Here is a 44,876-nt window from a genome sequence, read left to right on the forward strand (position 1 = left end):
GTCACGGTTGGCACACCAATCGTCACGACTGAATATTAATATAGAGAAATTGGGACGCGGAGGGGAATACCTTGGAAAAAATCATCGTCCGCGGCGGTCGAAAGTTAAACGGCACAGTCAAAGTTGAAGGAGCAAAAAATGCCGTTTTACCTGTTATCGCTGCATCTTTATTAGCCAGTGAAGAAAAAAGCGTAATATGTGATGTGCCTACGCTCTCCGATGTATATACGATTAACGAAGTGTTACGTCATCTAGGCGCAGATGTACATTTTGAGAATAATACAGTAACGGTTGATGCATCTCGCACATTGTCAACTGAGGCTCCGTTTGAATATGTCCGAAAAATGCGCGCATCTGTATTGGTGATGGGCCCGCTGCTTGCTCGTACCGGCCATTCAAGAGTAGCTCTGCCGGGAGGATGTGCGATCGGCTCGAGACCGATTGATCAGCATCTCAAAGGCTTTGAGGCAATGGGGGCAAAAATCAAGGTCGGCAACGGCTTTATTGAAGCGATTGTGGAAGGACGTCTTCAAGGAGCGAAGATTTATCTTGATTTCCCTAGTGTCGGAGCGACTGAAAACTTGATTATGGCAGCGGCTCTGGCGGAAGGTACGACAACGCTGGAAAACGTTGCGAAAGAGCCGGAAATCGTTGATTTGGCTAATTATATCAACGCAATGGGCGGTAAAATTCGGGGTGCCGGTACAGGCACCATTAAAATTGAAGGTGTTAAAACGCTTCACGGCGCCAAACATACCATTATTCCTGACCGGATTGAGGCGGGAACTTTTATGGTTGCGGCGGCGATTACCCAAGGGAACGTATTGGTGCAAGGGGCTGTTCCCGAGCATTTAACATCTTTAATTGCCAAAATGGAAGAAATGGGCGTTCAAATTTTGGAAGAAGCAGACGGTCTGCGGATTATCGGCCCTGCTAAATTAAAAGCGATCGATTTAAAAACGATGCCTCATCCAGGTTTCCCGACTGATATGCAGTCACAGATGATGGCACTTTTAATGCGCGCAAATGGAACCAGCATGATCACAGAAACCGTATTCGAAAACCGTTTCATGCATGCGGAGGAGTTTCGCCGTATGAATGGAGACATTAAAATTGAAGGGCGTTCTGTCATCATTAACGGTCCTGTGCAGCTTCAAGGCGCTGAAGTGGCCGCAACCGACCTGCGGGCTGGTGCAGCTCTGATTTTGGCTGGCCTTGTCGCAGACGGTCATACAAGGGTGACAGAATTAAAGCACTTGGATCGCGGATATGTCAACTTCCATCAAAAACTTGCAAGCCTTGGCGCTGATATCGAACGCGTAAACGATGAAGAAGCAGCCCGCCTTGAAAGCAAAGAAGTTGTATCAGATTTAAACGCATAAACGTAACGAAATCAGTATGTCATACGACATGCTGATTTTTTATTTATCAAGCATTCTATACCAAGTTGTCTTTCATATCTATCATTGTGCACAAAAACAGCTTGAAATATACATGTGTTCTGTTAAAAAGTACAGTCATAATAGCTTGTCTGCGCCCATAAAATGAAAGGGACAAAACAGAAATGGGGGCAGCTAATTTGAAACAGCTATTGATTGTACTAGCAGGCATATGCATGCTGATTTTACTCGTACCAACCCTGCTTGTTCTTCCTTTTAAAGGAGAGTCCGGGACGCAAATCTCAGAGAGGCAGACTGAACAAAAAGAGGAAAAGAAGACAGCAATATTAAAAGAGTCTCCCGTTTCGATTCCGGTCTATAGAACGGCTGACCGGAAAGTAGAAGACATTCCGTTAGAAGAGTATGTCATGGGGGTTGTCGCCTCAGAAATGCCGGCTGATTTTAACATCGAAGCTTTAAAAGCACAGGCGCTTGCAGCCCGCACTTACATCGTCAGACAGATGGTATCGGATCAGGCTGTGCAGCCGCCTAAAGGCTCGCTTGTCGATGATAGCCAGATGTTCCAGGTGTATAAAAGCAAATCAGAGCTTCGGCAAATTTGGAAAGAGGATTATGACTGGAAGATAAAGAAGGTGACCGAAGCCGTTGCCAGCACACAAGGCAAAATTTTAACCTACAATCATAAGCCGATTGACGCATCGTTTTTTTCCACAAGCAATGGCTATACTGAAAATGCCGAAGCCTATTGGACAAGTGATATTCCGTATCTGAAAAGCGTAAAAAGTGCCTGGGACCGCAAATCCCCTAAGTTTTTAAACCATAAGACCTTTACGGTGGCGGAGTTCGAACAAAAGCTCGGTGTCCAGCTCTCGGATTCCAACAGCATCGGGGAAATCACCGGTCGGACGCCCGGAAAACGCGTGGCAAACGTCGTGATCAACGGGAAGAAAATAGAGGGAAGAGACGTTAGGGAAAAACTCGGGCTTCAGTCGGCCGATTTTGAATGGAAGCGCAAAGGGAACCAGATCATCGTGACAACGCGGGGCTATGGCCACGGAGTGGGGATGAGCCAATACGGAGCCCATTATATGGCGCAGGAAGGAAAGAAAGCGGAAGACATCGTCAAATATTATTACCAAGGCACGGCTATTTCCAACGCTGACAAGTTTTTAAATAAATACATGGCGAAAAAATAAAAGGCGCTTCCCCTGGGAGCGTTTTTTTAGTTGGCATATATGTCATCATCATGAACGCTTTTGACATGGGCAGCTTCATACAAATATTTCAAAATAATATGCCGAAGGGGCTGATAAACAGTGTCCAAAGACCGTTAATCTGCCGTCTGCTTGTGCTCAATCAGGTGTTAATAACCATTTCAAGAAATTGTTGTGTGCGGAAATGAATGACAAGGAAAAGGAGACATGCCCTATTTATTTCTGTCCAGTGTTCTTCTACGATAATAATGTGTTGACGACTTTATCATGAAAGGGGAAAGGGAGAATGAAGAAGAAACTGACAATTGGTATTTTGACAGCCATGGTGTTAAGCTTGGGAACACCTGCTTTCGCTGCGGAAAAGAAGCAGGAAGCAAGTGCTCCAAACATTGCGATCATGCTTGATGCGAGCGGCAGCATGGCGAAAAAAATCAACGGGGTTTCAAAATATGAGCTTGCCAAAAATGAAGCGTTCAGCTTCGGCTCAAAGCTTGAAAACGCAAATGTGCTCATGCGGGTTTTCGGTTCAGAGGGAAACAATAAAAACTCTGGCAAAGTGCAGTCCTGCAATGCCATCAGAGGTGTGTACGGCTTCCAAACATATGATGAGCAAAGCTTCCGCAATTCGTTAAACGGAATCGGACCAACGGGCTGGACACCGATTGCAAATGCCCTTCAAGATGCGAAAAATGCTTTTGACCAGCTGGACAATAACGGCAAAAACGTTGTTTATCTGCTGACAGATGGTGAAGAAACATGCGGCGGAAATCCGGTAAAAGTAGCAACAGAATTGCGCAAATCAGATCGTGACACAGTCGTCAATGTCATCGGCTTCGATTATGAAGGAGATTTCCATGGACAGTTGACAAGCATCGCAAAAGCTGGCGGCGGGGAGTATTTCCAAGCCAAAACCAGAAACGACATTCAAAAGATCTTTACCCAGGAAGCGGCCGAGCTTACTAAATAAAGTGGAAAAAGCTGCGGAAACAAATCCGCAGCCCGCTTTTAAAATGCCGGTGAAGCACGTTACAAATGTTAAGTTATGATGTCAGAACGATGAACCCCTCTGCGTCCTTTGGAGGGGTTATTTGCTGAGCTCTGTGTTTTATTGGGAAGATCATGCCCTTTTTAGCGGACTTTTTTGATAGGACCTAAGGGGAACTGCCGTTCTATCAGCGCACAGAATATGAATAATTTGTGAATTTGAAAGGGAGAGTCGGCCTATTTATTTCTACCATGTCTTCTTTTACGATGTTGGTGGACAGGAACAGCCGGTCCAAAAACAAGAGGGAAAGGAAAGTGATCATGATGAAAAAAAGGTTGACTTTGCTGACGACGTTCACCATGCTTCTGTCATTGACGCCGGCGGCTTTCGCAGCCGAAAACGGCAATACTCAAGATAGCGGCAAAAAGGATGTCAATGTCGCCGTGGTTCTTGATGCAAGCGGAAGTATGGCGCAAAGAATTGAGGGAGAGAAAAAATTCGACATTGCCACAGAATCAGTCACCGACTTCGCTGATCTGCTTCCTAGCGATGCGAATGTCATGCTCAATGTCTTCGGTCATAAAGGCAATAATAAAAACTCCGGAAAAGAAGTGTCATGCGGAACGACTGAAACGATCTATGATTTGCAGCCGTTCTCAGCAAACGCTTTCCAGGATTCTTTAAGCGGCATCAAACCTACCGGATGGTCTCCGATTGCCAAATCCCTTTATGATGTAAAAGCAGACCTTGCGGATAAAGACGGCAAAAATTATGTTTACATCGTGACGGATGGTGAAGAAACTTGCGGGGGAGACCCTGTAAAAGCGGCAAAAGATCTCCGTGAATCAAATATTAAAACAATCGTGAACATCGTCGGTTTAGATGTGAAAACGGTAAAAGAAAAAGAAAAGCTGAAAAATGTAGCGAAAGCCGGAGGCGGCAAACTGATTGAGGCTGAATCAGCAAATGAGTTTAAAAACGTGTGGAAAGAAGAAGGCGTCAAAATGTCCAAGTAATTCCGCATGAAATAAGAGACGGCGCTATACCCGCCGTCTCCCATCTCATTTAATCGGTCGTCATTTCAAGCTCTTCAATCCGCTTCTCTTTATAGCGGCTGTCTTTTCTTGAATGGAAGATTTCCGCCTTTTCAATCATGACCATTGTATTGTACTCCGGAATTTTGGCATTGTTTTCATAAACACCTTTCGGAATCAAGACATTTCCTTCAGGCCAGTAAACCGCTGTATTACCGCGCTTCACGTTGGCAAATTTCGCCCGCCCCTGAAAGGTTCCGAAGCGGTTGAACAGGACGATGGCTTCTCCATTCTGAATAAAGAGATCCTCTGCATCCTTTTCATTGATCATCACATCATAGCGGTCCGCGGCATTGAACGGATCTTTTTCACTATAAATCATCGAATTAAATTGTTTTCCCCGCCTTGTCGTCACTCGAAACTGCCCTTCTGTTCGCCTGTTTTCCGGAAGCTCGACAGGAATCAGCTGTCCTTTTCCGTCGGCTGTCGGACAAATGCCCCCTTCACAAAGCCATGCCCCGCCCCATTGAAAGACATCCCCGCGATGTTTCAGATGCTGTATACCGTCATATTGCCGGTTGGCTTGAGCGATTTCCTCGCGGATGGCCGCGGCGTTTGGAAAATCGATCAGTTCTTTCGCTTCAGGACGGACGCGCTTGGCAAGATCAACATAAATAGCCCATTCCGGCCGGGCTTCAGCGATACGCGGCCCTTTAATCTCAGGACTGAAATAGACCATTCGTTCTGTGCTTGTCGAGGTGCCGCCGCCAGGCTGTTCATACCTCGTCATGGCCGGAAGCACAATGACTTCCTCTTTTGCATCGACAAGTGTTGATGTATTGAAAATGATATCCTGGTGAACCCTCAGTTCGACTTCCTGCAATGCTTTCTCGATAAAATCCGGATTCGGCATCGTTTCTAAAAAATTGCCGCCGCTCGTATAAAAAACCTTTACTTTGTTTCGGCTTTCATCAGGGAGAAGCATGTTTTCAATCGTTTGGCCGATCGTGTCGCCCTGCCATTTCGGAATGTCAAAACCCCAAAGTTTCTCAAGGCGGGCCGCATTCTCTTCATCAAACTCACCGCCGGGAAGAACGAAAGGATCGGCTCCCATTTCACCGGATCCCTGCACACCGCTGTGGCCTCTAATCGGCATGACGCCGCAATGTGTTCTGCCGATGAATCCTTGCAAGAGCGCGAGATTCGCCACTTGGGAAATGTTGTCTGTCGCAAAGCGGTGCTGGGTGAGCCCCATGCTCCAAATCAAGACGCCGGTTTTGGCTTTTGCAAGCAGTACGGCAAACTCTTTCATTCTTTCCTTCGATAAGCCGGACGATGCTTCAAGCTCTTCCCATCGTTGCTTTGCGATATGCTGCTTCAGCTCTCTGAAGCCGTTTGTGTGTGCATCGATGAAGGCGCGGTCTATGGCTGAACCGGGGTTTTCCCGCTCCATGTCAAACCAGTGCTTCATCACACCGTTCATAAAGGCAATATCACCGCCGATATTGACCTGATATACGTCATCAGCGATTTTCGTGCCGAAAAGTGCGCTTTCAGCTATCGATGGAATCCAATAATTTTCCATGGCCGGTTCTTTGTACGGGTTGATCATAATGATTTTCGTGCCCGCTTTTTTGGCGGCGTACATATATTTTGTCGATACAGGCTGGTTATTGGCGGCGACAGAACCCCAAAACACGAGGACATCCGTCCCGATCCAGTCGCGGTAGCTGCAGCTGGAGGCGCCGATTCCAAGCGACCTTTTTAATGCCGTTTTGCTTGGTGAGTGGCAAATCCGCGACGCATTGTCAATGTTGTTCGTACCGATAAAGCGGGCCGCTTTTCCCGCTGTGTAATAGACTTCATTCGTGATGCCCCGGGCGGTTAAGTAAAAGGCGAGCTGCCTTTTATCAATCGACTTGATTTTGTCGGCAATTCGGCTGAGCGCGTCATCCCAAGAGATTCTCGTAAATGTGGATGCGCCTTTTTTTCTTGATAATGGATAAGGGATGCGCCCAAGTTTTCTGAGTTCTGTGCTGTCCAGCTTGCGAAGCTGTTCGATATCGGCCGACAGCCATTTCCCCTCAATCTCCGGCATTGTGTTCAGGCGCAGCACATTCAGCCTCGTCGTACAGAGGTGGGGGCCTGTGAGCGTTTGGTCGCGCAAGCCTGAGACGCCCAGCGCACAGCCGTCGCAAACGCCCTCTGTCAAAATTCTGTAGGCATATGTCAAGTTGTCTTTATTATCCCAGGCGGCTTTCATCGTATCTCTGATATGCTTTGGTTTTACCTTGCCGAGACCCATCGGCGCCCAGGATGCCCAGAGTTTTGGCGCCGGTTTTTTATTTAATTTCATTGGACCTTGGTGCTTCGTTTTTCCCATTTACACCGCTCTCCTTTCCGGCTTTATAAGTGCATTATCCCTTTGCTGAACTTGAGATTTGGACCGCTGCTCTTTTTCTCAATTGCTTCATATCCGCCCTGATGAAAAACGAGAGGAGCAGTCCGATGCCGAACAGGACGGAAAAAACCGTCAGACTTTGGCTGTAGCTTCCCGTTACATCGCGAATCCAAGATGAGAACATCGGCCCCACAAGTCCGGCTGCCGCCCACGCTGTTAACATGTATCCGTGGATGGCGCCGAGCTGCTTTGTCCCGAATAAATCGCCGATATATGCCGGAATGGCGGCAAAGCCGCCTCCATAGCACGTATAGATCAGCGCCATCAAGCCAGAGAAGATGACTGGATCTGCAACAAACGGCAGCAGCGGAAAAGCAATAAGCTGAATGGCGAAAAAGACGGTATACGTATTCGGCCGTCCGATATAATCCGATGCGGAAGCCCAGCCGATGCGTCCGAAGCCGTTAAACGCACCCAAAATGCCAACGAGCGCGGCGGCTCCGGCTGCGGAAAAACCCGCGCTTTCCTGGGAGAGCGGAGATGCGATCGAAATGATGGCAATTCCGCACGTGACATTAATGAAAAGCATAAGCCATAAATAATAAAACCGTTTCGTCTTAATGGCCTCGTTTGCCGTCAGCTGCGATAAATCCAGATGACGGACCGTCCTTCCTGCTGCGGGAGAATACCCTTTCGGCACCCAGCCTTCTTCAGGAGGAGCAAGGTAAACGGAAGAGAGCATCATCACCGCAAAATAGCAGATACCGAGAATAAAGAACGTGTTGGAAATCCCGGTATGGCTGATCAAAAGCTGAATAATCGGGCTGCTGATCAAAGCCGCAAAGCCAAATCCCATGATGGCCAGCCCCGTAGCCAGGCCGCGGCGGTCCGGAAACCATTTCACAAGCGAAGAGACAGGCGTAATATAGCCGACACCGAGGCCGATGCCGCCAAAAACGCCATAAAACAAATAGAGCAGCGGAAGGGAGCCGAGCTGAACGGCGACCCCGGAAAAGGTCACACCGATACCGAAGAAAAACGCCGCGAGCATACCGGCTTTTTTGGGGCCGTGTTTTTCAACGAAATGTCCTAAAAATGCGGCTGAAAGGCCGAGAAATAAAATCGCGATGCTGAACGTCAGACTGATTTGGCTCAGGCTCCAGCCGAATTGGTCTGCAAGCGGATTTGTAAACACGCTCCATGCATACACAGACCCGATGGATAAATGGATTCCGACCGCACAAAGAGCGATGAGCCACCTGTTTTTTGTTTTTTTCATGTCAGGTCCTCCTGTGGAAATGAAAAAACTGTTTGTAAAACGGAAGCTGGTTGAGGAGTTTGGGAGCAGTGATTGGCGCATATCGATAGAAAAGTGTCTATTTTGTGAATTTTTAAAAATAATATCATATTTTCAAACTATCAACAAGATGAAGCTTCCAAATTTGACCTGGGAGTTGTGAAGTATCATGATAGACGAGTATAGTAATAAATAATGAAAGATATAAAAGGGGCTGGGTTACCAATGGGGAAAAACATCACAACAAGCCGCAGCGTTTTCCGGTATGATCATGGAGAGCTTGTGCAGCGAGAGGATCAGATGGCGACAGAGTACCCCTTGACTGTAATGGTGAACGGCGAAGAGTTCGTCACACTGGTTTGTTCGCCGGACAGCCTGGAAGAACTTGTGATTGGATTTCTGGCATCCGAAGGGGTTATCCGATTTAAAAAAGAGATTAAAAGGTTTACAATAGACGAAAGTCTTGGTTTCGCATATGTCGATCTTGTCAGCTCAAATCAGCTTCGGCTTCAAGATTACACGAAGCGGGTGATTGGGTCCTGCTGCGGGAAAGGGCGGCATTTTTATTTCCAGCAGGATGTCAAAACGGCGAAAACCGCCCTTCATTATGTAACGATCAAACCTGAAAACTGTTTGGCGCTTATGCGTGACATGCAGAAAAACAGCAAGCTTTTTCAGCATACGGGAGGCGTTCACAACGCCGCTTTGTGCACCCCAGACAAAATGATCGCGACGAGGTCTGATATTGGAAGGCACAATGCGCTGGATAAATTGTACGGATTTTGTTTATTGCATCAGGTTCCGGTCCGGGACAAGCTGATCGTATTCAGCGGCCGAATCTCGTCTGAAGTGCTGCTAAAAGCGGCAAAAATCGGCGTCTCTGCGGTCATTTCCAAGTCCGCACCGACCGAGCTTGCCATTCAGATGGCCGAGGAGCTGAATATCATGATGATTGGTTTTGCGAGGAACCAGTCATTTAATGTATATACACATCACGAGCGAATACGACTCTCGTAAAAGGAGGCAATGCTAATGACCGCCAACAAGAACCCTATTTTGGATCAGAAAGACCGGCCTCTTCGGGATTTGAGAATTTCCGTCACCGATCGCTGCAACTTCCGGTGTACGTATTGCATGCCTGCCGAAATTTTCGGAAAGGATTTTCCGTTTTTGCCGAAGAATGAGCTCCTTTCCTTTGAAGAACTTGAACGTTTGGCGAAGCTGTTTGTCCATTCGTTCGGTGTTGAAAAAATCCGGCTTACAGGCGGAGAACCGCTGATGAGAAAGGATATGCCCGAGCTGGTCGGAAAGCTGTCCCGCATACCGGGGCTTCGCGATATTGCGATGACAACGAACGGCGTCCTGTTGCCCATCTATGCCGAAAAGCTTAAACAAGCCGGTCTGAAGCGGGTCACGATCAGCCTTGATTCACTTGATGATGAACGCTTTAAAACGATAAACGGAAGAGGGGTCTCCGTCGGCAAAGTTCTTGAAGGCATTGAAGCTGCAAAACAAGCCGGGCTCGGTATCAAGATCAATATGGTCGTACAAAAAGGCGTCAATGAAAAAGATATCCTGCCGATGGCCCGCTACTTTAAAGAAAAAGGCCATATTTTGCGATTCATCGAATTTATGGATGTCGGCAATACGAATGAATGGAATCGGCAGTCGGTCGTCACCAAAGCTGATATTATCCATATTCTCAACGAAGACATGCCGATTGAACCGATCGATCCGAATTACAAAGGAGAAGTGGCGAAACGGTACCGTTATCGGGATGGCTCCGGAGAAATCGGGTTTATCTCTTCAGTCTCCGATGCTTTCTGCGCGACATGCAACAGGGCAAGGCTGTCGGCGAAAGGAGAGCTTTTTACATGCCTGTTTGCGTCAAGCGGCTATGATCTAAGAACATTGGTCAGAAGCGGACAAACCGATCAGGAGCTTATCGAGGCGATCCGGTCGGTTTGGCTCAGCCGTGCGGATCAATATTCCCTTGACCGCGCCTTATCAAAAGCGGAGCCGAGGAAAAAGGTTGAAATGTCTTATATCGGCGGGTGAAACCGGTTCAGGAGGAAGCAAACAATGTTTGCTCCTTCAGCGTGTCGACAAACCCTCGCATTCGTTGTCAGGCCTGTTAAGTCGGTGCTCACGAATAATAATAACGAGGATCGACGGCTATTGTGCAGGCGTCCTGCCTGAACGCCGCCGTCATCACATCCTGTGAAAGTCTGCTCCGATGCTCGCCCTTCCTAGACTGCAAGGGTTGAGGGTCACGCTGAAAGGATGACAAAATCGTAAAACTTTAAACCGTTTTACGATTTTGTCACAATCTGGAGGAAGCAAACAATGTTTGCTTCCTTTTCTGTGTGTATCCCGAGGTTTAAAAAAAGAAGCGGGAGGAAAAGTTTAAAAAACATTTGCAGAAGAAAGGGTGGTTTGATGTTTGGATTTCGCGATATCATCACATTCTTTTGGTCTTTTTTGCTCGTCTTTCCCGCTGTCTCTGTCCTTCACGCCCTTGGCCACAGTTTTATGGTGCTGATTTTTGGAGGCAAGCCTGATCTGGAGGTCGGGATGGGAAAGAAGCTGATCAAGATAGGGGTGATTCAGATCAGGAGCATTTATTTTATGGATTCATTTTGCAATTACAGTGATTTAAAATATGATAACCGGTATACACATGCGCTGATTTATGCGGGAGGGGCCATATTTAATTTGGCGTCTATCTTTATTGTGAATTCGCTGATCATACATGATATTTTGGCAGAAAGTATTTTTCTCTATCAGTTTGTTTATTTTTCAACCTATTACTTAGTGTTTGCTCTGATTCCTGTGAGATATTCAGAAAATCATCTTTCAGACGGCATGGCGATTTATCAAGTGCTGAAGTATGGGGAAAAGTATGAAACCAACCATTAGCGTTGTCCAGATGGAAGCGGAAAGTCGGGGAGGAAAGCCCCCGACGGCTTTAAACGTGCATGATATGTTGGGGAAGCCGGTCCAACTTTTGTACGGCTTTGATAAACGTGTCTAAATGATCACACCCGTTAAAATATTGAAAAGCTTCCCGTTCTCCGGCGTTCATCACCACAATATGCTCTCCGCGTGTCACAAGCCCTTTCTCACGGCGGAAAGATGAAATCGCATCATAGCGGATGTCAAGGAAAAATGGCGACCCAAACAGGGAAGAGTAAAACAGCAGCCGTTTGTCCGTCGCCGCAAGAATGCCTCTGTAAGGCGAGGCATGAGCGTACATTTTCGCATTATAAGTGCAAAGAATGGATGCCTTCACTTCTTCATCCGGTTCAAGCCGGCTTTGGATGGCCGCTTTTCCTTCCTGGATATCTTTCATTGGAAAACACTCCCTTCTAGTATAGGTACGAATGGTGAGACGAATAGGTTTCAAAAGAAAATAACTGTTTATTCTAGAAAAAAGAAAGTATAAGATAGGAGTTGACAAAAAATATACCTGTAACTATAATTATTACATCGGTGGTGAAATCATATGGTAAACACCCGTCTTTCAGTGGCCATTCATATTTTGTCCTTGATCGCAGCGAATCCGCGGGAATCTTCAGAAATGATCGCAGCCAGCGTCAATACAAATCCGGTTGTGATCAGGCGCATGATCAGTCAGCTGAAAAAAGCTGATATTCTTTCGTCGCGGCCCGGAGTAGCCGGAGCAAGCTTGAAAAGAGATCCCGCAGAAATTTCGCTCCTGGATATTTATCGGGCGGTTCAACCGCAGGAAGAGCTATTTGCGATTCATGAAAAACCGAATCCAAACTGCCCGGTCGGCAAGCAAATTCAAGCAACGCTTGACCAAACATTTCACAGCGTCCAGCAGGCGATGGAGAATGAATTGGCGAGCAAGTCTCTTAAAGACGTATTAACTCATCTCTTTTAAACAAGAGATGATTTTTCACCGCTTACATGTAACAAAATAAGTTACAAAAGAAAAATGGAGGTATTTATCATGAAAATCGGTATTATCGGAGCAAGCGGCAAAGCGGGCAGCCTGATTTTAAAAGAAGCGGCGGAAAGGGGACATGACGTGACGGCAATTGTCAGAAACGCATCCAAGATCGCACAAAGCGGAGCAGCCGTCATTGAAAAAGACGTTTTTGCTCTGACACCTGACGATATCAGAGACCTTGATGTTGTCGTCAACGCATTTGGAGCGGCCCCGGGGCAGGAGCATCTACATGTTGAAGCGGGAAGAAAGCTGATCGAACTGTTTCAGCACGTTCCTGAAACGAGATTAATCGTCGTTGGAGGAGCGGGCAGCCTTTATGTCGATGAAGAAAAAACAACCCGGCTTTATGAGACGCCTGACTTCCCTAAAGAATACTGGCCAACGGCAAAAAATCAAGGTCAAAATCTTGAGGATTTAAAAGAAGCGAACGGGTTGAAATGGACATTCATCAGTCCGGCGGCCTTCTTCAATCCGGAAGGAAAACGGACGGGGGCATACAAAAAAGGCCGGGAAAACTTGATTGTCAACACCGCCGGCGAAAGCTATGTCAGTTATGCAGACTACGCCATTGCAGTTGTCGATGAAGCTGAAAAAGGCGAACATATCAATGAACGTTTCACTGTTGTCGGTGAAGCGGAATAATAAAACGGCCTGACTAAAGGCCGTTTTATCTTATAGCTGTGTCCTGAAGTGAAGCTCAGTCATGACCCCCATCACCACAAGAATCAGAAAAGCGAAAATGATCAATAGAATGATTACAATGGCTGCGATGAGGTGGAACAACTGCCACTTCAGAAACTTAGCGTAGTGCTCCAAAAAAGCTTCGCTCATTTCCGCCGCCGGTTTTTCCCTTATTTTCGCAGCGGCGTCCGCGGATTTAAACAAAAAGGTTCCCGAAACAATTAACAAAATTCCGGGGACTGAGCCGATGACATATAAAGGCAGGCCGAATAATGCAAAAAGGCCGCCGGCGATGATCATCAAGACGCCCGTCGGTTTTCCCCACTTAGCGATTGTCTGAAGATATTTTTTCATGACTTCCGAAATTTCCAATATGCTGGTTCACACCTTTCAAAAATGGATGATGAATACATTTCTTTTATACACGAGTGAAAAGATGATTGGAATGATAAATATAAATTTTTAAATATATTTTAAAGAACGCCAATGGTCTGCATATGTTATTCCACAAAAAAAAAGATTGTGTTATAGTAAATCGTAAGAAGCAAATTCAGCTATATTTGACTGTGAAAATGCACCTCGCAAACTGGTATTTTGTAGGCTTGTCCGCAACCAATTTACCATATTTTGTTCAGGGGGGCTTTTTTATTTTCAGGATGATATTTGATTGGTTTTTAGAAAGGCGGTTTTCCATGAAATCCTCGTATATCTATCGTCTCGTCCAAATCGAACATATCAAAAAAACCGGCGACCTTCCAAATGAACAGCAGCTTGCTGATTCTTTCGTCTTTATATTTCTTTTAAAGGGAGAAGGAAGAATCGACATTCAAACGGCGGGAAGTCCGCTTCACAAAGAAACGCTTTATATTTGCCCACCTTATGAAACGTTCGGGATTACGGCTTCATCGGATGAAATCAGTATGTATCTCATCAGGCTGCAGGCGTATGTTTGTGACGAACAGCGGCAAACACTGGTGGCGGACACGAATCCCGACGTCTTTTCCGATCTGCAGATGATGAATGTTCATCCGGTCGGAAATCTTGCTTCCCGTCTTCAGGAACTTCACGCTTTATGGTCGGCCTCTTCGGGGCTTCAGGAGATGAAGTGCCAGGCTGAACTGCAGCTTCTTCTATACGACATCTACTCTGCAAAACTGGTTCATCCCGCAGATACGGCATCAGCAATCGCCAAAACAAAGGAATATATTCAAGCCCATTCAGATGCTCACATCACCCTCGACCAGCTGGCGCAAATGGCCGGAATCAGCGCGAAGCATTACAGCGAAACATTCAAAAAGCTGTACGGGCAAAGCGTGACCGAGTTCATCACGGAAATGAGGATGACCAAAGCGAAACAGCTGATGGCCAAATCCAGTTACAAACTGAGGGAAATTGCAGGTCAAACAGGCTACCAGGATGAATTTTATTTCAGCCGCACATTTAAAAAGCACACCGGTTTATCGCCGACGGTTTACATGAAAAAAAGGCGCAGGAAATTGGCCGCTTACGGACAGAACACGATCGGACAGCTCATTCCGCTCCATCTCATACCTTATGCCGCCCCGCTGCACCCGAAGTGGACATCCTATTATTATAAGCATTATGCCGCGGATATTCCGGTGCATCTCAGCGCATACCGCTACCATGAACCATGGGAGGAAAACTTGAGCACATTGTCCGAGGCCGCCCCGGAGCTGATCATCAGCATGGACAGCGTCTCAAAAGAAGAACGTGAGCAGCTGGATCAGATAACCGATGTCATCTATCTCCCCTCAGAGGAAGACTGGGGGACACATTTCATGCTGACGGCTTCACATCTGAATGAAGAAGCGGAAGCCCGCAAATGGCTGGCGTCCTATGAGCGGCAGACGGAAACGGTGAAAAAGCAGCTTGATCCGCGATGCGGGGGACAGACCTTTTTGTTTTTACGGCTTCATAAGCAGGATATTTACCTCGCTCATAACCGCTCAGTCAGTGATGTGTTCTTTGGCGACTTGGGCTTTCAGCCGGCAGTTTCATTGAAGGAGCCGACAGACCGGGTGATTTCTCTGGAAACGATTGCGGCCTGTCAGCCTGATTTCATCATGATCTTTCTTTTCAAGGAGCCGGAAACACTGGCATTTTACCAGCAGATGCAGCAGTCGGCTCAGTGGCAGGACTTGAAGGCTGTGCGCCAGCAGCAGGTCTATCAAGTAAAATCTGATCCTTGGCGTGAATATTCCGCCTGCAGCCATGGCCGGATTGTTCGCCAGGCTGCCAGCCTGTTGTCCGGAAAAAATTCATTTTAATTGCCGGATATTGTCCATGGTGTTATCGAGAAGGCTTTCCTATAATTTTAATTGATAATAGTTATCAATTAAATCAGGGGGTCTTTAGTAAATGAAAAAAATTTCGTTTTTTATATTGATTCTGCTTTTCGCTTTTGCTGCGGCAGGATGCGGGAACAGCAAAGAAAAGGCGAGCGGTGATGCAAAGAGCTCCGAATCAGCTGAGAAAAGCATCCAATACCTCGATCATACATATAAGGTGAAAGTCCCGGCTGACAAAATCGTCATTACGGGAAGTGTGGAATCGATGGAAGACGCCAAGCTGCTCGATGTTCATCCGGCCGGTGCGATTTCCTTCTCAGGGAAATTCCCGGAGCTGTTTAAAAGCATCACGGATCAAGCAACTGCCATCGGTGAAAAAACCGAACCGAATCTGGAAAAAATCCTTGAGCTGAAGCCGGATGTTATCCTCGCTTCAACAAAGTTTCCCGAAAAAGTGGTGAAAAAGCTTGATAACATCGCTACGACGATTCCTGTGACACACGTTTCATCCAACTGGAAAGACAATTTAAACCTATTGGCTGAACTGACCGGGAAAGAGGATGAAGCAAAACAGATCATTTCAGATTATGAGAAAGACCTAAAAGAAACAAAAACCGAATTTGAGAAAACCGTAAAGGATAAAAAAGTTGTCGTTGTTCGCATCAGACAAGGAAACGTATTTATCTATCCGGAAAACATGTTTTTCAACTCCACCTTATACGGTGAGCTCGGATTCACGGCTCCGGACGAAGTAAAGGCAGCCAAAGCCCAGGAACTGATTTCACTTGAAAAACTAAGCGAGATGAATCCGGATTATATGTTTGTTCAATTTTCCGATGATGAAAACGCGGATAAGCCGAATGCGCTGAAAGATCTGGAGAAAAATCCAATTTGGAAAAGTATCACGGCAGTTAAAGAAGACCATGTATTTGTCAATGCCGTAGATCCGCTCGCACAGGGAGGAACAGCGTGGAGCAAAGTACAATTTTTAAAAGCTGCATCAGAGAAATTGTCGCAAAACTAATATAGAAAAGGTTTTTCAATTATGGATTCTTCAAAGCGAATGACGCGCATCATTATGATCGCAGCTCCGTTTGCCGCGGTACTGGCTGTTTTTCTGTCGATATGCTGCGGCGCAAAGCAGCTTCAGCCGGAAGTGATTTTTTCGGCACTTCTGCATTTTGACCCGAACAATACAGATCATCAGATCATCTGGCATTCCCGCCTGCCCCGTGCCGCCGGCGCCCTCCTGATCGGAGCGGCGCTGGCCGTATCCGGGGCGCTGATGCAGGGGATCACCCGGAACTATCTGGCTTCTCCTTCGATTATGGGGGTTTCCGATGGTTCAGCCTTCATGATCACGCTCTTGATGGTGTTGATTCCGCAATCATCGTCTCTGGAAATGATGGGATATTCATTTATCGGCTCCGCTGTCGGGGCGGGGCTTGTCTTCGGCCTGGCAGCGGTGATTCCGAACGGTTTTATGCCCGTTCAGCTTGCTATTATCGGTACGGTCACAAGCATGCTGTTGAGCAGTGTGTCAGCGGCGATGTCGATATATTTTCAAATATCCCAGGATGTCAGTTTTTGGTACAGTGCAAGGCTGCATCAAATGAGTCCTGATCTTTTGAAATATGCGGTGCCTTTTTTGACGTTCGGCATCATCCTGGCTCTTTTTCTCGGCAGGAAAGTGACGGCTTTATCATTGGGGGACGATATATCCGAAAGCCTTGGACAGCAGAAGAGGGCCGTCAAGCTGGCTGCGATGGCTGCGGTTGTGGTTCTGACGGGAAGTTCCGTCGCCTTGGCCGGGAAAATCGCCTTCGTCGGCCTCGTCGTACCGCACATTACCCGTTTTCTCGTCGGTTCGGACTACAGTCGTCTCATTCCTTGTTCCTGCATCATCGGCGGAATCTTTTTGACAATGGCCGATATTGCCAGCAGGCTGATCAATTACCCATTTGAGACACCGATTGAAGTTGTCACCTCCATTATCGGCGTTCCTTTCTTCCTTTATTTGATTAAGCGAAAAGGAGGGGAGCAGCGTGCCTAAAAAAGTAGCGGCCATCTATGCCGTTTTCATTGTCCTGATTCTTGCGGTTTGTTATTTCAGCATCACAATAGGGGCGTTTTCCGTCCATCCCGTGGAGCTGTTATCGACACTTTTTCAAATCAATCCGAATGAGCAATACAGCATCCTGCTGTTTGACTTAAGGCTTCCGCGGATTGTGACGGCTGCTCTTGTCGGCCTTGGCCTCGGGATTGCCGGGTCCGTGATTCAAGCGATGACCAGAAATGGACTTGCTGACCCAGGCATCATGGGGATAAACGCCGGGGCCGGCGCGGCCATTGTCGGCTATATGCTGCTGTTTCAAGGCCAGACGGAAGCATCTAGCCTTCTGACCGCTATGGGAATGCCGTTGTTCGGCTTGATCGGCGGGATTTTGGCGGCGGTTTTCATTTTTATCTTTGCCTGGCACGGCGGAAATTTGGACTCGGGCCGGATCATTCTTGTCGGGATAGCCATCAATTCAGGTTTCAGCGCTGTCTCGCTGTACCTGTCATTGAAGATGAATCCCAATGATCATGAAATGGCGATGGTTTGGAAAAACGGCAGCATCTGGTCGGCGAACTGGACGTATATACAAGCCGCACTGCCATGGCTTCTGCTGTTGATTCCGTTTCTGATCGCAAAGAGCAACCTTCTCGATACGATTCGGTTTCATGAAGATACCGTTAAAAGCCTTGGCGTATCTGCGAACTTTGAAAAAATCGTGCTGCTTATTGCTTGTGTCGGAATTATTAGCGCGTGTGTGGCGATATCGGGCAGCATGGGTTTTGTCGGTTTAATTGCCCCGCATATTGCCCGGAGGCTGGCGGGGGTTCTGCACCGTCATTCATTGCTGTTAAGCGGACTCGTCGGCATGTTTCTCGTGCTGTGCGCCGATTTTGCCGGCAAATTGCTGTTCCAGCCGTCAGAGGTTCCTGCGGGGATTATTCTCGCCATTTTCGGTGTGCCTTATTTCTTATACTTGCTGTTTAAACAGAAAAAGACGGTTCATTAACTGTCTCTTTTCTCATAGAGGGGGAGGGGAAACCTTTTGGTCCAAGAGAAACATGATCAGACCGGCAAAGCTGCGCCGGTGACGATCCCCGGTACAGAGCAGCGTCTGATGCAGTCAATAGACGGGAAACGCACCTACCGGATTTTGATCGCTAAACCGGTTGGAGAAGCGCCTCCCGAGGGGTTTCCGGTCATCTATCTGCTTGATGCCAATTCAGTGTTCGGAACGATGGTCGAGGCGGTGCGGGTTCAAGCCCGCCGTCCCGACAAAACCGGGGTTGTGCCGGCGGTTATCGTCGGTATCGGCTATGAGACGGATGCTCCATTTGATCCGGGCCGCTATTATGATTTTACGCTGCCGGTTTCAGTGAGAGATCTGCCTCAAAGGCCTGATGGAAAGGGGTGGCCTGAGCCGGGCGGAGCCGAAGCTTTTTTGACGTTCATTGAAGAACGGGTCAAGCCTATGATCGAACACGATTTTTCCGTTGATCGGAAGAGGCAGGCGATTTTCGGCCATTCCCTTGGCGGTCTTTTTGTCCTGCAAGTTCTGTATAAAAAGCCAGATTTATTTCAGACATACATTGCCGGCAGTCCGTCCATTCATTGGAACCCGTCTTTTTTTGACGAAGATTGTGATTTTGTTTCCCGATTGGAAAAGACCGGTGTCAACGTCAATGTTCTGCTTGGAGCGGGAGAACTCGAAAAGACGCATAAAAGCGGGATGAATGACAATGCGGAACGGCTGGCTTCGCGTTTATCGGCCTTTGAAAGCCACGGGGTTCATGCGGAGTTTCATGAATTTGCGGGAGAAGGCCACATATCGGTTTTGCCGGTTCTGATCAATAGAGCATTGCGGTTTGCGTTAAGCCCTGAGGGACGGGGCTGATGCGCAAACCCGGGCGCAGAAGCTGCGCCCGGGTTTTCATCATAAGAAGAATAGACAGATTGAGAAATATACCATAGCAGCCTGCGGAAAAGGATTTGACCGTTAGCATTTACTGGTATATTATATTTTTAAACGATAATGATTATCATTATCATTTATTGCTGTGATTCGGATTTCAGAAAGGGAATGATAAGTGTGAAAGGCAAGGTTGCTTTAGTCACCGGGGCTTCCCAGGGAATTGGCGAAGCGGTGGTCCGGACGCTTGCAGAACTAGGAGTCATTGTAGCGGCAGCAGATCAAAATGGGGAAGGGCTTCATGAGCTTGTGAAAGATCTGGAGAGAAAAGGTTTTCACTCTGCCGGTTTTGTCGTTGATGTGGGTGACAGCGCCGCCGTTCAACAGCTTGTGGACAAGGTGGAGCGTGATCTTGGCCCGATCGACATGCTGGTCAATGTGGCGGGAATCTTGAGAACCGGCTTGATCGCATCATTTCGTGATGAAGATTGGGAGAAGACGTTTCATGTCAATGTCACCGGCGTTTTTAACGTCTCCCGTTCAGTTGCCGGCCGTATGATTCCGCGCCGAAACGGTTCAATTGTGACCGTCGGTTCCAATGCAGCGGCTGTACCGAGAATACAGATGTCTGCGTATGCGGCATCCAAGGCGGCGGCTTTAATGTTTACGAAGTGTCTCGCGCTTGAGCTTGCCGAGTACAATATCCGCTGCAATATCGTTTCACCAGGATCGACGGATACGTCGATGCAAAGGGCGCTTTGGCCGGATGAAGACGCCGCTCAGGACGTCATTGCCGGATCGCTTCAAACATTTAAGACAGGGATTCCGCTCGGGAAGTTAGCTTATCCTTCGGATATTGCAAATGCCGTAGTTTTCTTGCTGTCTGACCGGGCTAGCCACATAACGATGCATGATTTGCGTGTTGATGGGGGAGCCACTCTGGGGGCCTGACCTGAAATTAAAGGAGGTTTTGATAATGATGGAACGTGATATTGTCTCTGAAGCGCCTGCTGAAGAGCTTTTAAAGGAATATCGGACAGGGAATTCATTCTTTTTTTCTTCTCCTGAGCGAACCATCCTTGCGGAAGGCGTGTTTGCCGCAGTTTCTGAAGCGGAGGGCTTGAACCAAATGGAAAATCTGGCTCAGCGGGCTGCGGCGCTTCTCAAACAAGCCAAACAGGCGGGACAAAGCCGCCCGCTCTTAGTCGGAGCTGTCCCTTTTGATGAAACAAAGCCTGTGCGGCTTACCGTGCCGGAGGCGGTCCGGTTTGCGGGACCGCTCAGATTTGCCGGAGATGAGCCTGAGTCTGCTGCATTGGCTTATGATTACAAGATTCAGCCGGTTCCTGAACCGGAGGAATATATGAGTGGAGTGAAGCGCGGATTAGCGGGCATAGCCGCAGGCGATTTCAGCAAAATCGTCCTTTCCCGGTCCTTGCATTTGGCATCACCGGAAAAAATCGATATCGAAGATTTGCTGTCAAGTCTTACCCGGCATAATTCCAGCGGATATACCTTTGCCGTCGATGTGTCCACACAGAATACAGAAACACCTAAAACATTGATTGGAGCCAGTCCGGAGCTGCTTGTCACAAAATCCGGCCTTCGTGTTTCTGCCAATCCTCTGGCGGGTTCGAGGCCCCGGAGCAGTGATCCGCGTGAAGATCAAAGGCGGGCAGCCGAATTGCTTTCTTCTGCAAAGGACCGGCATGAACATGCGGTTGTAGCAGAAGCGGTCGCTTCGGGGCTCAGACCGTTCTGCAAAACGCTGAATGTTCCAGAGGAGCCGTCTCTCATCACCACAGAAACGATGTGGCATCTGTCTACAGAAATAACGGGAGAGCTCAGAGACGATTCGATTTCATCGTTGACGCTAGCAGCGGCTCTTCAGCCAACACCGGCTGTCTGCGGCACACCGACAGAGGCAGCGAGAAAGGCCATTCAAGAGATTGAGCCTTTCGAACGGGGCTTTTTCACCGGGATGGTCGGCTGGTGTGATGCCGAAGGAGACGGAGAATGGGTGGTGACGATCCGCTGTGCCGAGGCGGAGGAATGCTCGCTTAGCCTGTTTGCCGGGGCCGGAATTGTCGCCGGGTCAAAGCCGGAAGACGAACTGGCCGAGACATCAGCAAAGTTTCGCACAATGCTTCGTGCAATGGGAATGAACAGTGAATGACAGGGGGAGATCAAATATGCTCAAGGGATGCCCGACATGGCCGAAAGAATTTGCAGAAAAGTACCGGAAGGAGGGGTGCTGGCGGGGCGAAACATTTGGCGGGATGCTGAGGGAGCGGGCTGACAAGCATGGCAGCCGAATCGCCATTACATGTGGTGATTCCCATCTGAGCTATAAAGAGTTGGATGAGAGAGCTGACCTTTTAGCTGCTGGTTTTTTAAAGCTTGGCATTCAAAAGGAAGACCGCGTCGTCGTACAGCTGCCGAATACACCCGAATTTTTTGAGGTTTGTTTTGCCCTCTTTCGAATCGGAGCGCTGCCCGTGTTTGCCCTTCCTTCACACCGTCAAAGCGAGATTACGTATTTTTGCGAGTTTTCAGAAGCGGCCGCATATATCATTCCGGACATTTACTCAGGATTTGACTACCGCAAGCTGGCGAGACAGGTTTCCGATAAGCTTCCCGGACTCAGCCGCGTCATTGTCGCCGGTGATGCGGAAGAATTTCAGGCGCTCAGCGATCTTTATGCAGCTCCCGCCGATCTTCCGGAGGTAAGCCCTGGCGATGTCGCTTTTCTGCAATTGTCAGGGGGAAGTACGGGGCTGTCAAAGCTGATTCCCCGAACACATGATGATTATATTTACAGTCTGAGAATCAGCGCCGATATCTGCCGGCTTGATCAAAAGAGCGTGTATCTAGCCGTGCTCCCGATGGCCCATAACTACCCGCTGAGCTCGCCGGGTGTGCTTGGAACATTATATGCGGGAGGCCGGGTCGTTTTGGCTCAAGGGCCAAGCCCTGATGAAGCCTTTCCATTGATTGAAAAGGAATGCGTCACAATAACCGCGCTTGTTCCGCCGCTGGCTTTGATCTGGCTGGAAGCCGCTTCGGCGCGCCGCCACGACTTCACAAGTCTTCAGGTTCTTCAAGTCGGCGGGGCGAAATTCAGCGCCGAAGCAGCAGGCCGTGTAAAGCCGGTGTTCGGCTGCACATTGCAGCAGGTCTATGGCATGGCAGAAGGTCTGGTCAACTATACCAGACTGGATGATCCGGACGACATCATAATCCATACACAAGGCCGGCCGATGTCGCCGTTTGATGAGATTAAGATCGTTGATGAGAACGGACGCGAAGTCGAGCCGGGGCAGACAGGAGAGCTGCTGACAAGAGGGCCGTATACGATTCGCGGCTATTACAAAGCTGAAGAACACAATGCTAAAGCTTTTACCGCCGATGGCTTTTACCGGACGGGCGATCTGGTCAAAGTCAATTCATCAGGTTATCTGATTGTTGAAGGGCGTTCCAAAGACCAGATCAACAGAGGCGGAGAAAAGGTCGCGGCGGAAGAGGTGGAAAATCATCTTCTTGCCCATCCAGGTGTGCTTGACGCAGCGGTGGTCTCCATGCCTGATGAGTTTCTTGGGGAAAGGACGTGCGCCTACATCATTCCGCGCAGCACTCCTCCTCTTCCGGCAGAGCTTAAAGCCTTCCTGAGAGAGCGCGGCCTTGCCGCATATAAAATACCTGACCGGGTGGAAATGGTAGAGGCATTTCCACAGACGGGAGTAGGAAAAGTCAGCAAAAAAGCATTGCGCGCGGCCATTGCTGAAAAAATGATGCCAAAAGCGCGAAAATGATCAAAAAGAGAGGATGTGATGTTGATGGCCATTCCTGCCATCTTACCGTACACAATGCCAAAAGCGTCAGATTTGCCGAAGAACAAGGTGTCATGGACACCTGATCCGAAGCGCGCCGCACTTCTTATTCATGACATGCAGCAATATTTTATCGATGCTTACAATTTAGGCGAATCTCCGATGACAGAGCTTTTCGGACATATTAAAATGCTGAAGGATATATGTATTGAGCTTGGGATACCGGTCATTTACACGGCCCAGCCTGGCGGACAAACACTGGAAGAGCGGGGGCTTCTCCAAGACTTTTGGGGTCCGGGAATCGGTCCGGGGCCTGACAAGCAGAAAATCGTTGACGAGCTTGAACCGAATGAGGCCGACATCGTCTTGACGAAGTGGAGATACAACGCCTTTAGAAAAACCGATCTCTTAGGCATCCTGCAAGAGCATGGCCGCGATCAGCTGATCATCACAGGGGTTTACGCACATATCGGCTGTTTAATGACAGCGTGTGACGCCTTTATGCAAGACATTGAAACATTTTTTGTAGGCGATGCTGTCGCAGATTTTTCTTTAAAACATCATGAAATGGCTATCTCTTATGCAGCCGACCGCTGCGCTGTCGCCATCACCACGGAACATCTATTGAACGAGCTGAAAAGCGGGCAGGGTGCTGCAAACGGCAAACAAACCGGGGAGATGCTGACAAAGCAAAAGATCCGCGAACAAATCGCTGCGCTTCTTTATGAATCACCAGATGATATCACGGACAATGAGAATTTGATTTTCAGAGGGCTTGATTCGGTTAGAATGATGAGCCTTGCTGAACGCTGGCGGAGCAATGGTGCAGAGGTGACATTTGTTGAGCTTGCCGAGGAGCCGACGATTGAAAACTGGTGGAGACTGCTGTCTTCCTCTAAAGAAGCACCACTGCCAAATGCAGACTATCAATGAAGGAGGTCGACATCATGTCTGAATATCAAGAAAACCGCAGGCCGCTAACCGGAGCACAGGCCGGCATTTGGTATGCACAGCAGCTTGATCCGCAAAATCCGATCTATAATACCGCTGAATATGTAGAAATCAGCGGTCCGATTGACCAGCAGCTCTTTGAGAAAGCCCTTCGGCAAGTGATCGGAGAAGCTGATACATTGCACCTTCGATTTGGAGAAGATGAGGAAGGGCCTTGGCAGGTGATCGCTCCGCCTTCAGATTTTCACATCCACTTCATTGATGTCAGTTCAAAGCCGGATCCGCGGCAGGCCGCTCAAGAATGGATGAACAGCGACCTTGCCCGGCCGGTCGATCTGAGCAGCGGCCCGCTTTTTACAGAAGCGCTTTTTAAAGCGGCGCCGGATCTTTTTTTCTGGTATCACCGGGCACATCACATCGCAACCGATGGATTCAGTTTTGCCCTTATAGCCGAGCGGCTGTCAAAATTGTATACCGCATTGGTTCAAGGGCGACCGCTTGATCATGATCGGCCCTTCGGCTCCTTTGACTCGATTCTTAAGGAAGAGTCGGTGTATCGTTCGTCAGATCAATATCAAAAGGACCGCCGATTTTGGCTGGATCGCTTCCGTGATGAACCGGACGTACCCAGCCTTGCCGGCCGGGCGCCGAGAACATCTTCCAGTTTTCTGCGGAAATCTGTTCATCTGCCTGCAGAAAGCGCAGATCGGCTCTTGTCTGCAGCCAGCTCGCTGGGAGCAAGCTGGCATGAAGCAGTCATTGCCGCGGCCGCCATTTATCTCCATCGTCTCACAGGGGCGCATGATGTCGTGCTCGGACTGCCGATGATGTGCCGATTAGGATCGGCTTCGTTGAATATTCCCGGCATGGTCATGAATCTTTTGCCGCTTCGTATATCTGTGCAGCCGGAAATGGGAATGGCCCGCCTGATGAAGCAGATTTCTGAGGAAATCGTAAAGTTGCGCCGTCATCAGCATTATCGTCATGAAGAGCTGCGGCGCGATCTTAAACTGCTTGGGGAAAACCAGCGTCTGTTCGGTCCGCAGATTAATTTGCTGCCATTTACCGGCGGTTTGAGCTTTGCCGGACATCCCGGAGTTGTTCACAATCTTGCGACAGGGCCTGTCGACGACATTTCGATCAACATTTACGGAAGGCCTGGCGGAAGCGGCATGAAGGTAAATATGGATGCAAATCCCGCCGTATATCATGATGATGATCTGAAGCAGCATCTGAATCGTTTTCTGTCTATTCTGAAAACATTCGCCGACGCAAGACAGGACATGCCTGTTGGCAAAATAGAGTTTCTGCTGCCTGAAGAGCGCCATCAGGCGCTTAGCAAATGGAATGAAACAGATCACGCACTTCCGGATGACACTCTTCCTGAATTATTTGAGATGCAGGCGAAAGAAAATCCGAACTCGCCTGCGGTGGTCTTCCAGGATGATGTACTCAGCTATTCCGAATTGAATGAACGGGCGAACCGGCTGGCCCATCTGTTGATCGAAAGAGGAGCCGGACCGGAGCGGTTTGTTGCACTGGCGCTGCCGCGTTCAACGGAAATGGTGATCTCCATGCTTGCCGTTCTTAAGGCTGGAGCGGCATATTTGCCGATCGACCCGGAATATCCGTCTGAGCGGATCGCTTATATGCTCAGCGATGCTCAACCGATGCTTGTCTTGACGAGCAAAGAGACCGCAGCAAACATACCAGAGCATATAAAGGCCGAGAGCATGATGATTGACGACAATGACGTCATCGATGAACTCAGCCGCTATTCCGCCGCCAATCCGGCTGTTTATGATCGACACGGCACATCGCCTCAGCATCCCGCATATATGATCTATACGTCGGGTTCTACCGGAAGGCCTAAGGGTGTTATCGTATCGGTTGAAAACTTATGCAATTTTCTTCTATCGATGCGGGAGACGTTTGCACTGCAGCGGCATGACCGGCTTTTGGCGGTTACTACGATTGCTTTTGACATATCGGCGCTGGAAATTTATTTGCCCCTTATCAGCGGAGCCTGTTTCGTTATCGCGAAGAAGGAAACTGTACAAGATCCGAGCGCTTTGGGGAACGTGCTTGATAAGCAAAACATTACGATCATGCAGGCAACACCGACACTGTGGCATGCATTAGTGTCAAGCGTCCCGGAAAAGCTCCGCGGACTCAAGGTGCTTGTTGGAGGAGAGGCTCTTTCAAGCACCCTTGCTCAGCAATTGCAAGAGCTGGACTGTCAGGTTACAAACCTTTATGGTCCGACTGAGACGACGATTTGGTCAACCTCTGCCGCATTGGAAAATGGGCGGAAGGAAGCACCTTCAATCGGCCGCCCGATTTGGAACACACAAGTATATGTACTGGATGCTGCCCTCCAGCCTGTTCCAGCGGGAGTGGAAGGTGAGCTTTATGTGGCCGGTACAGGGGTGGCGCGCGGTTATTTGGGCCGACCTGATCTTACGGCTGAGCGTTTCATTGCCAATCCTTTCGGCCCGCCGGGATCCCGCATGTATCGGACAGGCGATCTCGTGCGGCAGCGCTCTGACGGTTCTTTGGACTATATCGGAAGGGTAGACCATCAAGTTAAGATCCGCGGATTCCGTATCGAAACGGGGGAAATCGATGCCGTGATCGCCAGCCATTGTGATGTTCACCAAGCTGCTGTTATCGTGCGTGAAGACCGGCCGGGCGACCCGCGCCTGACCGCATATATCGTTCCCGTACCTGAAGCGGACCCTCATCCGGCTGAACTTCGCCGCCATGTCAGCGATGCTCTTCCTGATTATATGGTGCCGTCCGCATTCGTCATTTTAGACGAGCTTCCGTTGACACCGAATGGAAAGCTGGATCGCAAGGCGCTGCCCGCTCCCGAGGTGAGCGCCCAGGGTGCAGGACGTGAGCCGCGAACGCCGCAGGAAGAGATTTTATGCGATTTGTTTGCTGAGGTACTCGGATTGTCACACGTCAGCATAGATGACAGCTTTTTTGATCTTGGCGGACATTCGCTTCTCGCCGGCAGACTCATGAGCCGTATTCGCGATGTTCTGGGTGCCGAGCTTGGCATCGGCCGTTTATTTGATAAGCCGACTCCTGCAGGACTTGCCAGACAGCTTGATCAGGCGGCGGGCGCCCGTCCGGCTCTCAGGAAGGTTGAGCGGCGCCAAGAAATTCCGCTTTCCTTTGCCCAGAGCCGGCTATGGTTTTTACACTGTTTGGAAGGGCCGAGTCCAACATACAATATTCCGGTCGTCGTCAACTTGTCGGGCAAGCTGAATCAGGAAGCGCTTGAGAGGGCTTTATGCGATATTGCAGAACGACATGAACCGCTGAGAACGATTTTTCCGGAGAGGCAAGGAACATCGTACCAGCATATTTTAGAACCTGCTAAAGCCCGTCCTGAACTGCATGTTTCTTCCATTAACGAAAATGAGCTGGAGGAAGCGATCAATGAAGCTGTCAGATACACCTTTAACCTTGCACAAGAGCCATCGTTCCGTACTCGGCTTTTCGTGCTTGGAGAGAACAAATATGTTCTGTTACTGCTTCTGCACCATATGATTGGTGACGGCTGGTCTTTAACACCGCTGACCCGTGATTTGGCGGAGGCTTACAACGCCCGCTGCAAAGGGACAGCTCCGGAGTGGCAGCCGCTTGCCGTACAATATGCCGACTATTGTTTCTGGCAAAAACGTCTCCTTGGAAGCGAGGACAATTCGGAAAGTCTGATTGCAAAGCAACTGAAATTTTGGACAAATACGCTACAGAATGTGCCGGACCAGCTTGAGATTCCAGCTGATTTTCCGCGGCCGGCTGAATCAAGCTATCGCGGAGACACGATTCAGCTCAGCATTGATGAGGAGCTGCACAGCCGGCTGCTCGGCTTGGCCCGCACAAGCGGAGTCAGTCTGTTTATGATTTTGCAGGCGGGGCTTGCCACACTGCTGTCAAGAATGGGGGCTGGAAGCGATATTCCGATCGGCAGCCCGATCGCGGGAAGAAGCGATGACTCGCTCGGCGAGCTGATCGGATTATTCATCAATACGCTTGTGCTCCGGACGGACACATCTGGTGATCCAAGCTTTCGCGAGCTCCTTTCCAGGGTTCGAAAAGTAAACCTTGATGCATATGAAAATCAAGATCTTCCTTTTGAACGCCTTGTTGAAGTTCTCAATCCAGCCCGGTCACGTGCGAGACATCCGCTCTTTCAAATCATGCTGGCGTTTCAAAACACGTCTGAACCGACGCTTGACTTTTCAGACCTCGAATCTCAGCTTGAAGTCAGAAGTGTCGGCGCCGCCAAGTTTGATTTGACGATCGAGCTTCGCGAACATCGTCATTCAGACGGAACACCGGCAGGGATTGCCGGATTCCTTGAATACAGTACAGATCTGTTTAAGCGCGATACGGCTGAAGCGCTGGCTGCAAGGCTTGTCAGACTGCTCGGATCCGCCGCGGCTGACCCCGATCAGCCGGTTGGCCGCTTGGAAATCCTCCTGCCGGAAGAACGGAGAACGATGCTGGCCGCATGGAATAAAGCCCCGCTTCAGATGCATGAGGCCTGTTTACCGACACTGTTTGAGAAGCAAGCCGCTCTTCATCCTGAAGCGATTGCCGTCACCTATGAGGATCGGGTGCTCACCTATGATGAACTCAACAAGCGGGCGAACCGGCTGGCTCACTTGCTGATTGCCAAAGGGATCGGCCCTGAACAATTTGCAGCGTTGGCGCTTCCGCGGTCGCTTGAAATGGTCATCGGTCTGCTGGCTGTGCTTAAAGCAGGTGCGGCATACGTTCCCCTTGATCCGGATTATCCGGCTGAACGAATCGCTTTTATGCTAAAAAGTTCCGAACCTGCTTGTATCATTACAAATTTAGAGACTGCTTCTCATCTTGATGCAGGAGCTGTTTTACAAATCACACTCGATGATCGCCACACGATGGAGCAATTGAAAAACTGTCCTGACACGAATCCAAGTGACGCGGATCGTCTTGAGCCTTTACAGCCGCTCCACCCGGCATATGTCATTTATACATCCGGTTCAACCGGTACGCCAAAAGGAGTCGTCATTCCGCATCAGAATGTTGTCCGGCTGTTCGGAGCGACAGAGCAATGGTTCCATTTTGGTGCAGACGATGTTTGGACGATGTTCCATTCCTATGCGTTTGATTTTTCGGTTTGGGAAATGTGGGGCCCGCTGCTGCAAGGGGGGAGGCTTGTTGTCGTTCCTCACGCCATCAGCCGCTCGCCGCGTGAGTTTTTGCGCCTGCTTGTCAATGAAGGTGTAACAGTGCTCAACCAGACGCCGTCGGCATTTTATCAATTGATGCAGGCAGATCGCGACAATCCTGAGATTGGCAAGCTATTGACTTTGCGTTTTGTCATCTTCGGGGGAGAAGCACTCGAGCTGAGCCGGCTGGAAGACTGGTATGAGCGTCATCCGGAACATTTCCCTTCACTGATCAATATGTACGGAATCACGGAGACCACGGTACATGTCAGCTACATTTCCCTTGATCGGAAGCTTGCTTCTCTAAAAGCCAACAGTCTGATCGGCTGCGGGATACCCGATCTTGGCGTATATGTGCTTGATTCATGCCTTGAGCCTGTTCCGCCCGGTGTAGCCGGGGAGCTTTACGTATCGGGAAGCGGGCTCGCGCGCGGTTATTTGGGAAGACCGGACTTGACGGCTGAACGGTTTGTCGCCGATCCGTATGGGCCTCCGGGGACGCGGATGTATCGGACGGGTGATCTGGCCCGCTGGCGTCCGGATGGTTCTCTAGATTATATGGGGCGCGCGGATCAGCAGATTAAAATTCGCGGTTTCCGGATTGAACTGGGTGAAATTGAAGCTGTGCTTGTTCAGCATGATGATGTGGATCAAGCGGCTGTCGTGGTTCGGGAAGATCAGCCGGGAGACAAGCGTCTGATCGCCTATATTGTTCCTGCGTCAGATGCAGGGGCAGATCCGGCAGAACTGCGCCGGTATACCGCCGGAACACTGCCTGACTACATGGTGCCTTCAGCCTTTGTTGATATTGCTGACCTGCCGCTTACCCCAAATGGCAAGCTCGACCGCAAAGCCTTGCCAGAACCTGACTTTACAGCGGCGGTCAAAGGAAGAGGACCGCGCACACCACAGGAAGAGATACTGTGCGATCTTTTTGCGGACATTTTGAATTTGCCACGGGTCGGCATCGATGACGGTTTCTTTGAGCTTGGCGGACATTCCCTGCTCGCCGTTCAGCTGATGAGCCGCATTCGCGACGCGCTCGGCGTCGAACTGGGCATCGGTGATTTGTTGGCAGCTCCTACTGTCAGCGGTCTTGCCGAACGGATTGAAGCCGGCGGCAGCCACAATGCGTTAGATGTTCTGCTTCCGCTGAGAGCGGGCGGCAGCGAGCCGCCTCTGTTCTGTGTGCACCCTGCCGGAGGATTGAGCTGGTGCTACGCCGGTTTGATGACGTCTCTAAACAAAGAATATCCGATTTACGGCCTTCAGGCCCGAGGTATTGCAAGAGAGGAAACATTGCCGCAGACATTGGATGAAATGGCTGCAGATTATATTCGTCATATTCGTACGATTCAGCCTGCCGGCCCTTACCGCCTTCTCGGCTGGTCTCTCGGAGGCAATGTTGTGCACGCCATCGCCACACAGCTTCAAAAGCAAGGAGAAACCGTTTCTCTTCTAGTCATGCTTGATGCTTATCCGAATCATTTTCTGCCGATTAAAGATGCCCCAGATGAGCAGGAAGCGCTTGTTGCTCTCTTAGCATTGGGCGGATACGATCCGGACAGTCTTGACGGGGAGCCGCTTGAGCTTTCCAGCGCGATCGACATCCTGCGCCGCGACGGCAGTGCGCTTGCCAGTCTTGATGAATCGGCGATTTTGAACCTGAAAGAAACTTATGTGAATTCGGTTCGCATTTTAAGCGAATATAAGCCGCAAACCTATCAAGGGGATCTTTTATTCTTCAGATCAACCGTTATTCCGGAATGGTTTGATCCGATTGAACCGGAATCATGGCGTCCATATCTTCAAGGTGAAATTGAACAGCATGATATTGACTGCCGGCATAAAGATTTGTGCCAGCCGGGTCCTCTTGCCGAAATTGGCCGAGTCCTTGCGGAAAAATTGGCTGCGATGATGAAATAAAGTTCGAGGATAAGAAGGGAGAGAAAAAGATGACGAATCCTTTTGAGAATGAAAACGGCGCATATGTCGTCTTAAGGAATCATGAAGGCCAGTACTCGCTCTGGCCGGCCTTTCTTGATGTGCCGGCCGGCTGGACGACGGTCTTTGGAGAAGACAGCCGAAGCGCTTGTCAGGAATACATCAGTTCGAATTGGGCCGATTTGCGCCCGAACAGTCTGAAGCCTGCTCTCGGAGTTCACGGCGGTGAGGAGTGAACATGAGACCGTTCAATCAAAGGACGGTTGTCAGTGTCGTATATGTGACGGCGATGTTTATGGCCGCAATGGATGCGAGCGTCGTCAATGTGGCGCTTCCGGCCATCATCAATGAATTCCAGACACCTCCGTCGGCAGCCGCCATCGTCAATATCGGCTATTTAATCAGCCTCGCCGTTTGCCTTCCGGTTGCCGGCTGGCTCGGCGACCGCTGGGGGACAAAACGGATATTTCTGATCGCGCTTGGTCTGTTTACGGCGTCATCTGCATTATGCGGGCTTGCCGATCATCTTGCGGCTTTAAATTTGTTTCGCGTCATCCAGGGGGCAGGTGGAGGACTGATGACGCCGGTGGGAATGGCGATCCTGTTCAGAACGTTTCCGCCGCATGAGCGACCTAAAGTTTCCCGCCTTCTTGTTCTTCCGGTCGCCGTTGCTCCGGCACTCGGGCCGATCATCAGCGGATTTTTGACTGATCAGCTGTCATGGCGCTGGATTTTTTATATCAATATTCCGATCGGGATCATCATTTTGCTCTTCGGGATGCTGTTCCTTGACGAGCATATTGAATCAAAGGCGGAACGGTTCGATCTGCCGGGATTTCTTCTCTCGGCGCCGGGAATGGCGCTGGCGATTTTTGCTCTTAGCCAGGCCCCTGTGCGGGGATTCGCTTCACCTGCTGTACTTGCTGCCGCGATCGGAGGACTGATTCTTTTGACAGCGCTCGTATTTGTCGAACTTCAGGTTCAGCAGCCGCTTCTCAATCTGCGATTGCTGTCTGAGCGGGTGTTTGGAACGATGAGCATGATCTCGTTGTTGTCCGCCGCGGGACTGCTCGGTATGCTTTATGTGTTTCCGCTGATGTATCAGGAAGTGCTCCATTATTCGGCCTTGGATACGGCGCTGATCACATTTCCTGAAGCGCTGGGGCTGATGCTTGCTTCCCAGGTGATGCCCCGGACGCTTGCAAAATTTGGTCCGCGCCGGCTGATTTCTGCCGCATTGTTATGCGCCGCCGTGATGTTTGCGCTGATCAGCTTGACCGGCCCGGGATCAAATCCATGGTTTTTGAGGATGCTGCTGTTTTTGGCCGGATTTTTCTTGGGTCAAGCGGTCGGTGCGGTGCAGATCACTTCTTTCGCCAACATTTCATCAGCTTCAATGGGGCGGGCGACGACATTGTTTCATGTGCAAAATCGGCTCGGTTCGGCTTTAGGGGTTGCGGCCTTGAGCTGCCTGCTTGCCCTCATGAGCCGGCATTCGGGGGATTTTGCGCCGGATTTTGCGGCTTACCGGGCGGCTTTGCTCGGTGCGGCGGGGTTCCTAGCAGCCGCTTTTTGCTTCGCGCTTAGCATCCGTGATGCCGACATCGCCCCCAGCACCGGCAAACGCTCTTCGCCGGCAGCCCATGATGCCCCGGCGGCAGGAGAATAACAGACCCGGAAAAAATCCCCCTGGATACACCCAGGGGGATTTGCTTTTGCCATTCTATAAAATCGGTGACAGCAAAATGGAAATGGCCTCTTTGAAACGGACGTTTCTGCTTCGGTTTTGATATTCTTCAATCGTCAGCTCCTTCGATACTCGCAGGTCTTTTTCGAATGATAGAACAAGGCTTTTGGCAATTTCCTCGTCATATAAAAAGGCGTTGACTTCAAAGTTCAGCTTGAAGCTGCGCATGTCAATATTGGCCGTTCCGACTGATGAAATCTCTTCATCCACGATAATCGTTTTCGCATGAATAAAGCCGTTATCGTAAATGAATACTGTTGCACCTGCTTTCAGAAGCTCGCCGATATAAGAAAAAGTCGCCCAGTACACAAAAGGATGGTCGGGCTTGTTCGGGATCATGATTCTGACGTCAACTCCCGACAAACAAGCGATCCTGAGCGCGTCGAGCAGGCTTGCATCAGGGATGAAGTAAGGCGTTTGAATCAGAATGGACCGTTTGGCCGTCGAGATCATTTTAATGTAGCCGTTTTTGATCTGTTCCCATTCCGAATCCGGTCCGCTTGTGACAATCTGCATGCCGATGTTTCCGCAAGAGTCGATTTCAGGGAAGTGGTTTGGCATATAAGTAATGTCATGGTGATGTGAGGCCTGATTCCAGTCAAGGATGAACCGCGTTTGAATGGAGTGGACGGCGGTTCCTTTGATTCTGAGATGCGTATCCCGCCAATAGCCAAACTTGGGGTTCAGGCCGAGGTATTCGTCCCCGACATTAAATCCCCCGACATATCCGATGATACCGTCGATAATGACCAGCTTGCGGTGGTTGCGGTAATTCATGCGCAGGTTGATAAATTTAAACCGCGACGGGAAAAACACTTCGACATAGCCTCCAGCTTTGATCAGCTCTTTAAAAAAGCTCTTTCGCAAGCTTCTCGACCCCAATTCGTCGTACAGAACGCGGACTTCCACACCTTCTTTTGCTTTTTTGACGAGCGCATCGCGCAGCTTTTTTCCGATATCATCGCCTTTATAAATATAATATTGCAGATGAATATGGTCTTTGGCGTTTTCAATATCGCGGAGGAGGCGGTCAAATTTCTGGCGCCCGTCGGTCAGCAATTCAACGGCATTGTCTTCTGTGAAAACGGCGTGATTATTGACAATGTGCATATAAATTAAGTCTTTGCTGTCTGCCGTCGCTTTATTGCGAAATGCAAATTCGCGGCTTTTCAGCTTAGCGAGCTGCTGCTCCAATATTTTTTCCATCCCGATTCTTTTCCGGTCTTCCCATTGAAAGAGATGCTTCCGGCTTAAATTATGGCCGAACAGCAAATAAAGGCCGAATCCGAGGACGGGAATGAAGAAGAGAACGAGAAGCCAGGCCCAGGAGGCGCTTGCATCGCGGCGTTCTCTAAAAATCACAACGATTGCCAAAAGTGTATTTATTACTAATATAAAACCGAGAAATATCGATGTGATGCTAATATTTTTAATAATATCCATGTTGAACCTCGCAAGACGGATTTGTTTTTATACATTCCATTTATATCAGTTACTCCCTTTTCAAGCAACTATCTCATGATATACGGATCAAAAACAGAAAAGTTTCTTTCGAAAAGGAAGATAAGGCAAAAAACTGTAAAACATGTTGGAACTAAGTTACGATATAAATATAGAAATCGGATTTATTACCGGAATAAGGTCTCTTAACGAATGCAGGAGGGATTTTTATGGATATTGAAACATTTAATCAAATGCCGGCCTTTATGAAGGAAGAATTGGATAATCTCAAGCGGGTCGCTGCCCCGATCTTAAAGAAGAGGCTCGTTTTTCTGTTTGTGGCCATTCCGCTGCTTTTGGCTTCGCTTATTTATCTCTCAACATTCTGGGGCCAGGTGTCTTTCGGAACGGAATCGTATATTAAAATCGGCATCGCCGCCATCGGCGCCGCTTTTGGAATGGCTTTGCTCAAAGAGTCGTCCCACCAAAAAAGAAATGTCCAGAAGACGGTGATGACCTATATTTTGGACCGGATGCAAAAAAGCGAAGTGCTTCCTGACGATCGGAAAAACCGCTATGTCCGGGCGGTCAAAGAAGAGCCGTTTACTGTGATGAGAAGCTTTTTGGAGTTTTTAAATGAAGAGGAAAACAGAAGACAGAGATTAGCTGAATAATGAAGGAAAGAGCTGTATCTCAGCTCTTTTTTTGTGTCCCGTCAGCTTTCATTTAGTTCTTTTCCGAGTATTTTCAAGTCGTACCGGTTCCCGTCCATTTCAGCGATCCCGGGGAAATGCCCCCATTCGGCAAACCCGTGCTTTTCGAAAAGCCTGATGCTCGGAGTATTGTGGGCAAAAATAAAAGCCATTAAAGAACGAATTCCCAGCTTAGACGCCGCTTCAAGCGCGATTTGCAATATTTTAGAACCCATCCCTTTTCCGCGGTGGGCTTCATGGAGGTAAATGCTGACTTCGGCGGTTTTGGCATAAGCGGGCCGACCGTAAAACGATTCAAAGCTGATCCAGCCGATCGTTTCCCCCGCTTCGTTTTCGACGATGTAAAGGGGACGTGCTTCGGTGTGGTTTAAAAACCAATTCATTTTTTCTTCCGGTGACACCGGTTCGATATCTGCCGTGACCATTCGAGAAGCGATTGTGGAGTTGTAGATATCGACGATTTCGGCAAGGTCTGATTGCTTGGCGATGCGTAATTTCATGCGCTCTGTCCTTTCTTCGTTTGAATTGATCATGAACATGAAATCGGCTCGTTGTCTATATCACGCCCCAATTTCATGTTCACCTCAGCCTTCGTTTTTGCATCATCATGAGGCTTTCTGAAAATACGAATCAGAAAAAAAGTTTTTTGTAAATGTATATATTTTCTGAAAAGTGTTCAGAATGTTGCTGAGGTGATGAGTTATGAAAGAGGAAGAAAAGAATCGTACTTCCAAAATCACAAAGCTACAACAGTTTTTTCGTAAACGCTGGGTATTTCCAGCCATTTATCTGAGCAGTGCAGTCGTTGTATTAACTGCCGTTCTCTGGTATCAATCTGCATCCAATAACGATGTGAAAGACCAGCTCACAGATGATGGCAACAAATCAGCATATGATAACCGTGATGACGCGGTAGAAGTAGGAAAACCAGTAGAAAATGTCGCGATGCCGGTTGTTGATTCTGAGAATGTTTCTGTCGTTAAAAAGTTTTTTGAAACAGACGCAACTAAAGAAGAGAAAGAAGCAGCACTTGTAAACTATAATAACACGTACAGCATGAGCAAAGGTATCGACTTGGCTGAGAAAGACGGAAAAACATTCGATGTTTCCGCATCTCTCAGCGGTACGGTTATCAAAGCTGCAAAAGACCCTGTACTGGGCTACGTTGTTGAGGTGGAACATGAAGATGGCTTATCAACGGTGTATCAGTCTCTTTCTGAAGTGAGCGTCAAACAAGGCGACAAAATTGAGCAAAATCAAGTCATCGGAAAAGCAGGCAAAAACCTTTACAATGAAGAAGGCGGAAACCACGTTCATTTTGAAATCCGCAAAGACGGAGTGGCATTAAACCCGCTGAACTTCATGGACAAGCCGGTTTCAAGCATTGAAAAAGCAATCGAGAAACAGGCTTCTGAAGAAGTGAAAGAGCCTGCACAGCCTTCTGTTGAAGAAAAAGCAAAAACGGATGAAAAAGCCAAAGAGCAAAAAGATGACAAAGACGGAAAAACGAAACGTGAAGATTCTTCTGAGGGCTCAGAAACCCAAGATGAGACCCAGAAAGAAGATACAAACCAGCAGTAAACCATATGCGGTTTTAGCGCCTATCATCATGATAGGCGTTTTTTTTTTGCTACAATATGTTAAAACCCCGTATCAAATCTGCGGAGTCATCCGTTTATTAAAGTAAGAGGCCTCTTTAAGGAGTGTGAATTCATTCATGAATGAGTTAAATCAAAAAGCGCTGATGAAGTACTGTATGAAAATCACCGGCGACAAATGGGATGCCGAAGATTTGGTTCAGGATACATTCCTGAAATTAATGGAAATCAATCAAACAGACGCCTCACATGCTTATCAAAAAACGGTGGCGAAGCATAAATGGATCGACAGGCTCAGAAAAAGAAAGCGGGAGTGCTTTCTCTCGCCTGAGCATCCGTTATCCGAGCCGACAGAAACGATCAAAGCGGCCGATGAGTTCGAGCATTTGCTGAAAAAGCTTTCAGATGTCCTGACGCCGAAGCAGTTAACCATTTTTTTGCTCAAGGATGTCTTTTCCTTTCAGCTGCACGAAATTGCCGAAGCGCTTAATAAACCCGAATCGTCCGTCAAATCGCTTTTATTCAGGTCACGCCAGCGGCTGAAAGGCCTTTCTAAAGATGAAATTCAAAGGGAGGCGGCAGAAGAGGATCACGAATACGGCAGGCTGCTCGTTCAGGCGGTTTTGTTCCACAACCCCGATTTTCTGCTTGAATATGCGAAAAAGACTTGGCTTTCCGGGGCTTCAGAGCCGTCTTGCCAAAGCATGCTGAGGTGTGCTGCCTAGGAGGTAAAGGCAATGAATACCATTCCTTATGTTATTGAAAAAACAGCGGCGGGAGAAAGGTCATACGATATTTTTTCAAGGCTTCTCAAGGATCGCATCATTATGATCGGCTCGGAATTTTCGGATGACCTGGCCAATCGCGTCACCGCCCAGCTGCTGTTTTTGTCAGCGGAGGATGATGAAAAGGATATTTCGATTTACATCAACAGCCCGGGAGGCTCAACATCGGCCGGCTATGCAATATTGGACACGATGGAATATGTGAAGCCGGACATCCGCACCATTTGTGTGGGAATGGCGGCTTCCATGGGAGCGATCCTCTTGGCGGGCGGAACGAAAGGGAAAAGGTATGCCCTTAAAAACAGCGAAATCATGATCCATCAGCCGCTCGGCGGTGTTAAAGGGCAGGCGACCGACATGGAGATTTCGGCAAGGCGGATCATCAAGCTGAAGGAAAAAATACAGCTGTTTTTCCATGAGCGGACGGGTCAGCCTATTGAAAAGTTAAAAGCCGACATGGAACGCGACTATTTTATGGATGCGGATGAAGCGAAGGCATACGGCATCATTGATGACATCCTGTAACACAAGCAAAGCTCCCGGGTCATGTCTCGCCCGGGAGCTTTGCTTTATAAAGCGTCAGGACCTTCTTCGCCTGTACGGATGTTGATGGTGTTTTTGATTTCGTATATGAAGATTTTGCCGTCTCCGGGCTCTCCGGTTTTCAGGACGTTTTGCGCCGTCTCGGCCACTTTTTCGACGGGCACCTTGCTGACGACGATTTCGACTTTTAACCTTTCATATACATTGCTTTCGCGTTTGACGCCGCGGTATAGCTCTGTATGTCCTTTTTGCAGACCGCAGCCGTGGACATTATAAAACGTAATTGAAGTGACTCCGATTTTGGCCAGCTCCGTTTTCAGCTTTTCAAAGTTTGTAGGACGAGTTACAATTTCCACTTTGTACATTTGACCGCTCATACCATCACTCCTTGACAAATTAATCTTGATACGCTTTTTCGCCGTGCATCGTCAGATCAAGGCCGAGCGTCTCCTCATCCTCTGAGGCACGGAGTGTAAAGATGATACCGACTACCTTAATAATAGCGTAAGTCACGATTGCGACAAACAAATATGTTGCACCAATGGCAATCAGTTGTTTCCACAGCAGGCTGACATTTCCGTAGAAAAGTCCGTCGGCTCCCGCCGGATTGACTGAAGTTGTGGCAAACAGGCCTGTCGCAATCCCGCCCCAGGTTCCGCCGATGCCATGAAGCCCGAAGGCGTCAAGTGCGTCATCATAACCGAATTTTTCTTTTAGGAAAAACACACCCCAAAAACAGACGGCTCCGCCGATCAAGCCGATGCAGACGGATGAAAAAGGCGTGACAAACCCTGCACCCGGCGTAATCGCCACAAGTCCGGCGATCGCTCCCGAAACGGCTCCGAGCATTGTCGGTTTTTTATTGATCAGCCATTCCGCCAAAACCCAGCCGATCAAGCCCGCGGCCGCCGCTGTATTGGTGTTGATAAAAGCCGTCATGGCGACCTCATCAATCGTCAATGCGCTTCCGACGTTAAAACCGAACCATCCAAACCAGATCAGCGCAGCGCCCAGCAATGTCAAAAGCAGGTTATGAGGCGCGGTGTCGCTGATATTTTTTCGTTTGCCAAGCGCGATCGCGACGATCAGGCCGGCGACACCTGATGTGATATGAACGACGTTTCCTCCGGCGAAGTCGATCGCTCCGAGCTCGGCAAGCCAGCCGCCGCCCCATACCCAATGGGCGACAGGAGAGTAGACGAACACGACCCACAGCACGGAAAAAAGGATGAAGGCCGGAAAGCGCATCCGTTCAGCGAAGCTTCCGGAAATAATCGCCGTCGTCAGAACGGCAAACGTCAACTGGAACATCATATAGAGCGTATGCGGGATCGTTTCCGAGTAATCTGGATTCGGATCAAATCCGACTCCGTGTAAACCGATCCATTCCAAGCCGCCGATCAAAGGGTTTCCCGGAGCAAAAGCGAGAGAATATCCGAATAGAATCCATATCAGTGAGACGATGGCAATCGATGATAAGCTGTGCATGACAGTGCTCAGCACATTTTTGCTTCTGACCAGGCCTCCGTAAAATAAAGCGATGCCCGGCGTCATCAGCCACACGAGCAGCGCGCAAAAGAACATAAATACTGTATCCCCCATCTGCATGTATCATTCCTCCGTAGTAGTTCAAATTCTTTTATTCTTTCATTATAGTGACTAAAGAAAGATAACATGATGACTATGTTAGATTTCCTCACATGGTTTTTAGGGAGAAAAGCAGATAGGGCGGGGGCGAATAAAATGAATCGCCGGATTCATGCCACTTTTGTCACTTCAATCCACACGATCCGACGGCCGTCCATTTCTTTCACTTTAAAAAGGTACCCTTCACTTTCGATTTCGGTTCCGGGCCTGCTTTCGATGTTTTGTGTGAGAAACCAGCCGCCGATTGTATCGATTTCATCATCAGTTAAATGAATCCCAAGCAGATCGTTTACATCCTTGACCAGTACCTTGGCGCTCATGATGTAATAATCTTCTTTGAGTTTGCGAATATCGGATACTTCCTCTGTATCAAATTCATCACGAATATCACCGACAATTTCCTCCACAATATCCTCGATGGTCACCAGGCCTGATGTTCCGCCGTATTCATCCAAAAGAACCGCCATGTGGATTTGTTCTTTCTGCATTTTAACGAACAGCTTGTACACGGGAACAGTTTCAATGGCGTAGATGACGGAATGGATATAAGGTTTTAGCTGCTCGGCTTCCATAGTGAACTCGCCTGCAAGCTCCGCCAGAAGCAGTTCTTTTATATTGATCATTCCGACAATGTGGTCTTTGTCCTTTTGCATGATGGGGAAACGGGTATGCTTGGTTTGTTTGATCAGCCGTTTCACGTTTTGTATCCCGTCTTCCAGGGATAAGACGTTCATTTCATTTCTCGGCACCATGATTTCCTTAGCCATTCGCTCATCAAATTTGAAAATATTGTTCACATATCTCCATTCATTTTGGTTGATCTCTCCGCTTTGATAACTCTCTGACAGGAGTGTTCTCAGTTCTTCCTCCGTGTAGGCCAGCTCATGTTCTCCGGCCGGCTTCACTCCGATAATGCCGGTGATCATGCGGGCCGAATGATTGAGCAGCCATATAAACGGAAACATGATTCGATAAAACCAAGTCATTGGTTTAGAAAACAGAAGTGTCACGATCTCGGCTTTTTGAATGGCAACGGTTTTAGGCACCAGTTCTCCAATGACGACGTTCAAGTAAGTGACGGATAAAAAAGCGAAAAGAAATGAAAAAATATGCGTCGCCGGCTCATTCAAACCGAGTGCAGTCAAAAGGGGATGCAATAAGCTTTGCATCGTCGGCTCACCAAGCCAGCCGAGACCGAGCGCCGTCACTGTGATGCCGAGCTGACAGGCTGACAAATATTCATCAAGGTGTGAGGTGACTTCTTTGGCAGCAAGCGCGCCCCTTTTTTTCTGGATGACCAATTGGTCGATCTTTGTTCGTCTGACCTTAACGATGGCAAATTCAACCGCCACGAAAAATCCCGTCAAAGCAATTAAAACGGCTACAGCGATCAGCTTCAAAACTTCCAATGCCAGGCCTTCTGAAAAAAAGAAGGCGCACACCTCCTTTTCTATGAAAACATCATACTCGCTACATTCCACCTCCTCACACATGGCAAACATGTTTATTTGTGCAAAAGGCGGGCAAAGACATATAAAGCAAATGGGCTGGATTTAAGAGGAGGGGATCAGAAGATGAGAGTATTTCAGGGAGATGGCTGGACATGGTATCAGCTTGGCCCTCACGAAAAGGCAGAGGCACAAGGGCTGATTCGATCCGATCACTGGCCGGGATGCCGGAAATGGTTTCAAGGCGTTCCTTCAACCAATATCAATTGCTTGGATCTCAATGTTGCCGCCAAAGACAGGGAAGCCCTTTACGGTTCTTATATTTATGATCAGGAACCAGAAGAGGAGCAGGACCGCTCAGCTTTTCATTTTTATTTAACAAAAAACTATTTTTTCACGATGAATTTAGATTTCTCCGTTTTCGCAGAGGTCAGCCTCCAGCGGTTGCATGAACAATTGATGAGATGTCATGATGCAGCAGAAGCGTTTTTAGTGTTACTGGGGGAATTAATGAGAGTGTATTTGCATGAGCTTGAGCACTTTGAAGTGCAGCTTGAAAAATTAAGATGGGGATTTCACCATGATAATAACAAAAGCATCATTGAACTCATTCATCAGCGGCGCCATGAGCTGTTGATCATGAGAAGCTTGATTTTATCTATGAAAAAAATCGGAATGGGCATCAAAGAAGCATTTTTATCAAAGGATTTCGCTGCCATTGAACAACGCCGCACCTTTTGCAGGATCGACAGAGGCATTGATTTGATCAAAGAATATGCAAATGAAATCAATTATTTGCTTCATTCCGAAGAAGTGGTGACTTCCCATCGTGGGAATGAGATCTTTAAAGCTCTGACAATCTTTACGACGATCTTTACACCGATGACGGCATTCGGCGCTCTTTGGGGGATGAACTTTGAAGTCATGCCTGAACTATCATTAAAATACGGCTACTTGTTTTCGCTGATTCTGATTTTTTTATCGACCGTTCTTGTCTATTTATATTTGAAAAAGAAGGGCTGGACAGGTGATTTATTAAAAGACAAAAAAAGAAAGGACGGCTTTTAATATGTTTAATCTCCGTTTTTAGCGGATAAGCACATACTAAACCGCTGATAAAGGAGGAAGCCGAAATGAAACTGAAGGATATCATGACAACCGCTGTCGCATGCTGTGAACCATCTGCATCCGTAACAGAAATCGCAGGCAAAATGCGTGATCAAGAGGTTGATTCAATCCCTGTTTGCGAAAATGAAACATTGTTGGGGATCGTTTCAGACCGTGATATTGTGATCAGATGTGTAGCAGAAAACGCCATCGATGCATCGGCCGAAGATGTGATGAGCACTGAAATGGTCACAGGCCATTCTGACATGTCGGCTGAGGAAGCCAGTGATCTGATGGCAAAACACCAAATTCGCAGACTGCCCATTGTTGAAGAGGGACGCTTGGAAGGGATTGTCGCGTTGGGCGATCTTTCCGTAACAAATGCTGCGGATGAGAAAGCCGGGAAGGCATTAAGCGACATTTCAAAGCCCGCTTAAGCCGTAAGGAAGCAGTCTAGGAAGGCCGAGCATCGGAGCAAACTTTCACAGGATGTGATGACGGCGGCGTTCAGGCAGGACGCCTGCGCAATTAGCCGCCGAACCTCGTTATCATCCGTGAGCACCGACTTAGCAGGTCTGACAATGAATGCGAGGGTTTGTCGATACGCTGAAGGAAGAGTATTTTACTCTTCCTTTTGTAATAAATGCAAGATCGGCATTCATCTGGAGGTTTTTTGTTAGTCATGAATCAATAAATAATTTGCCTGTCTTCTGCGTTATTTTTTATGTAGAATTTAGTGTTTCTTTTAACCCCTCTTGATATGGAGTAGCTGGTATTTCACTATTCGGCTTTCTTTTCAATCCCATCACTAAACCCCTTGAAGCGCCCAAAATAAGACGTGCTGCTTTTTAGCGTAATGAAGGAGCGGGGCGGTATGAGGCAATACGAGATCGCTCGCTGCCGCCGCTGTATTTTGGTGAAATTCTGCTTCGGCCTCTTGAAGCGTCCATTGCGAATGGTGGATGTCTTCATAGTAGATCCGGCGATTGTGTGCAGTGTACAGCCGGTATCTTTCCGTCAGCCAGTATTCGAGCGTTCCTTTTTGGGCGCTGAAGGGATCTGACAGCGGACCATAGCTGGTGTGAAAGACAGCTTTTGCATCAGACCTTCTGCTGAAGAATCGAATCCGGCTGTCTTCTTTGTTAAAGGCAATGTCTGCGTGAAAATATGGCAAATGGAAAAAATGCCTCGCGCTCAAGGCGGCTAAACGTGATCCGGCATCAAGACTGAAAAAATAAACGCCTGGTACACCTTGATATGTGACATATGTTCGGATATTCACCTCAGGAAATCTGCTGATGACAGGAATGGGCGGCAAAAAGCGGGCCCGCAGATCTGTCAGCAGAAAAGGCAGAATGCCGATCCAAGCCTTTCCGTTCAACGTCTCCAGCTCCAAGGCCGCCGGTACTTTCCCGCGAATGGCCGCAGGTTCAACAGGCCAATGAGCGAACAATACATCGTTCCACGTCTGTGCCATTATCCAGGACCCTTTCGGGAGCGGAAAGGGCCGATGTGAAGTAGTTGTGATCGTCATCTAAAAAACGCTCCTTTTTCTTTTATTATGCTTAAAACATCCATCTGCAACACATTCACGGCATACTGTAACGTTTGATGATCAGCCTCTCCGGTTAAATCAAAAACAGCCGCATAAATAAGGGGAGTGATTCATTTGTTCAAACATACGAAGGTTCTGCAATACCCGGCTAAGCCTGAAAGGCCGGACCCTGTCTTCGCAAAGAAAATGCAGGAGATTCTCGGCGGCCAATACGGCGAAATTTCCGTTGCTATGCAGTATTTATTCCAGGGCTGGAATACGAGGGGAAATGAAAAATACAAAGACTTAATCATGGATACCGCCGCTGAAGAAATCGGGCATGTCGAAATGATTGCGACGATGATTGCACGCCTGCTTGAAGATGCCCCCGTTTATGAACAGGAGGAAGCGGCCGAAGATCCTGTGATCGGTTCAATCATGAGCGGCATGAACCCGCATCATGCGATCGTTTCGGGTCTCGGGGCCATGCCGGAAAACAGCACGGGCGTTCCATGGAATGCAGGGTATATTGTGGCGAGCGGCAATCTTCTTGCCGACCTGCGTGCAAATGTCAATGCAGAATCACAAGGCCGCCTGCAGGTCGCCAGGCTCTATGAGATGACGGATGACAAGGGTGTAAAAGATATGCTCGGCTTTCTTTTGGCAAGAGATACAATGCACCAAAATCAATGGCTGGCTGCGATCAGGGAATTGGAAGAAAAAGAAGGTGTCATTGTGCCGGGCACGGTTCCAACAGAATATGAGAAGGAAGAATTTGCACACACTTTATACAATTTTTCAGATGGAGAAAAAAGCGCACAGTTTGATTGGCTGAAAGAGAATGCACCGGACGGGAGGAAATTTCAATATGAGAGCGCTCCGGTCGCTTACGGAGATCAACCGGACCTGAAACCTGCTCCAAAACAAAGCCACAATACGCCTGACTATGGAGAATAAAAGAGCCGAGGGCTCTTTTCAGACTGTCGAGAAAATCTCGACAGTCTTTTATTTTTTCCTTAAATCATCCATTTCTTCATTTTATAATAAAGAAAAGGACTTAAAAGGAAGGTGTTTTGCTAATGTTCTACACCAGAAA

At 48.5% G+C, this 44,876-nt stretch carries 39 protein-coding genes (1 of these 39 only partly in view); 29 read left to right on the plus strand and 10 right to left on the minus strand.

Annotated elements, in window-relative coordinates; translation table 11 throughout:
• The 5 genes from ACINLD_RS12150 to ACINLD_RS12170 all read left to right on the plus strand — a co-directional run.
• Positions 1–39, plus strand: partial view of a YwmB family TATA-box binding protein gene (locus ACINLD_RS12150; protein ID WP_026589079.1) — the final stretch only. It extends 702 nt beyond the left edge of the window; only the last 39 of its 741 coding nucleotides appear in the window; its start codon lies off the left edge, out of view; its stop codon occupies positions 37–39.
• Positions 40–71: 32 nt separating this feature from the next.
• The gene (gene murA / locus ACINLD_RS12155; RefSeq protein WP_026589078.1) at positions 72–1,382 is read left to right on the plus strand and encodes a UDP-N-acetylglucosamine 1-carboxyvinyltransferase; all 1,311 of its coding nucleotides are present in this window, start codon (positions 72–74) and stop codon (positions 1,380–1,382) included.
• A 197-nt stretch (positions 1,383–1,579) separates the two neighbouring features.
• Positions 1,580–2,596: a stage II sporulation protein D gene (gene spoIID / locus ACINLD_RS12160; RefSeq protein ID WP_026589077.1), complete on the plus strand. Its 1,017-nt coding sequence runs from the start codon at positions 1,580–1,582 to the stop codon at positions 2,594–2,596.
• 304 nt (positions 2,597–2,900) lie between these two features.
• Positions 2,901–3,581, plus strand: a complete 681-nt coding sequence (locus ACINLD_RS12165; RefSeq protein ID WP_026589076.1) for a VWA domain-containing protein — start codon at positions 2,901–2,903, stop codon at positions 3,579–3,581.
• A 341-nt stretch (positions 3,582–3,922) separates the two neighbouring features.
• Positions 3,923–4,615 carry a VWA domain-containing protein gene (locus ACINLD_RS12170; protein ID WP_026589075.1) on the plus strand — a complete coding sequence of 231 codons (693 nt, stop codon included), beginning with the start codon at positions 3,923–3,925 and terminating at the stop codon, positions 4,613–4,615.
• A 49-nt stretch (positions 4,616–4,664) separates the two neighbouring features.
• Here ACINLD_RS12170 and ACINLD_RS12175 read toward each other — a convergent pair whose 3' ends face one another.
• Together ACINLD_RS12175 and ACINLD_RS12180 are read right to left on the minus strand one after the other, a co-directional pair.
• Entirely contained in the window at positions 4,665–7,016 is a 2,352-nt protein-coding gene (locus ACINLD_RS12175; protein ID WP_409444364.1) for an FdhF/YdeP family oxidoreductase, read from the minus strand.
• A 34-nt stretch (positions 7,017–7,050) separates the two neighbouring features.
• The gene (locus ACINLD_RS12180; protein ID WP_026589073.1) at positions 7,051–8,313 is read right to left on the minus strand and encodes an OFA family MFS transporter; all 1,263 of its coding nucleotides are present in this window, start codon (positions 8,311–8,313) and stop codon (positions 7,051–7,053) included.
• Positions 8,314–8,556: 243 nt separating this feature from the next.
• Here ACINLD_RS12180 and fdhD point away from each other — a divergent pair, with 243 nt between their 5' ends.
• The 3 genes from fdhD to ACINLD_RS12195 all read left to right on the plus strand — a co-directional run bounded on the left by fdhD (position 8,557) and on the right by ACINLD_RS12195 (position 11,250).
• Positions 8,557–9,348: a formate dehydrogenase accessory sulfurtransferase FdhD gene (gene fdhD / locus ACINLD_RS12185; protein WP_026589071.1), complete on the plus strand. Its 792-nt coding sequence runs from the start codon at positions 8,557–8,559 to the stop codon at positions 9,346–9,348.
• 15 nt (positions 9,349–9,363) lie between these two features.
• Positions 9,364–10,389, plus strand: a complete 1,026-nt coding sequence (gene moaA / locus ACINLD_RS12190) for a GTP 3',8-cyclase MoaA (protein WP_026589070.1) — start codon at positions 9,364–9,366, stop codon at positions 10,387–10,389.
• Positions 10,390–10,770: 381 nt separating this feature from the next.
• On the plus strand, positions 10,771–11,250 hold the full coding sequence (locus ACINLD_RS12195) for a hypothetical protein (RefSeq protein WP_026589069.1): 480 nt from the start codon (positions 10,771–10,773) through the stop codon (positions 11,248–11,250).
• 49 nt (positions 11,251–11,299) lie between these two features.
• Here ACINLD_RS12195 and ACINLD_RS12200 read toward each other — a convergent pair whose 3' ends face one another.
• Positions 11,300–11,683: a GRAM domain-containing protein gene (locus ACINLD_RS12200; protein WP_256860293.1), complete on the minus strand. Its 384-nt coding sequence runs from the start codon at positions 11,681–11,683 to the stop codon at positions 11,300–11,302.
• A 153-nt stretch (positions 11,684–11,836) separates the two neighbouring features.
• Between ACINLD_RS12200 and ACINLD_RS12205 the strand changes: the two genes are divergently transcribed.
• Positions 11,837–12,238 (plus strand): Rrf2 family transcriptional regulator, encoded by a 402-nt coding sequence (locus ACINLD_RS12205; protein ID WP_026589067.1) that lies wholly within the window; start codon positions 11,837–11,839, stop codon positions 12,236–12,238.
• A 69-nt stretch (positions 12,239–12,307) separates the two neighbouring features.
• Entirely contained in the window at positions 12,308–12,949 is a 642-nt protein-coding gene (locus ACINLD_RS12210) for an NAD(P)-dependent oxidoreductase (RefSeq protein WP_026589066.1), read from the plus strand.
• A 30-nt stretch (positions 12,950–12,979) separates the two neighbouring features.
• On the opposite strand, the gene ACINLD_RS12215 is transcribed toward ACINLD_RS12210, so the two are convergent.
• Complete coding sequence (locus ACINLD_RS12215; RefSeq protein ID WP_026589065.1) at positions 12,980–13,360, minus strand: DUF5362 family protein; 381 nt, start codon at positions 13,358–13,360, stop codon at positions 12,980–12,982.
• A gap of 320 nt (positions 13,361–13,680) precedes the next feature.
• Here ACINLD_RS12215 and ACINLD_RS12220 point away from each other — a divergent pair, with 320 nt between their 5' ends.
• From ACINLD_RS12220 to ACINLD_RS12275, 12 genes are all read left to right on the plus strand, one after another.
• Entirely contained in the window at positions 13,681–15,276 is a 1,596-nt protein-coding gene (locus ACINLD_RS12220) for an AraC family transcriptional regulator (protein ID WP_409444363.1), read from the plus strand.
• A 91-nt stretch (positions 15,277–15,367) separates the two neighbouring features.
• Positions 15,368–16,321 (plus strand): ABC transporter substrate-binding protein, encoded by a 954-nt coding sequence (locus ACINLD_RS12225; protein ID WP_026589063.1) that lies wholly within the window; start codon positions 15,368–15,370, stop codon positions 16,319–16,321.
• Between the two features lie 21 nt (positions 16,322–16,342).
• Complete coding sequence (locus ACINLD_RS12230; RefSeq protein WP_410207008.1) at positions 16,343–17,350, plus strand: FecCD family ABC transporter permease; 1,008 nt, start codon at positions 16,343–16,345, stop codon at positions 17,348–17,350.
• Complete coding sequence (locus tag ACINLD_RS12235) at positions 17,343–18,362, plus strand: FecCD family ABC transporter permease (protein ID WP_026589061.1); 1,020 nt, start codon at positions 17,343–17,345, stop codon at positions 18,360–18,362. The genes ACINLD_RS12230 and ACINLD_RS12235 overlap by 8 nt, the downstream gene beginning before the upstream one ends.
• A gap of 36 nt (positions 18,363–18,398) precedes the next feature.
• Positions 18,399–19,247 (plus strand): alpha/beta hydrolase, encoded by an 849-nt coding sequence (locus ACINLD_RS12240; protein ID WP_409444362.1) that lies wholly within the window; start codon positions 18,399–18,401, stop codon positions 19,245–19,247.
• Positions 19,248–19,433: 186 nt separating this feature from the next.
• Entirely contained in the window at positions 19,434–20,213 is a 780-nt protein-coding gene (locus ACINLD_RS12245; protein WP_410207009.1) for a 2,3-dihydro-2,3-dihydroxybenzoate dehydrogenase, read from the plus strand.
• A 25-nt stretch (positions 20,214–20,238) separates the two neighbouring features.
• Positions 20,239–21,438, plus strand: coding sequence for an isochorismate synthase DhbC (gene dhbC, locus ACINLD_RS12250; RefSeq protein WP_410207010.1), 1,200 nt, complete (start codon positions 20,239–20,241; stop codon positions 21,436–21,438).
• A 16-nt stretch (positions 21,439–21,454) separates the two neighbouring features.
• Positions 21,455–23,074: a (2,3-dihydroxybenzoyl)adenylate synthase gene (locus tag ACINLD_RS12255; protein ID WP_410207011.1), complete on the plus strand. Its 1,620-nt coding sequence runs from the start codon at positions 21,455–21,457 to the stop codon at positions 23,072–23,074.
• 24 nt (positions 23,075–23,098) lie between these two features.
• Entirely contained in the window at positions 23,099–24,025 is a 927-nt protein-coding gene (locus ACINLD_RS12260; protein ID WP_410207015.1) for an isochorismatase family protein, read from the plus strand.
• 14 nt (positions 24,026–24,039) lie between these two features.
• The gene (locus tag ACINLD_RS12265) at positions 24,040–31,200 is read left to right on the plus strand and encodes an amino acid adenylation domain-containing protein (protein WP_410207012.1); all 7,161 of its coding nucleotides are present in this window, start codon (positions 24,040–24,042) and stop codon (positions 31,198–31,200) included.
• A gap of 29 nt (positions 31,201–31,229) precedes the next feature.
• Entirely contained in the window at positions 31,230–31,454 is a 225-nt protein-coding gene (locus ACINLD_RS12270) for an MbtH family protein (protein WP_026589054.1), read from the plus strand.
• A 2-nt stretch (positions 31,455–31,456) separates the two neighbouring features.
• Positions 31,457–32,887, plus strand: a complete 1,431-nt coding sequence (locus ACINLD_RS12275) for a DHA2 family efflux MFS transporter permease subunit (RefSeq protein WP_410207013.1) — start codon at positions 31,457–31,459, stop codon at positions 32,885–32,887.
• Between the two features lie 54 nt (positions 32,888–32,941).
• Here ACINLD_RS12275 and cls read toward each other — a convergent pair whose 3' ends face one another.
• A complete protein-coding gene (cls, locus tag ACINLD_RS12280; protein ID WP_410207016.1) occupies positions 32,942–34,390 on the minus strand; it encodes a cardiolipin synthase in 1,449 nt (482 codons plus the stop codon).
• 245 nt (positions 34,391–34,635) lie between these two features.
• Between cls and ACINLD_RS12285 the strand changes: the two genes are divergently transcribed.
• Positions 34,636–35,079: a YwnF family protein gene (locus ACINLD_RS12285; RefSeq protein ID WP_026589051.1), complete on the plus strand. Its 444-nt coding sequence runs from the start codon at positions 34,636–34,638 to the stop codon at positions 35,077–35,079.
• Positions 35,080–35,120: 41 nt separating this feature from the next.
• Here ACINLD_RS12285 and ACINLD_RS12290 read toward each other — a convergent pair whose 3' ends face one another.
• Entirely contained in the window at positions 35,121–35,618 is a 498-nt protein-coding gene (locus ACINLD_RS12290) for a GNAT family N-acetyltransferase (RefSeq protein ID WP_077736150.1), read from the minus strand.
• Positions 35,619–35,820: 202 nt separating this feature from the next.
• Here ACINLD_RS12290 and ACINLD_RS12295 point away from each other — a divergent pair, with 202 nt between their 5' ends.
• The 3 genes from ACINLD_RS12295 to ACINLD_RS12305 all read left to right on the plus strand — a co-directional run bounded on the left by ACINLD_RS12295 (position 35,821) and on the right by ACINLD_RS12305 (position 38,026).
• Positions 35,821–36,699 carry a M23 family metallopeptidase gene (locus ACINLD_RS12295; protein WP_026589049.1) on the plus strand — a complete coding sequence of 293 codons (879 nt, stop codon included), beginning with the start codon at positions 35,821–35,823 and terminating at the stop codon, positions 36,697–36,699.
• A 136-nt stretch (positions 36,700–36,835) separates the two neighbouring features.
• A complete protein-coding gene (locus ACINLD_RS12300) occupies positions 36,836–37,441 on the plus strand; it encodes an RNA polymerase sigma factor (RefSeq protein ID WP_077736043.1) in 606 nt (201 codons plus the stop codon).
• Between the two features lie 12 nt (positions 37,442–37,453).
• Positions 37,454–38,026 (plus strand): ATP-dependent Clp protease proteolytic subunit, encoded by a 573-nt coding sequence (locus ACINLD_RS12305; RefSeq protein WP_026589047.1) that lies wholly within the window; start codon positions 37,454–37,456, stop codon positions 38,024–38,026.
• Positions 38,027–38,070: 44 nt separating this feature from the next.
• On the opposite strand, the gene ACINLD_RS12310 is transcribed toward ACINLD_RS12305, so the two are convergent.
• From ACINLD_RS12310 to ACINLD_RS12320, 3 genes are all read right to left on the minus strand, one after another.
• Positions 38,071–38,421 carry a P-II family nitrogen regulator gene (locus tag ACINLD_RS12310; RefSeq protein WP_003185936.1) on the minus strand — a complete coding sequence of 117 codons (351 nt, stop codon included), beginning with the start codon at positions 38,419–38,421 and terminating at the stop codon, positions 38,071–38,073.
• A 19-nt stretch (positions 38,422–38,440) separates the two neighbouring features.
• Positions 38,441–39,652, minus strand: coding sequence for an ammonium transporter (locus ACINLD_RS12315; protein WP_026589046.1), 1,212 nt, complete (start codon positions 39,650–39,652; stop codon positions 38,441–38,443).
• 149 nt (positions 39,653–39,801) lie between these two features.
• Positions 39,802–41,100, minus strand: a complete 1,299-nt coding sequence (locus tag ACINLD_RS12320; protein WP_077736044.1) for a hemolysin family protein — start codon at positions 41,098–41,100, stop codon at positions 39,802–39,804.
• Positions 41,101–41,265: 165 nt separating this feature from the next.
• Between ACINLD_RS12320 and ACINLD_RS12325 the strand changes: the two genes are divergently transcribed.
• Positions 41,266–42,207 (plus strand): magnesium transporter CorA family protein, encoded by a 942-nt coding sequence (locus ACINLD_RS12325; RefSeq protein ID WP_026589044.1) that lies wholly within the window; start codon positions 41,266–41,268, stop codon positions 42,205–42,207.
• 65 nt (positions 42,208–42,272) lie between these two features.
• Complete coding sequence (locus ACINLD_RS12330) at positions 42,273–42,683, plus strand: CBS domain-containing protein (protein WP_077736045.1); 411 nt, start codon at positions 42,273–42,275, stop codon at positions 42,681–42,683.
• A gap of 371 nt (positions 42,684–43,054) precedes the next feature.
• On the opposite strand, the gene ACINLD_RS12335 is transcribed toward ACINLD_RS12330, so the two are convergent.
• Positions 43,055–43,780, minus strand: coding sequence for a YqjF family protein (locus ACINLD_RS12335; protein ID WP_077736046.1), 726 nt, complete (start codon positions 43,778–43,780; stop codon positions 43,055–43,057).
• Between the two features lie 135 nt (positions 43,781–43,915).
• On the opposite strand from ACINLD_RS12335, the gene ACINLD_RS12340 reads away from it, so the two are divergent.
• Entirely contained in the window at positions 43,916–44,737 is an 822-nt protein-coding gene (locus ACINLD_RS12340) for a manganese catalase family protein (protein ID WP_077736047.1), read from the plus strand.
• The last annotated feature ends 139 nt before the right edge of the window (positions 44,738–44,876 follow it).

This window comes from Bacillus sp. z60-11 (assembly GCF_046464135.1).
Classification (GTDB): domain Bacteria; phylum Bacillota; class Bacilli; order Bacillales; family Bacillaceae; genus Bacillus; species Bacillus sonorensis_A.

Bases quoted from the DNA above. Each gene is read 5' to 3' on its own strand.
- ACINLD_RS12270 (WP_026589054.1), top strand. From the start codon at position 31,230: ATGACGAATCCTTTTGAGAATGAAAACGGCGCATATGTCGTCTTAAGG.
- ACINLD_RS12285 (WP_026589051.1), top strand. From the start codon at position 34,636: ATGGATATTGAAACATTTAATCAAATGCCGGCCTTTATGAAGGAAGAA.
- moaA (WP_026589070.1), top strand. From the start codon at position 9,364: ATGACCGCCAACAAGAACCCTATTTTGGATCAGAAAGACCGGCCTCTT.
- ACINLD_RS12180 (WP_026589073.1), bottom strand. From the start codon at position 8,313: ATGAAAAAAACAAAAAACAGGTGGCTCATCGCTCTTTGTGCGGTCGGA.
- ACINLD_RS12300 (WP_077736043.1), top strand. From the start codon at position 36,836: ATGAATGAGTTAAATCAAAAAGCGCTGATGAAGTACTGTATGAAAATC.
- dhbC (WP_410207010.1), top strand. From the start codon at position 20,239: ATGATGGAACGTGATATTGTCTCTGAAGCGCCTGCTGAAGAGCTTTTA.
- ACINLD_RS12275 (WP_410207013.1), top strand. From the start codon at position 31,457: ATGAGACCGTTCAATCAAAGGACGGTTGTCAGTGTCGTATATGTGACG.
- ACINLD_RS12230 (WP_410207008.1), top strand. From the start codon at position 16,343: ATGGATTCTTCAAAGCGAATGACGCGCATCATTATGATCGCAGCTCCG.
- ACINLD_RS12265 (WP_410207012.1), top strand. From the start codon at position 24,040: ATGTCTGAATATCAAGAAAACCGCAGGCCGCTAACCGGAGCACAGGCC.
- ACINLD_RS12225 (WP_026589063.1), top strand. From the start codon at position 15,368: ATGAAAAAAATTTCGTTTTTTATATTGATTCTGCTTTTCGCTTTTGCT.
- ACINLD_RS12245 (WP_410207009.1), top strand. From the start codon at position 19,434: ATGATAAGTGTGAAAGGCAAGGTTGCTTTAGTCACCGGGGCTTCCCAG.
- ACINLD_RS12220 (WP_409444363.1), top strand. From the start codon at position 13,681: ATGAAATCCTCGTATATCTATCGTCTCGTCCAAATCGAACATATCAAA.
- ACINLD_RS12260 (WP_410207015.1), top strand. From the start codon at position 23,099: ATGGCCATTCCTGCCATCTTACCGTACACAATGCCAAAAGCGTCAGAT.
- ACINLD_RS12170 (WP_026589075.1), top strand. From the start codon at position 3,923: ATGAAAAAAAGGTTGACTTTGCTGACGACGTTCACCATGCTTCTGTCA.
- ACINLD_RS12325 (WP_026589044.1), top strand. From the start codon at position 41,266: ATGAGAGTATTTCAGGGAGATGGCTGGACATGGTATCAGCTTGGCCCT.
- ACINLD_RS12310 (WP_003185936.1), bottom strand. From the start codon at position 38,421: ATGAGCGGTCAAATGTACAAAGTGGAAATTGTAACTCGTCCTACAAAC.
- ACINLD_RS12315 (WP_026589046.1), bottom strand. From the start codon at position 39,652: ATGCAGATGGGGGATACAGTATTTATGTTCTTTTGCGCGCTGCTCGTG.
- ACINLD_RS12200 (WP_256860293.1), bottom strand. From the start codon at position 11,683: ATGAAAGATATCCAGGAAGGAAAAGCGGCCATCCAAAGCCGGCTTGAA.
- fdhD (WP_026589071.1), top strand. From the start codon at position 8,557: ATGGGGAAAAACATCACAACAAGCCGCAGCGTTTTCCGGTATGATCAT.
- ACINLD_RS12305 (WP_026589047.1), top strand. From the start codon at position 37,454: ATGAATACCATTCCTTATGTTATTGAAAAAACAGCGGCGGGAGAAAGG.
- ACINLD_RS12175 (WP_409444364.1), bottom strand. From the start codon at position 7,016: ATGGGAAAAACGAAGCACCAAGGTCCAATGAAATTAAATAAAAAACCG.
- ACINLD_RS12290 (WP_077736150.1), bottom strand. From the start codon at position 35,618: ATGAAATTACGCATCGCCAAGCAATCAGACCTTGCCGAAATCGTCGAT.
- ACINLD_RS12165 (WP_026589076.1), top strand. From the start codon at position 2,901: ATGAAGAAGAAACTGACAATTGGTATTTTGACAGCCATGGTGTTAAGC.
- ACINLD_RS12295 (WP_026589049.1), top strand. From the start codon at position 35,821: ATGAAAGAGGAAGAAAAGAATCGTACTTCCAAAATCACAAAGCTACAA.
- ACINLD_RS12205 (WP_026589067.1), top strand. From the start codon at position 11,837: ATGGTAAACACCCGTCTTTCAGTGGCCATTCATATTTTGTCCTTGATC.
- ACINLD_RS12330 (WP_077736045.1), top strand. From the start codon at position 42,273: ATGAAACTGAAGGATATCATGACAACCGCTGTCGCATGCTGTGAACCA.
- ACINLD_RS12195 (WP_026589069.1), top strand. From the start codon at position 10,771: ATGTTTGGATTTCGCGATATCATCACATTCTTTTGGTCTTTTTTGCTC.
- ACINLD_RS12335 (WP_077736046.1), bottom strand. From the start codon at position 43,780: ATGACGATCACAACTACTTCACATCGGCCCTTTCCGCTCCCGAAAGGG.
- ACINLD_RS12210 (WP_026589066.1), top strand. From the start codon at position 12,308: ATGAAAATCGGTATTATCGGAGCAAGCGGCAAAGCGGGCAGCCTGATT.
- ACINLD_RS12255 (WP_410207011.1), top strand. From the start codon at position 21,455: ATGCTCAAGGGATGCCCGACATGGCCGAAAGAATTTGCAGAAAAGTAC.